Below are 57671 nucleotides of genomic sequence, written 5' to 3'. Positions count from 1 at the left end.
GGCATAGACCAGTTCCACCACTTTTACATTGTCCATATAGTGTTTAATAAACGGCATCTGAACTTCGGTGCTGTGTTCATGATGCGCTGTCTCGAATGTCGTGAGTGCGAATTGTTTTTTGAGTTCTTCGACTAAAGCCGTATCGATCTCTAACTCTCCCAGCGGCGTTTGATAGAACTCACTATCTGCGATACTAACTCCCTCAAAACCGACTTTATGAGACGGTCCTATAACGATGATGGTTTTAGGAAGAGAATGGCTTAGAATTCGGAAGGCGATATTCGCCGTGAACCCTGAGTAGACCCACCCTGCATGGGGAACGATAACCGCATTGCCATGTAAAGCATCAAAACGTGCCGCAACATCGGGATGAGATTCGAGTATCGTGTTAAAATAATCGATCATTGTGGTAATTTCGATGGACGATTCGGGATAAAAACTCCCTGCAACGCTCATTTTTCTTTTATTCATGGGGTTCTTCCTCAAATTTTTGGACTTGATAAATATAAATCTCAGGGTGATGAGAGAGGGGATCGGATCCGAGACCCGCTTTCATCCCAAGATGATCAAAAAAACTATCGAAATCACTCAAATCCTCCCATACTTGCGGCAAAAAAGTCGCTTGATGATTTCCATGACGTAGAATAACACCATCAATATCGGGGTGAATCAAACCTTTTAATTCGCTTTTAGAACTGTACTCGACAAGCTGTGGCGGCGTTAAAAGAGAAACTTCAATACGAATTTCAGAAAATTCTTCAGGACTCAGCGGTGCAAATCTCGGATCACGAAAGGCCGCAGATTTTGCATTAGAGATTAAATCCTCCACGAGAGGTCTGTGTGCGATTAAAGAGCCGATACACCCCCGTAGTTTACCGTTGTGGGTCAGAGTCACAAAGGTTGCACACGGCTGTGCCAGATCGGGATAAGCATGAAGAAGGGCATTGGTATCAATCTGCGAATTTTCAAAAGCAGAAAGAATCGCCTCTCTGGCAATCGTGAGGTACAATTTATGTATCATCTTAACCCCCTTGCAATTTCATCTTTTTATTCTATCACTCCTTCCCTTCCAAAGCAAGGAAAGTGTTACAAGGTTTGAAATAGCGATATGCTACAATCACGCCATTATTTTCCAAGGATTTAGAGATGAGTATCGATTTTTCAAAACTCCCCCACACCCCGTGCTATATTTGTGAAGAGGCTCTTTTAGAGAAAAACTTACAAGTTATGGAGCGTGTACAGCGTGAATCGGGAGCAAAAATCATCCTTGCACTCAAAGGATTTGCGATGTGGTCCACCTTTCCACTCGTATCCAAATACCTTCACGGATGTACGGCGAGTGGACTTCATGAAGCCAAATTAGCACGTGAGAAGATGAATAAAGAGGTTCACACCTACTCTCCGGCATTCAAAGACGAAGATATCGATGAGATCGCTCAAATCTCCGATGATATCGTATTCAACTCACCCGCACAGTTTCGCCGTTATTATGAGCGTGTCAAATCAATCAATCCTAACATCTCGGTATCCCTCCGCGTTAATCCGGAGTACTCATCATCACCGGTCGATCTCTATAACCCTTGCGGAGTTTACAGCCGTTTGGGTACAACAATAGCCAATTTTGACGATACGATTGTTTCCAAACTCGACGGGCTTAACTTCCACGCACTGTGCGAACAAAACATCGATGCCTTGGAAGGGGTCCTTGACGCGTTCGAAGCAAAATTCGGCGATTACATTGATGGAATGAAATACATCAATTTCGGAGGAGGGCACCATATCACCCGTGTCGATTATGATGTGGATCGTCTTATTGACGTTATCAAAGAATTTAAAAAACGGCACAACGATATCACCGTCTATCTCGAACCCGGAGAAGCGATCGGATGGCAAACCGGACCTTTGGTTGCATCGGTACTGGATATCGTCCACAACGGGATGGATATCGCCATCTTAGACAGCTCCGCTGAAGCACACATGCCCGACACCCTCGCAATGCCGTATCGAGCAATGATACGAGGTTCAGGAGAAGCGGGTGAAAAAGCGTATACGTACCGTTTTGGAGGAAATACGTGTCTCGCCGGGGATATCATGGGTGATTACTCATTTGATGAGCCGCTCAAAGTAGGTGATTATATTATCTTCGAAGATCAAATACACTATACATTTGTCAAAAATACAACCTTCAACGGGATCAAACTCCCATCACTTGCCATTTGGACCAAAGAGGGTGAACTCAAAATTGTCCATGAATTCGGATATGAGGATTATCGAAATCGTCTCTCTTGATTCAACGTTTAGCAAGGGTTAGTGCAACAACTTCGGCTAATTGCTCGTACGATTGAGCGGTAGGCAGCGTTTGTTCGATTAATGTTTTTAAAGCATTTTGTTCGTAAAACAGTTTTTTATTCCGACGTACCAGCTCTATTTTTTTATTGGCTAAACGTCCCTTTGAAAGTTCTAAATGATATTTTTCACTTTTCTTTTGCACGAATAAATTGTCTTGCAAATTATTAAGACGCTGTATTTCAGTATGATTCGAATTATTTGTCTTTGCCTTGGATTTTAACTTCAGAATATCTCCATCATTTTCCGCAATCAAAGATTCAATTTCTTCTACTTTCTCACCGATCAGATTGCATTGATCTTTTTCAGACTCAATTTCAGCTTGAGATTCACTAATTTTGGTTTGCGCTAAATGAATTGCCTCTTTTTGAGCACTGATACGAAGTTTCATCTGCTTGTACTGCATCATAATTGAAAGAATAGAACTGTAGTTCCACTTTTGATTCTTCGTATCTGTAATCGCATACTTTTGAACTTTATTTCCGTTTGCATCAATAATAATTTCATCAGCATAATATTTAATGAAAAGTTCAGTATTTTTATCTCGATTTTCTACAAACTGTAAAAGATTTTTTGCCGTGTATAAAAATATGCTTTGAAAATGTTGGCGTAGAACATACCCTGAAAAGCCTTCAATTTTGTCTCTTTGCCCTTCGTTGAGAATCTCTAAAAGAAGTATTTCAATCATCGTGCGAAATACCGGTATACAGGTTCTTGAAAATGTATGATTATCTATGATTGAAAAATTTAACTTTTCGGCGATAACTTCATCTAAAGCAGGTTCTATATGTAACCATGCACCATCAGGAAAATTGTTGGTATACATCTCAGCCATTAATTCCGGAGATTCACCGGCAAACCTTTTGTCCATTCCTGCAGGGATTTTTTTAGTAGGTATATAGTTCCGTATAGTTATACGTCCCCGTATAAACAGAACAATATCACGCTGATCCAACTCAAAAATTTTATCAATTTGTTGACGCATCACTTGTCGTGCAGTTTCACAATTTTGGTTCTTCTCTACAAAAGGTTGAAATAATTCACTTCGGAGCATTTCCGGGATTGAGATAAGATGAGGCAATAAAGAAAACTCTGCTTTCCGCTTTAGAATGTCAATCAAACACAACCTATTTTGAAATATTATACGGTCTAATGGTTCGGACCCTGAAGAAGATGCTAAAGATTGTTGCAAAGTACATTGTGTTATGGATAACTCTACCTCAATATCTTGGTAGGTTTTAGTAAAATAGATGCAAAGTGCTTTCTTTATAGCACCTTTTTTATCGTTAAACAAAATTTCATTATGAATATTCAATTTTTTTAAAAGGGTTCTGTAGGACTCCTGCGTAAAATCGAGGGCATAGATATCACATGGCATAAATTCATCGAGTACGATTACCATATCCGATACAACTTTTGGATTCATGGTGTTACACTGCCATCTTAAACGATTTCATCTCGGAGCTTTTTAATAATTTCCTGCTCACGCTTCGTAATATATTTACTGAGTTCCCCCTCTTGCTGAAGGGTAGGAATAATTTTAAAATGGTATTTGTATCCACCCTCATAAGAGGATTTGTAGACCAGCTGCCCTTTGAACTCTACCGGATTTCCCATCACTTCAGCTGGAAACATTAAAGATACTTCGCTCAGGGTAGGCAGTGCGTAGGATTGTTTACTGGTAACCGCTATCCCTCCGATCGAAATATCATACAGGTTGCAGTGTAATGTCAGTTTTGGATGCTGGACCATAAAGGAAAACGGCTTAGGTGGGTGAACACGAATGCTTTGTCGATGAAAAAGCGATGTTTCAAGCTGATCAAAACGTTTGAGTTCCAACACACGTTCCCCATCGACCATAATCGGATTTACGGAAGCATAGACATCATTGACTAATTGTCCGTTTTTGAGGATATAAATGCCGTTTTGCAATATAGCAGCTGTTTCTTGGAGTGGGTGTACCCGAAGAATGACACTTTGAATATCGGTATGAAGAATATGTGCCGGGTATTGTATCGGTACACCGTAGTAAGTATTAAGCACCGTGATGGGTTTTGCACGTTGACGGAGTTTTTCAAGAGCATTGATAAAGGTATCTTCAAAAATAAAGAATGATTCATCGTCTAATCGATTCGAAGCATGGGTTATAAAACGTTCAATCGCCGTAGCAAACAGAATAATTTTTTCCCAGCCGCCCAGATTGCCGTAAAAAGATTTGATGTAATAATTAAGAACGATGTAAAAAGTATCGGAGAAAAAACGTTCTACCGCTTCAGAATTGCGAAAGAGATCTCGAACATCGCTGAGTACCGTAGCATAATTCCCTTTTTTGTCCAAAAAGAGCCAATCGTAGAGTTTGCCGATCAGTTGTTGAAAACGGCTTTGGGAAACAAGCTCTTTTTCATTTTCAGAATAAACTTTCCAAGCCGCTTTGATAAATGTTAAACGAAATGCATCGGCATCAAATTTCGGATGGACCAGTGATTTAAAAACATTGATAGGTGATTTATTGACCAAAACATACACCTTGTTCTTGAAATTCAATAGCAGCTTTTATGGCATTAGTATAACTTAATATGGACGCTTTATTTTCATAAGCGATGTCAAATGCTGTCCCATGATCAACCGAAGTACGGATAATCGGCAACCCTAAGGAGACATTAATCCCTTCATCAAAATAGAGTGCTTTGAGCGGAGCCAATCCCTGATCGTGATACATAGCAACAATCGTTTTATAATACTCTCTGCTTCGAGGCGTAAAGGCGACATCGGGGACTAAAGGGCCTTCAAATATATTCGCTCCAATTTTCCGATTCGCTTCATTAATGGCCTCTTCAATAACCGTCTCTTCATTACCCAAAACACCGTGATCCCCCGCATGCGGGTTAAGCCCCAGTACCCCGATAGGAGAGCGATTGATACTTTTATGCAAAAGCAGCAGAAAATCGGTAATCTTTTCAACACGGATATGGTCAATAACTTTTCGGAGCGGAATATGTTCGGTATACAATGCAACATAGAGCTTATCGCATCCAAGCATCATAATCGCATCGCTTTTAAAGATATCACGCAGGGCATCCGTATGTCCGACGTATTCGATCCCTGCCATCATCCATGCTTCTTTATGGATAGGGAGAGTGACTATCGCATCAACGGCTTTTGATTGAGCGAGTTCCACAGCCGCGATAAAAGAATCATAGCTGTAACGTCCGCTAGAAGCCGATACTTTCCCTGGTTCGATTGTAAATTCACCGGGGACTTTAAACATATAAAAATCATTCGGAAATTGAGTATGCAGCAACGATGCCGCTTGTTGTGCCATTGTGTAATTGATACAGTAGAGAGGATTGCAAAGCTGTTTGATCACGTTATGAGCTTTGAGAATAATCTCAAAACCCACACCGTTCAAATCTCCTACGCTGATTGCGATACTCTTTAACGCTGGCATAAGGCTTTCATATCCGATACAGCCGTCGCTAAACCTGTAAATACCGCACGTGCAATAATGCTCTGTCCGATGTTTAGCTCCTCGATCGTATCAATCTCAACAATAGGCTTAACATTCTGGTAATTCAGGCCATGTCCTGCGGCTACTTTTAATCCTAACATACGTGCCTTGTTGGCCGCATCGACAATCTCTTCATACGATCGGTTCAAACGGCTATCGAGTTCTTTACGGCTTAGACGGAGCGATTTAATCGCATGGTGTGAATGGGGAAGGGCGGAGTGACGCATTGCGTATACGTTCGCATACGTACCGGTATGCAGTTCAATCCATTGTGCTCCAAGCTTGCTGGAATATTCTACTGCTTCATGAGTAGGATCAATAAAAAGGGAGACTTCTATCTCATTTTCCAAAAGTTTATTAATAGCATTTAATATTGATTCGTATTGTCCTTTAACATCGAGTCCCCCCTCTGTCGTAACCTCTTCTCTTTTTTCAGGAACCAAGGTAGCACGATGGGGACGTAATCGGCAGACAATGTCGATAATTTCAGGATTGATGGAACACTCTAAATTAACAGGGAGAGAAGAAGTTTCCAGAATACGACGGACATCTTCATCATGTATATGACGGCGATCTTCACGTAAATGGATTGTGATCTGATTTGCACCATTTAGTGCACAGATGCCTAATGCCATCAGGGGATCGGGATCATTGATTTTACGTGCCTCTCGAAGTACCGCGATATGATCGATATTAACACCGAGCTTAAGATTGTCTTCGAGCATAGAAATCCTTTTTAAATTGAATGAATTGACCGGATAGGATAGCTACACGGGCTTGTTTAACCAGCCACAGGTAATAATGGAGATTATGAAGCGATGCGAGACGAAAATAGGTCAGCTCTTTGGAACGGAACAAATGGTGAAGGTACGCACGGCTATAACGGCGGCAGGTGTAGCACTGGCATTCAGGATCGATCGGTTCGGCATCGAATTTATAACGAGCACCTTTGATATTTACTTTTCCAAACGTCGTAAAGAGGGTTCCGTTACGGGCATTGCGAGTCGGCATAACGCAGTCGAACATATCAACACCCCGTTCGATGTTCTCAACCAAATCTTCAGGCGTTCCAACCCCCATGAGATAGCGTGGCTTATCAGCGGGCATCAATGGGGTAGTGTGTTCAACCGTATCGTACATGAGATTGTTCGCTTCACCGACCGAGAGACCTCCGATAGCAAATCCGTCATAATCCATCGCGCAGAGTTCTTCAGCCGATTGAGTACGGAAATTAAAGTCCGTTCCCCCTTGGATAATGGCAAAAATGTTTTGATTGACACCTATCCCTTTCGTCTGATTGTTTCGGTGATAGTCGATCGATTGCTGCGCCCATTGGGTTGTCCGCTGAATCGACGTTTTGATACGCTCCTGTGTTGCGGGAAGGGCGACGAGGTCATCGAGAATCATCATAATGTCGCTGTTCAGATTGTTTTGGATATCGATCACTTTTTCGGGGGTAAAAAAGTGTTTGGAGCCGTCGATGTGAGAGCGAAATTCAATCCCTGATTCGGTCGGTTTGGAGATATCACTGAGGCTAAATGCCTGAAACCCGCCGCTATCAGTCAAGAAGCTGTTCGGATAGGTCGTATAGCCGTGTAATCCACCCAATTTAGCGACGGTCTCATCTCCGGGGCGCAGATACATGTGATAGGTATTGGCAAGAATGATTTGAGTATCCAAAAGCTCCGTCATATCGGCCATATCAAGTGCTTTTACCGAGCCTACCGTCCCTACCGGCATGAAAATAGGGGTTTGTATTGTCGAGTGTGCCGTTGTGATCGTACATGCTCGTGCTTTGCCGCAGGTGGCATCGACCTTAAATTCCATAAAATACCTTGAGTTTTTTCGTTATTTTACCGCATAGTGAGCTGTTTGAACAACCCAATTCGCTATAATCACGAAAAGATTATTGATTAGGATATGAAATGAGCATCAAGCACTCTATAACCGCATTTGAAAAAGCCCAAGAACTTATTCCGGGCGGAGTTAATTCTCCGGTACGCGCCTTTAAAAGTGTCGGCGGAATTCCCCGTTTTATAGCGCGCGGAGAGGGCGGTTATTTGGTTGATATCGACGACAATCGCTATGTCGACTACGTGCAAAGCTGGGGACCGTTGATTTTCGGTCATCGTGATGAAACGATCGAACATGCCGTTATCGAAGCCGTCAAACACGGTCTCAGTTTCGGTGCGCCGACCGAGGCGGAGTCCGAACTTGCGGAGCTGATTATCTCTATCTATGACTCTATCGAGAAAATCCGTTTCGTCAGCAGCGGAACCGAAGCAGTTATGAGTGCGATCCGTCTTGCTCGCGGTTTTACCGGGCGTGATGACATCGTCAAATTCACGGGATGCTACCACGGGCACAGTGATGCGCTTCTCGTTCAAGCGGGTTCCGGTGCCGTGACATTCGGAACACCGAGCTCACCGGGAGTACCTGCGGACTTTACGAAGCATACATTGCTAGCGGAATACAACAACATCGAGAGTGTTAGAGCATGTTTCAAAGATAGCCCTGGAATCGCCTGTGTTATTATTGAACCTATCGCTGGAAATATGGGGCTCGTTCCTGCAACCAAAGATTTTCTTGCCGAGCTTCGTGCAGTGTGTGACGAATACGGTACATTACTCATTTTTGATGAAGTGATGAGCGGTTTCCGCGCCTGTTTACACGGTGCAGAGAGCATCACAGGAACCAAACCTGATCTCGTAACGCTCGGAAAAGTAATCGGCGGCGGTATGCCGGTCGGTGCGTTTGGTGGTCGTCGCGAGATTATGGCACACCTCTCACCTGAAGGCGGTGTTTATCAGGCAGGTACCCTCAGTGGTAACCCCGTTGCGATGGCGGCGGGTCTAGCTTCAATCCGTAAACTTAAAACCAACGCACGCATATTCGGGGTTTTAGAAGAACGGGCTAAACGTTTAATGAATGGCTTTGCGGAAGCGGCTAAAAAATACCAAATAGGGTTGCAAACCGATGTCCGTGGTTCAATGTTCGGATTTTTCTTTTGTGATGAATCGGTAGCAAATTTTGCCGAAGCACTCAAGAGTGATACGGCTCGCTTTGCACGTTTCCACGCGGCAATGCTCGATGAGGGATTTTATTTTGCCTGTTCTCAGTTTGAGACCGGATTTATCTCAACCGCTACGACCGATGAAATGATCGAAGAGACCATCGCTGCGGCGAACAAAATTTTCGGAGAACTGTAATGGAAAATGAAGAGCAAAAACCTCGTTTAAAACCGATTATCGAGGGGGCTGAAACTTTATCTCTAGGTATTTCGATGGTAGTCGCCATTTTGATCGGTGTGGCTATCGGATTAGGCCTTAAAAAACTCACCGGAATCACATGGCTGTTATGGGTCGGTGTCGCTATCGGTATCGCCGCCGCTTTTTTAAATGTGTTTAAAGCCTACAGCAAGCAATACAAAGAGTTTGAAAAGCTCGCAAAAGATCCTCGCTACAACATGGGAAAATCACAAAAAGATGACGATGACGATGACGAAGATTAAAAAGCCTTTTCTCATTCTCGCTATTGCTTTTTTAGGCTCATTATTGCTATTGATGGATTCTGTTGCGCTCTATGCCAACTTTAGTGTTGCGATGTTTACCTCTATGGCAATTGTTATGGGTTCACTCTATTCCTACCGTAATATGATTCAAAACCGCATCGGCGATGCAGATGTGGAAGATACAAAAGATGCTATTGATATGATGGATGACCCGTATGACTTGTACGAAGAAGAACGTGAGTCAGAGATCACCGATATCAAACAGATGATTAAAGAGGAAAAAGCGCGTCAGAAAAGCAACATTGTCCAGAATACGACCAAAAACGCCACGGCATTGGTATCAATCTATCGCTTGATTCCTTATGCATTTTTAGTATTAGGATTTATCGCATTAGAAAACAATCATTCATTGGAAATATTGCCTTATTTGGTAGGGCTTGCAGCGGGAATCCCGATAGGATATCTGCTCGCTAAAAAACTGTTTATTTCAGAATTATAAGAATATTAAATATATTAACTATGCGTTTACACAAAGAGAGCTACAATATTCAAGTAATATAATAGTAAATAAAAGTGAGAAAAGGGGTTAAGATGTATATCTCAAAGATGATTATTTCATTGATGTTGAGCATAACACTATTTGCTCAAGTTTCATGGGGGCAAATAGCTTCGACAGAGTTACTTTTAGGTTCACCTGTAACGGTATCTTCACACGATAAAGTTTCTCAATTTGTTGCACGCGAGGATGTTGCCAAAGCATTTGAAGAGATGGGAGTCGATCCTAAAATGATCGAACTGAAAGTGGCATCATTGAGCGATGATGAAATCAACACAATCGCATCGAAGATTGATACGTTGCCTGCCGGCGGTGACGGCGGAAGCATTATCGGTGCGCTTGTATTTATCTTTATTGTTTTGTTAATTACTGATATCCTTGGGCTTACAAAAGTGTTTAATTTTACCCGTTCAGTACGTTAAACGTGGCAATACGAGGTTTTCTTTTCTTTTTATACTGGGCTACAGCTTTACTTATGCTAGGCGGTTGTGCCTTCAAAGATCCTCTCCCAGAGGGGAGAGTCTATCCTTCGATGTCTATGAACGTTCCTTTTATCGCCCCACGTGCAGATCTATGCGGTTCAACATCCATTCAAATGATTTCATTGTATTGGCAGTCAATCGGTGAATATACCCCTAAATTATCGATACAGGAACTGGATCATCGTACGCTGATTCCGCTCAAAGGGGGAACGTTGCAAGCGGAACTGATGAGCACTGCGCGTGCGAACGGACTCATAGCCTATCCTTTAGAACCGAATTTTGACGCACTCTTTAGTGAGCTAGCCGCTCATCATCCGGTTATTGTATTAATCAACCGGAGTTATTCATGGTATCCCCTGTGGCACTATATTCCTGTGAACGGATACGATGAGACGAATCGGAAACTTTTAACCCATTTTTCAGATCAGCCAAATGAGCCGCTAGCGGTTGAAACTTTTGCGAAGATGTGGAAACGCAGTGATAATTGGGGAGTTGTCCTTCTTCCGCCTGGAGTGATACCGGCATCTGCTTCATCCAAAAAATTCTTGCGTTCCGTGTATGAACTGGAGAAAATCGGTATGGTCGTGGAAGCGATCCAAAGCTATCAAAGTGCACTTATACGTTGGCCTGAAGATTCGGATATCCATTTTATCTTAGCCAACAGTTATTACCGTCTAGATCGTCTTAGCGAGGCGGAGGAGAGCTATCGCCGTTTTCTGTTGAGTAATCCATCCCATCCTCTTGCTCTGAATAATTTGGCAATACTCTTATCAAAAACAGGGAGAGAAAAAGAAGGATTGATGTTGTTGGACACTGCAGTAAGTAAAGATCCTGAAATTCAAAAAATGCTCCTCAATACCCGTGAAGAACTGTTAAAAAAGTAATTACTTCACGATCATCGGAACGTTGATCGTTATTTTATTCTCTTTTTGATCGATAAACAGATTATTCTCTTCCGCTAAATGGGATATCTCCGGTAGATATTTGCGAATAATCGATTCGGCAGATATTTCGATGGAGAAGAGTGAATATTTTTCTCCCTCAAATTTGATATGTTCACCGACTCGGAAAAACAATCGTGTTAGAATCTTTTCATTTCCGGACATAGAGACGTAAATTTTATTAAGCAATTTGATAAACATCTCGGTTTGAAGGCGAATCTCAGGGATTGTGGGATCGAGCTCTTTGGTATATTTGGTTTGACTTCCGATTGAATTGGAACTAATACATAAATCGATCAGAGTATAAACATTAATCAACTGACCGTTAGGCTTTTGGGCCGTAAATTGGAATGAGGGGAGTTGATAGAGTCGGATACCGATTTGCTCTTCATCTTCATATCCAACCGTAATCCCGAAAAATTTAAATCGTCCGAATTCAAGTTCCAGAAAAGTCGTTTTAAATCCGAAAGAAGAGCTGGCATATGTCGTTGCTATTTTATAGATAGCAGATGCTTCAATCGCACCGAGGAGATACTGCGCCTCGGTATTCAAAGAAACAATTTTCCCGCCGGAGTTAAAAAGGATAAATGGATTAAAGTCGTACTCAATCCATTGCTGATCGAATGTCATCAGTCCTCGATATAATTTTTAAGTTTACGACCCACTTTAGGGTGTTTGAGTTTCTTGATCGCACTGCTCTCAATCTGACGGACACGCTCACGAGTAACGTTAAGCTCTTTACCGATCTCTTCGAGAGTACGGTCACTTTCATCATCCATGATTCCAAAACGCATTTTGATAACCGCTTTTTCACGCTCATTGAGCTGTTCCAAAACGCTTTCGATTTGTACTTTCAAATCGTCTTTCAAAATAGCGTCACTTGGAGAGAGTGACATCTTGTCTTCGATGAAATCACCAAAACGTCCGTCCTCTTCATTCCCGATAGGAGCTTCGAGTGAAATCGGCTCTTTGGTAATTTTGATAACGTTTTTAACTTTTTCAACCGACAAGCCCACTTCTTCCGCGATGGTTTCGACATCCGGCTCTTTTCCGTGTTCTTGGAGGTGTTTACGCATAATCTTATTGATACGGTTGATCGTTTCAATCATATGAATCGGAATACGGATGGTACGTGCCTGATCGGCGATAGCACGGCTGATCGCCTGACGGATCCACCACGTCGCGTAGGTTGAGAACTTATACCCTTTTTGGTATTCGAATTTATCCACCGCTTTCATCAATCCGATGTTTCCTTCTTGAATCAAATCAAGGAAAGGAAGACCTCGGTTGGTATAACGTTTAGCAATCGAAACAACCAGACGGAGGTTCGATTTTGCCATACGCGTTTTGGAAACTTCGGAGATATTTTTACCCCGTTTGATCTGTTCCAAAATATCGGCTAACTTTTCAGGCTCCATATTGAAGCCCCCTTTGGAAGCCTCTTTGGTTTGGATCAGTTTTTTGATTTCCATATAGGTGCTGACCATAGTTGCTTCAGGAACTTTGGTAGCAATCTCTTCTTTGGTCAAATCGCAAATTTTATTCAAAATCAATACATGATTTTTTTTGAGCTGATCGTTGAAAAGGGGAAGTTTGTACTCAAGACGTTTGAGCTCACGATCAAACCCTTCATCACTGCGCAATGCTGTTTCCATCGATCTTACCAATTCATTGATAAGCTTAGAGGTTGGCCCAAGATCCAACAATGCTTCTTTGAGCATTTTTTTCTTGAAGCTGACGTTGAGGAAGAATAAAACATACTCAGCGTCCATCTCATCAATCGAACACTCATCTAACATTTTTTCGGTTGCTTTAACCCAATCTTTTTTCGCTTTTTCAAGTGCTTTAAAACTGGTAACAACTTTTTCAACCCGTTTTTTATCTTTTACCGACGGGGCTTTTTCCGTTGTTTCTTCTTCATCGATTTCATCATCGCTGTCATCATTTTCTTCTTCGTTCTCTTCTTCAAAGCTTTTAAAGAGTTCTTTGACACGACGTTCGCGGTTGATGAGTGGATCTTTGTAATCGAGGATGAAATCGATAAGGTAAGGGACCGAACAGATTGCATCGATAATAATCCCTTCCCCCATCTCCATACGCTTAGAGATCTCAACCTCTTCTTCTTTGGTTAGAAGGGGAATTTGACCCATTTCACGTAAGTACATACGAACCGGGGAATCGGAACGTGACCACTCGAGAAGTTCATGCTGTTTAAGAATGTCAAATTCATCACCGCTGGCTTCTTCAATGTATTTGAGTTGAGCGGCACGTTTGGCAGCTGCTTCTTGCTGATTGAGCATTTTCGCGTGTTCTGAAGAGGTAAAAAGACATATCTTGTGTTTTTGAGCCAGCTTTAGGATAGTTTTTGCTTGGGCAAGGGTAGGTTGTTTGTCAAAAGGATCGACAATTGTTTCATACGTGAGACAATTTTTAGATTTATGTTCTGCAAATAGAGTTTCGAGGTGTTTATTTAGATCTTTGACGCTCATTCTAGGAGGGCTCCCTTACGTTTAAAAAGATGTGGATTATACCGAAATTTTTCTTAAAGTCTATGTTTGCTCGTAAAATGTATTCCATAAAATATATTGGAACACTTGTTGCTATCTGAGTCTCAATACTCCACAAGGATGATAAATGCAGACCGGATATTATGCGGCAACAGGGGGGATGGTAGCACAGTTTAATCGTATGGATACGATTGCTTCCAACCTGGCTAATGCCAATACAACGGGATACAAACGAGATCAACTGATTACGGGTGATTTTGCACGTTTATTTAAAACGGCGCAAAGTGAGCTTCCGATTTCCAATCAAACGGAAGAAGCGGCCCAATATTTCAACCGTTCTCTCTCTCGTGTTCCTCAGATTACTGATGCTTATACCGACCATTCATTAGGATCAATGCAGCGAACCGATAATACCTTTGATTTGGCTCTTGCGAAAGAAGGACAATTTTTTGCGGTCAAAACACCGCAAGGGGTTCGTCTTACGAGAGATGGCTCATTTACTATTAATGATGAGGGAAATCTGGTCAATAAACAAGGACATGAAGTTCTACCGGCTGATTATTTTAAAACCAAAACAACGATTAAATTGACTCAGCAAGACAGCATTGTTACGATCGATAAAAATGGACAAATTTCTACTAATGTTCCTGATTCAATGCAAATGGTAGCCAACAAAAAATTGCTTGTCGTTGAACCTCAAAATCTAAGAGCGATCAAAAAAGAGGGCGAGAATCTCTATATTCCAGAATCAACTGATCCACTGACACCCTTAACCGAAAGCGGAAGTGTAATGCAGGGATTTGTTGAAAAAAGCAATGTTAATGCAGTCAATGAAATGATCGCATTGGTTGAAGCCAATCGTCTTGTCGGTATGTATCAAAAAGCGATGGATTCACAAATGAATGATCTTAACCGTGATGCGATTGAAAAAATCGCTTCAACACGACGATAAACTTAAGGAGATATGACTCATGATGCAATCACTTTACACCAGTTCTACCGGAATGATGGCAATGCAAACCCAAATCGATACCACGGCGAATAATATTGCCAACGTTAATACGATGGGATATAAAAAGTCACGTGCTGAATTCGCCGATTTGATGTACAAAGTTATGACCTATGCGGGAACATCTACCAGCGATACAACCAAATCTCCTACCGGGATCGAAGTGGGGCTTGGGGTACGACCAACCGCTATCAATAAAATCTTTACCGAGGGGAGTCTCAAACAAACGGACAATACCCTCGATACTGCCATTACCGGCAAAGGTTTTTTTAAACTCGAACTCCCAAACGGAACCGAAGTCTATACCCGCAACGGTTCATTTAAAGTCGATGAAAACGGTACGCTCGTAAACTCGGACGGATACAAACTCGTCCCTGAAGTGGTGGTTCCCGAAGATTCTATCGATATCAGTATCGGAACGGACGGTATTGTCAGTGTTACCCAATCAGGACAAGCGCAAGCAACTCAAGTTGGACAAATTTCATTGACCAACTTTATCAATCCGGCCGGTTTGCATGCGATGGGAGATAATCTTTTTGTGGAAACGGACAGTTCAGGTCAACCGGTTGAAGGTACTCCGGGCGTAGACGGCTTAGGAAATATTCGACAAGGATTTGTGGAACTTTCAAACGTTCAGCTCGTCGTTGAATTGACCGATCTTATCACCGGACAGCGTGCCTACGATGCAAATTCCAAAGTTATTACCACCAGTGATGAAATGCTCGCAACAACCAACGGATTGAAACGTTAATAACGCCATTCCCAATTAGATCGGGCATTCTGCCCCCTTCGGGTAAATCCATCTTCTTTTTTACTAGATACTCATTTGCTTTGCCTTACGTACAATCTTTTTTAACATATTTTATTATTTTATTTAGTATAATCCATGGTATGAATAGAGTTTCTATTGCTTTTTTTTATTTTTTTAGTCATTCCCGATCTAGTCGGGAATCCAACTTTTTTTTTAATTTTAAATCATGCATTAAAATAAAAATAAAGAATGAATACCTGACCCCTAATTTGCAGGAGAAATACGTTCTTACCTCTGCTCCGGGATAAAAAGGTATTGATATACGAACACTTCATGGGAGATGCACGGTTCAGCAGTGGAATCGAATCACAGATTAATACTACAGCCTTCACCATGAAAACAGGGGGTATAAATGTATTTGTGGTGGCTAATAATCAAAGCTTAAACAATACTAGGAGAGTGGCGTGATGGAAAGTAAAATCTCAAGACGATTGGGAATTAGTATTGGAATAGTAGCTCTTATTGTTTGGCTATTGGTAGGGCAAAAATATTTTGGATTGCCAAATACAGAGACATTAGAACATGCATCCAATGGTATTTTAACATTTGAAGATATACAAAGATGGGCAGTTTTTTTAATTATGATGGGTGGAGTGATTAGTTTTTATTATGTTCCTACGAAAAATAGTTCTGATTCAATAAAAGCAGAAATAGAAGCCTTATATGAAAAAAATGAGTCTCAGTTGAATGAAAGAGAGAAGAAAGAACTATCCTTTTATAAGTTCTATGATTCCATGAATCGATTAGGGCATTTGATACTGAAAATAGGTCTAATATTGTTGCTGATTGGAACGATATTTCGAACTGTATGACTAATCAAAAAAGGAAAAATGATTACATGATTCAAATTAGCTACAAAAATAATAGATCAAAGAATAGCTGATGATAGATTTAACATTTGAAAGTGTGATAAGTTACATAGTAGAATAGGGGTCAGGTATTCAATCTTCACTTTTTAGGTTATACTAATAGAGCAATTAAAAAATAAAAAGGTAAATCATGGCACGGCGTCCACGGCTCGATATGGCAGGTTATCATCATGTAGTCAATCGCGGAGTTGCACGTTCAAATATTTTTACATCCTCTGCGGACAAAGATAAATTTCTACAGATACTCTGCAAAGCGTGCAAGCTGTACGATGTTATCGTCCATGATTATTGCCTTATGGATAACCATTACCACCTGCTTCTCGAAACCAAACAAGAAAATCTCTCACTGATGATGCGACAGCTCAATAGTTATTATGCTATCTACTTCAATAAAAAAGAGAATCGTGTCGGTCATCTGTGGCAAGGGCGGTTCCGATCATGGTATGTACTGAATGAAGACTACTTATATCTCCTATTCCGCTACATAGAAAGCAATCCCATAAAAGCCAATCTCTCCAATAAAATAGGCGAATATCCTTATACGCTCTCAGCGGCACTTTTTGGAAACAGTGAGATAGTTTCCTGTGCTAAAGGATCGATTTTGATACATGATTTTTCTCCCCAAACACTCATAGAGTTTTTAGAAACAGAGTTGAGTGAAGAAGAATCGAATGCACTGAATGAGGAGCAAAAGCGCAAAATTAGTGTTGAAAATGAAGATATTAAAATAGCACGTTCAAAAACTCTATATGAACATTTTAACGATGTTACATCGAAACAAGAACGTAATAATGCAATTATAAGCGCATTTAAAGATGGACATACTCAAGGCAGTATTGCAAAGCATTTAAATCTCTCTACAGGGTTAATTTGTGGGATCATTAAAAGTGAAGATTGAATACCTGACCCTATATATTAATGGAGTTTAAAACTCTTTCAACTCTTCTTGGCTATAATCCCCTCAATTTTACGTAACATAGGATTTTTTTGATGCAAAAGATTGAAGGGAAAGTTTGGAATTTCGGTAAAGATATCGATACCGACCTCATTATTGCCGCACGTTATCTGAATACTTCAGACCCAAAAGAACTCGCAAAACATGTCATGGAAGATGCTGACCCAACATTTGTGAGCAAAATGATCCCCGGTGACATTATCGTTGCCGATGAGAATTTCGGATGCGGTTCTTCACGCGAACATGCACCGATCGCCCTCAAAGCAGCCGGTGTAGCTGCGGTTATCGCTCCAACTTTTGCCCGTATTTTTTATCGCAACGCGTTCAATATGGGACTCCCGATTTTTGAACTTACAGAAAGTTTAGAAATCAAAGAGGGTGAATCGGTCAGTATCGATATGGATGCAGGAACAATCACCAATACAACCAATGGAAAAGTATACAACTTTATCCCGATTCCGCCATTTATGCAAGAATTACTAAGTGCCGGCGGATTAATGAATTACGCAAATGCCGAAATAGCAGCTCAGGAGAAATAATTGATGAAAAGTTACAACATTGCACTGATCAAAGGGGATGGAATCGGTCCTGAAATCGTTGATGAAGCGGTAAAAGTTCTGGACGCGGTTGCTGCATGTGAAAACCTGGAGTTCAACTACCAAGAAGCTCTTATGGGCGGATGCGCTTACGACGTTACGGGTGATCCGTTGCCTCAAGAGACGATTGATATCTCTTTAGCAAGCGACGCGGTACTTTTCGGCGCTATCGGTGGAACCAAATGGGATACCCTCCCGAGAGAAAAACGTCCTGAGAGCGGTTTGCTCCGTTTCCGTAAAGAGTTGGGTGTATTTGCCAACCTCCGTCCGGCCAATGTCTATGATGAACTCGTTAATGCCAGCTCGCTCAAACCTGAAATCGTTAAAGGTGTTGATTTGATGGTTGTCCGCGAACTGATCGGCGGCATCTATTTCGGTGAGCCAAAAGGGCGTGATGAAAACCGTGGATGGAATACGATGGTTTATACCCGCGATGAAGTCATCCGCATCGCTCACGTGGCCTTTAAAATCGCGATGGAACGTTCTAAAAAAGTGTGTTCGGTTGATAAGGCAAATGTACTTGACGTAAGCCAGTTGTGGCGTGAAGTGGTCGAAGAAGTAGCGAAAGAATACCCTGAGGTAGAACTCAGCCACATGTATGTCGATAATGCGGCGATGCAGTTGATTCGAGATCCGAAACAATTCGACGTAATTTTGACCGGAAATATCTTCGGAGATATTCTAAGTGACGAGGCTAGTATGCTCTCAGGTTCGATCGGGCTTCTCCCATCGGCGTCTGTCGGTGCAGCTATCGGGGTGTATGAGCCGATTCACGGTTCGGCTCCCGATATCGCAGGGCAGGGGATTGCAAACCCTATCGCAACCATCGCGAGTGCTTCAATGATGCTCCGTTTCGCCCTTAACGAGCACAAAGCGGCAGATCGTATCGATTACGGTATCAAACAAGCACTTACTGAAGGCTACCGTACCAAAGATATTGCGGGATTCGATGCTAAAGAGATATGTTCAACCAGCGAAATGGGTTCCATCATCGCAAATTTTGCAGCCAAATGCAAACTCTAACCCTCGCTAATATTTACGAACTTCAAGGGCTCAAAGAAGATGCTCTTGAAATTTACAAAGAGATTTTAAAAAAAGACCCCTCAAATGCGGATGCAAAAATTGCAATTCGCCGTCTCTCCGGGATGCGTAAAAAGTTTTTAGGGGTCAACAATGAAATGAAAGCTTTTTTTGTCCAAATGGACGAAGAGGCTGAATTTATTCAGTTTGAAAGGTGGTTGTTACGCGCATGGAACTAAAAGATGTTATTTTGTCCACATTGGCAGAGATTGAAGAGTTAGCTGCATCTCCTGAATCCGCTGAAAAAATTGAGCCTCTCAAAGAGGAAAACCCATTTCATCATGATGAACCTCTACAAAAGGATCATTTGAACGTTGAGAGCATTCATACCGTACGTGATGACGAAGCAAGAATGCTAGAGGGGATTCGAGAACGCCTCCTCGTTCTTTTTGAAGGATTTCAATCTCCTAATAATGTCCAAATTGAAGCGAAAGTGGATTTGACACTCAATTTTCTTGAATATCTTTTAGCAACGATCGATCATCGTTTGGATACGATCAAATAATTTAAAATGCTCCACACTAGAGGTTAAAGAATGAACGAACACTATCGGGTATTGATCCATTGTAACGATGAAAAAGGGCTCGTCTATAAAGTATCGAGTATCTTTTTTCACCGTAATCTCAATATTATTTCCAATAATGAATTTGTCGATAAAGCCCACAATAAATTTTTTATGCGCAGCGTTGTTGCCGGTGAAATTGCACCGGATGTACTTCGTTCTGAACTAAAAGCTATTTTACCTGTAAACGCCCATTTGGAAGTTATCGCTCCGCGTAAAAAAAGGGTGGTCTTGATGGCGACCAAAGAGTCTCATGCATTGGGCGATATTTTAATTCGCTACGAAGCAGGTGAACTCGATTGTCACATTGTGGGAGTTGTCTCAAATTATGATTTACTGGAGCCGTTGGTTTCAAAATTTGATATCCCTTTTTATACCGTCTCACATGAAGGATGCGACCGTGATGAACATGAAAAACGTGTTCTCGCACAGCTCTCAGAACTCGGTGAGATCGATTATATGGTACTGGCAAAATACATGCGTATTTTGACTCCCCGTTTCGTTAGAGCTTATGAAGATAAAATCATCAACATCCACCACTCGTTTCTCCCTGCATTTATTGGAGCGAATCCGTATAAACAAGCGTATGAGCGTGGAGTCAAAATTATCGGCGCAACAGCCCATTTCGTAAACAATCATCTCGATGAGGGACCGATCATCGCACAAGACGTTATCCACGTCAATCACGCCTACGGATGGGAAGAGATGCAGCGCTTGGGCCGTGACGTTGAGAAAATCGTCCTCTCCAAAGCACTTAAATTAGCATTGGAGGATCGTATTTTTGTTCATGCCAATAAAACGATCATTTTCTAAATGTTTAATATCGTTTTAGTCACTCCGCAAATCCCGAATAATACAGGGGCAATAGGAAGATTGTGTGTTAATACCGGGTCATCGTTACACCTAATCAAACCAATCGGTTTTGATATCGATGAAAAAGCGGTACGTCGTGCAGGTTTGGATTATTGGCATAAAATCGATTTGCATGTCTGGGAGAATATCGATGATTTCATGAATGCTCACCCTAATACTGAGCGTTTTTTCTTTGCGACTACTAAAACAGACCGTCCCTATTTTGAACTAGATTTCAAAGAGGGTGATTATCTTTTATTCGGCAGTGAAACATCTGGGATTCCAAGGGATATCCTGGAATCATTTCCGAATCAAACAATGACTATACCGATGACCAAAGAAGGGCGAAGTCTAAATCTCGCTATCAGCAGCGGAATAATCCTCTATGAAGCGATCAAACAAAATTTTAATTCTTACCGAAAGATGATGTAACATGTGGTTTCAAATTCTCGATACTTTCGTCATTGTTTTATTTATTATTTTTCTCGTCTTTATCTTTAGAGGATATCATCTTTCCCGTCTGGATAAAATGGAGAAAGAGGATCAAGAAAAAAATCTTTAGACTAAAAAATTTTCTCTGCCCACATTCCCATCTTCATTTCAAATTTATCCATCCATCCGTTTGCTTTGCGAATAACCTTTGCCATTGTCAACTCCTTGAGTGATATTAGGCAAATTGTAGATTGATTTAAAAATATCGATATAAAATATGTCATTTTGTCATATAATTGCTTTTTTTATGGCATAATACCTACAATATACTATCAATACTTCAAAAGGATTTCAATATGAAAACATTCAGTGATATCGTTGAGGCAATCAAAGATATTGTCTCTTCCGAATTCCCCGATAAAAAAGTGTTTGATAAAGATGTGGCTGAATTATTGGATATTTCACAAATGAATTTTGCCACCATGAAAAAACGCAACAAAGTTCCCTTTAGTGAATTACTCGATTTTTGCGCTAAACGCTCTATCGCTATCAATTGGTTGCTCTATAACCAATCTCCTGAGAGTTTGATAGAACCGACTAACCGTGTATATATGGTGCGCTATTTCTCTTCGGTCAACGCCTCTGCGGGTGGAGGGGCGGAAAACGACGAACTCGAGTATGAGCCTTTAATGTTGGAAGAAAATTTTGTTTTTTCTCTCGGAGGAGAGAAAGAGCTGCGTCATATCGAAGCTATCAATGTTTCCGGTGATTCCATGGAGCCCTCTTTTAGCTATAACGATATAGTTTTTGTCAACCGTTCTAAAACGGATCTAAGCCGAGGGGGAATTTTTACCATTCGAACTGAACACGGGCTCTTTATTAAGCGTTTGCAAGTGCGGATTGATGGTAAACTTGATATTATTTCAGATAACAAAGACTATCCAACCTATGTTGCACATAAAAATGAAGTCGAAATTATCGGCCGAGTTGTAGGACGTTTTGGCGGAGTCGAATAATATTGGAAATGTATGATGAAAACAACCGTATGGATAAGTGGGCTTTTATTGGTATTGGGGGGGTGTAGCACCCATATAACTACCCCTATACCTGCACCAATAAAGTCTCCTAATGCTACTAAAACACTTGATACAAATCAAAGTGCTTTGAGTGATCCATTTTGTTGCATGCTTCCCCAAGACCTTGAACTAAAGCTCCCTGAATACGGTCCAAAAGTAAACGATTTGGAACGATTTGAGCAATCGATGGCCCCGTATGTCGAAAAAAACGGTGTTGATCGTGAAAATTTATTTGAAGTTCAAAATAGCTTTGAAATGCGTTACTTTTCACCGTGGGGGTACATTGCTGCAGCTCAAAAAGTAGAAGAGGTCACATGGCCTCTTCGAGCTTTCAGAGGAGGGTATGGAAGTAATCTCAAACCAGTCCCCCCTTTATGGTTTGAAGAGATGAAACAGCAAAGTAACTTTGAAGCCTACGGAACGATCAATAAAAAAGCGATTACTCTAAAATGGATGGATATTCGAGCATTTCCGACGGATAAACCACTGTATAAAAATCCCGCACTGCCGGGGGAGGGGTATCCATTCGATCTCTTGCAAAATAGCAGTGTCAATTATAATGAACCTATTTTTATCTCACATACCTCAAAAGACGGGGCATGGAGCTATATTTTTACCAATAACGTGTCAGGATGGGTCAAATCAGACGGTATTACTCTGATCAATGATGAAACAGCGCTTATGATTCAAAAATCCGAAAAAGCTTTTTTGATTGAAGATAATATAGCGTTATTGGACAATACGAACCGATTTATTGCCTATTCACGCGTGGGTATGGTTTTACCTTTGGAACGTGTCGAGGGTGACAACTATTATGTCAAAGCGATTGATACAAACAGTTCAACCAAAATCCTGTCTCTGCCAAAACACTCAGCCCATATCGGTGTAAGCCGACTCAACAAAAGTGACTTAATTACCATTGGAACACAACTGCTGAAAAATACCTACGGTTGGGGCGGAATGTATGGAGAACGTGATTGTTCTTCTATGATACGTGACATGATGACCCCATTTGGAATTTGGCTCCCGCGTAACTCTTCTGCGCAAGCACGGAAAGGTGACATCATCTCATTTACAGGGCTGAGCGATGATGAAAAGCTTTTCCTAATAAAAGAAAAAGGCATCCCGTTCGAAACCATTATTTATCTCAAAGGGCATGTATTGCTTTACGTTGGCACCTATCAAGATAGTGTAATGGTGATGCATAATGTTTGGGGAGTACGTACCCTCGATAAGCAAGGCAATCGTGGACGTCATATTATCGGTAAAGCGGTAATCAGTACATTAGAACTGGGAGCGGATTTAGAAGATTTCGATCCGGCTATGAAATTACTTTCACGCGTGGAGAGTATGAATATATTTACTCAACCTCCGACTACCCTTACTCGTAATACTAAAAATATTCCCAAAAAGAAATCTCTTTAAAAAATTATCCTCGAATATCTAAAAGCGAGCCCAGCATCTCATCTTGGGTTCGAATTGCTTGAACGTTTGAAGCAGCAATTTTTTCGATCGAAATCTGATCCGTTAACTCTTTTGAGAGATTGGTCTGTGATTTTTCACTTCCGTTCGACGTAGCCAATGTTGTATTGGCTTTAGTTGATCCGTTTTGTGTTTCACTGACAGTCGTATTGCGTGGAACATACCCATCGGTATTAACATTTGCCACATTTTGGGCATTGTTATTCATATAAGTTTGATTCGACATCAAAGAAGAGATGTTTGAGCTCATCATCTAAAGCTCCTTATTATCAGATAAGAAAAGTATATTCCCCGCTCGCTTAAGAGTTAGCAGGGTAATTCGATTAGTGTAAATCGGCATTGAGCTTCACTTCACGTGTAGAGCGGCGGATAAGCAATTGACCTGTTGTTGAATCTTGTCGGTAATGGATACCGTTCAATCCGACCAAATCTTTACCTTTGAAACTGGTTCCGCTCAATGCGGTTGCAGGATTTGCTTCTTGGATTTTAGCCAACTCTTCGGCACTCACCGCAAATTTTGTTCCCGCCAATACGGCGATCCCCGCATCGACGATACATCCATCCCCTAGAGCGATACCCGTTACCGAATTAGCCCCTAACAGGGTATTTTTACCGATTGTGACGGGGATTCCGTCGGTTCCGCTCAAAACGCCGAGGATTGAGGCCCCGCCGCCGACGTCTGAACCATCACCCACAACGGCAGAACTGGAAATACGCCCCTCTACCATGCTCACACCGGTAGTTCCCGCATTAAAGTTGACATAGCTGGCACCCGGCATGATCGTCGTACCGGCATGGAGTTGCGCACCGAAACGGACTTTTGAATCGTCCAATACTCGAGTATTGTTAGCCGGGATAATGTGTTGGAGATAACGCGGGAATTTATCGACGAAATCAATTTTTGGATATTCGTTGGCAAATTTAAGTTCAATCTCATTTTCACGCAACCATTCGAGTTCGATCGGTTGCCCGTCCGACCATGCGACATTATGCAATGCGCCAAATGCACCGTTAAGATTAAGAGAGCGAAGCGGTGCTTTAGATGTTGATAATGCGTAAAGTTTGAGATACGTACCTTCAACACTGACACAAGCGACATCATCAAACAATAGTACAAGACGGAACTCACCCTCGCGCATACCGCGTTCTTTGATTTGGTTATAGAGGGCTGAGATCACTTGGATATTTTTGTGTGCATCCCCGTACGCTTCATCTGAATAGGGGGTAAATGCGTTTAAACACCCCTCTAAAAATTTGAGGGTTACGGGGACAATTACTTCATTCGCAGTAAAATCAATCTCGAAACCTTGCTCTTGAGCACTTTTGATAAAGATCGCCGCACTGCCGAAGTTTTCGTTCCAGTTGATATGAGGGAACGAGGCTTGGAGGATTTTATCGCTGTTAAGCTGACCGAAATCAACACGGCAAATACCGAATGCGAGGGGATTTTTGAATCCTGTAGTGTTTTGAATCTCTTGAACACATGCTTTAAACGCTGATTCGGTTTCTAGAATTTCCATATTTGCTCTCTTGTTATAAAATTAATGTGGAATTTTACCATAAGAGCCTAGACTTCAGTTGAATCTTGCATGTTATACTGTCGCATATTATTGATGGAATGATTATGGAACAATGGATTGAATTATTAAAAGCGAATGATTATCTTGGGGTTAAAAAACATCTCAAAAGCGGCGGCAACCCCAATGAGGTGGAAGAGAACGGTGAATCGGTGATTTGTTTTGCTATGCGCTATCACTGTGATAGCGAAATAATCGATTTATTAATCGATAACGGTGCCGATATTCATCATGTAGATGAGGAAGGGGTTAGCGTATTTGATGTAGCTGTCACGTATAACAATCTGCCCCTCATTGAAAAACTAATTGTGGATGGTTTTGATGTCAATCAACCGACACGCAGAAGCGGATTTACTCCGCTCATGGGAGCCGTTTGTTACGGACGTGTTGATGTAATCAAAAAATTATTGGAATTAAATGTCGATATACACTCTCGCGATGCTTATGGATTAAGTGCTCTCGATTTTGCACGCAAAATGCATAAAAAATCAATTTTGGCTCTTTTAGAAGGAGGTAACGATGGAACAGATTAAAACGTTTTTATTATTAGGTTCTTTAAGTGTACTTCTCGTACTTATCGGCGGATACTTTGGGGGAACCGGCGGTATGGCAATTGCCCTCCTGATCGCTGGAGGAATGAACTTTTACGCCTATTATTTTTCCGACGCGATGATATTGAAACATTACAATGCACAAGAGGTTGACCCCCGAGAAGCACCAATGCTTTACCGTGTTGTCGAACGTCTTGTCGAACGTGCAAATTTACCAATGCCAAAAGTCTATATTATCCATGATCATATCCCCAATGCATTTGCCACCGGTCGTAATCCTGAACATGCTGCCGTAGCAATTACGACAGGACTGTTAGAGTTGCTTTCTGAGGATGAAATAGAGGGGGTTATGGCACATGAGCTATCCCATGTTGAGCATCGGGATATTTTGGTTGCAACCATCGCGGCTACTATCGCCGGAGCCATAGCCTTTGCTGCGAATATCATGCAGTTTGGTGCGATGTTCGGTAACCGAAATAATCGAGGCGGTAATCCGATTTTGATGATTGCCATGGCTATTTTACTCCCCATCGCTGCGAGCATAATTCAAATGACAATCAGCAGATCACGTGAGTTTATGGCGGATGAAGGTGCGGCACGTTTGACCGGACATCCCGAATGGCTTCAAAATGCTCTGATAAAACTTTCGAACTATAACGGAAGAGGAGAAGTGCACGGAGCAACTCCGGAAAATGCCCATATGTTTATCATAAGTCCCTTTGATGGCAAAAAAATTTCATTTGCGAATCTCTTCCGTACCCACCCTACGACGGAACAACGGTTGGAACGTTTAGAGGCATTAAAAGAGGAACTTAATTCGTCTACAGAACAAAACAAACTCTATGACAGACATTATGTTTAGCGAGTCATTCAGACTCGATTTTGAGTGTAAAATGCGGTTTGTGCGGTAACTCTTTTTTCGGGCTTTTGAGAAAAACATATCGATAGAATACATACACAACCGCACTGATACTTAGTGCAACGAGTAAATAATTTACTGTACTCATCCAATCTCCTCATAACTAGTATTATAAGTAAATCGACAAAATATTTAAAATCTTTATTTTTTGTTATTTAGAATGATTTCAAAAGGAATTAATTTTTCCTCTAAAGCATCGATAAATAGCTGAAAATTTTGAATACCCAACTCATAATTAAGCGATGCAACAGAAATTTCAACTATTGGATTTCCTCCGTTCATCATCGGCAAAGATGAAAAGTCAACAGATTTATCCATTCTATTCATTACATCAATCAGAGTATTTTCAGAAGTTTGGGCGATGAGAGTATGACGATAATGCAACGGCGCATTGGGATAAAAATATTCCAATGCTTCCTCAACCATCGGATGGGACATTTCAGGAAATCCCGGCATAAAGAAAAAGCGATCTTCAAGATAAAATCCAGACATATTATTGATTGTATTATGGAGAAGTTCAGATTTTTTAGGGAGTTCAGCCATGTGGACTCGGTGAGGATAGGCTGCTTCTGCGAAACGTTCAATAATATCCTGCGTAAACTGTTCATGCGGAATCAATTCACCGTCACTGAAGACGTTGGAGGCAATCTGACGCGTTAAATCATCGGGAGTTGAACCGATACCACCGAAACTGAACATCACAGCATCGGGATCATTTTTAATCATAGAAAAAGTATTATGGATCAGCACGGGGTCATCTTTTATAATGGAAGATGAGAATAGGGTAAATCCACGTCGGAGCAGTGCATCACGCAAGTACAAAAAATGTTTATCTTCACGACGACCGTTAAGGATTTCAGAACCGATGATTACAGCATAAAAATGGGGATTTTTCATAAGAAGATTATAACATGAGATTCCCCGTAAGAGGGGAAAGGGGGGAAATTATTTTAATTGTGACAATATTTCTTTTTCGACAACGTCGATTTTTTGCGTTCCGTCGATGGTGATGTATTTTACCGATGTATCAGAAGCGGCAAAGCCTTGGTAGTAGTCGACAAGCGGTGCCGTTTGTTCATGATAAACACGGAGACGATCGAGAACGACTTCCGCTTTATCATCAGCACGTTGAACTAAATCTTCTCCCGTCTCATCGTCTTTTCCTTCCACCTTCGGCGGATTGAAAACGACATGGTAAGTACGACCTGATGCGAGGTGAGCACGACGTCCTGACATACGCTCAACGATAACGCTATCGGCAACATCGATCTCAATCACGGCATCAATAGCAACACCCGCTTCTTTGAGGGCATCGGCTTGAGGAACGGTACGTGGAAAACCATCAAGAAGAAAACCGTTTTTGCAATCATCTTCTAAAATACGCTCTTTAACCAAACCGATAATGATCTCATCGGTAACAAGTTTCCCCGAATCCATAAACGATTTTGCCAATGTTCCAAGCTCAGTTCCCGCTTTAATCGCGGCGCGGAGCATATCACCTGTAGAGATTTGCGGAATATCGAATGCTTTGGTCAAAAACTGAGCTTGTGTCCCTTTTCCTGCACCCGGTGCACCTAATAAAATTATTTTCATATTAATTCCTATTAATTAGATTTTTGATTCGATAAAGAGTTCCATCTCATCGACAATGGCGTCAATTGAACGTTCACCGTCAATTTTTTTGAGAAGGTTTTTTGATTCATAAAAGCTTTGAATATCCGCTAAGGGATCAGTATACACTTTCATACGGTTGTTAAAGACTTTTTCATTGTCATCCGCACCGCGAGCACGTCCTAAAACACGATCACGCGCTACCTCTTCACTGACAACGACTTCGATAACGCTAATGAGCTCAATAGAGCTATCATTTTGCAAAAATTTGTCCAATTCATCCATTTGCTCAAAAGAACGAGGATACCCATCGAATAAGATAACGTCGGACGGAGCTACTTTTATGGCACTCGTAATAGTCTCAATCGCGATCTCGATGGGAACTATCAACCCTTTACTGATAAAGCTGTCAATCCGTTTTCCACGTTCAGAGCCACTGGCTACTTCGGCACGGAGCAAATCTCCGGTAGAGTAGTGAACAATATCATCACTGTTACGTTCGGCTATGATCTGTGCATCGGTCGTTTTCCCTGAACCCGGCGCACCGATGATCAAAAAAAGTTTTTTCATCAATTACTTAACACTTTCACGTAAACGTATATGGAGTTCACGAAGCTGTGTCAACTCAACCGGACTCGGCGCTTGGGTCATGATACATGATGCCCTTTGGGTTTTCGGGAACGCGATAACATCACGGATGCTATCTTTTTTAGAGAGTAACATCATGAAACGATCAAAACCAATAGCGAAACCACCGTGTGGCGGTGCTCCGAATTTGAGAGCATCGAGGAGGAACCCGAATTTCTCTTGAGCTTCTTCCTCACCGATACCGAGGAGACTGAAAATTTGCTCTTGCAATGCTTGTTTATGAATACGAATCGATCCGCCGCCGAGTTCCGTACCGTTAAGAACGATGTCATAAGCGATTGATTCGATATCTTCGAGATGCTCGTGATTCAAATCACGCGGCATAGTAAACGGGTGATGAAGTGCTTTTACGCGACCCTCTTCGATTTCGAACATTGGGAAATCGACAACCCATACAAATTCGAAACGGTCTTTGTCGATCAGGTTCATTTTTTCGTGCTCTGCGATGAAGATACGGAAACGGCCCATATAATCCCATACGGTTTTCTTGTCACCCGCACCAAAGAAGACGACGTCGCCCACTTCCATACCGGTACGATCAACAAGGAGTTGCAAATCTTCAGGGCTAAAGAATTTCTCCAACGGCCCTTTGAGACCGTCCTCTTTCATTTGGAAGTATCCGAGCCCTTTGGCACCGAATTTACGTACATAGTCTTCGAAACTTTTCATTTCACGTTTCGAGAATACCAAATCAGCACCCGGAACACGGAGCGCTTTGATACGGTTCATTTTCGGATTAGCAGCGATAGATGTAAATATTTCATTATCACAACGTGCAAAAATATCAATCACATCAACCATTTTAAGATCGTAGCGAAGATCCGGTTTATCGGAGCCATACCATTCCATCGCATCAGAGTACTTGATACGATTAAACGGCGTCACCACTGTATGACCGGCACTCGCGAACATACCGGTAATCAGCTCTTCGGCAACACGAATAACATCTTCTTGGTTGCAGAAGCTCATTTCTACGTCGATTTGGGTAAATTCCGGTTGACGATCTGCACGCAAATCTTCGTCACGGAAACATTTTGCTATTTGAAAATAGCGATCAAATCCGCCCACCATCAAAAGCTGTTTAAAGAGTTGAGGAGATTGGGGGAGGGCGTAGAACTCACCTTCATGGACACGACTTGGTACGAGATAGTCACGTGCGCCCTCAGGGGTTGATTTGGTGAGAATAGGGGTCTCTACTTCCAGAAAACCTAAGCTGTCTAGCACATTGCGAGCTGCAATAGCTGCTTTAGAACGGAGCTTAAATGTGTTAAACATTAATGGATTGCGTAAATCAAGATAACGGTATTTGAGACGTGTCTCTTCACCGACATTGTTGTCTCCGATAACAAACGGAACCGGCTCAGAGCGGTTTTCAATCACTAGTTCATCCACAACCACTTCAATTGCACCCGTTTTTAAACGCGGATTTGTCAAACCTTCACCACGCAAACGGATACGTCCATGAGCGATAAGGACGAATTCATCACGAACTTCGCTCGCCAATTTATGCGCATGAGCATTGTCAGCCGGATCGCATACGAGTTGAATAAGACCGCTTTTATCGCGCAAGTCGATAAATACAATACCACCATGGTCACGGTAGCTGTTCGCCCAACCGCATAAAACGACTTTATCGCCTACGTTTGCTTCACTTAAATCGGTACAAAAATGACTTCTCAAATCAAAGTCCTTAGATTATAATTTTCGCAATTATAGCGGCTGGAAACTTTTGGTTTGATAATAGTGATGTAATCAACTTACGTACTTATCTATCTATAGTAAGTGTAATTAATATATTGATTAACATAATATATATTATATTGAAAAAATCCATTATTATGTTAATCATACGGAAATACGTATATTTATAGGTTCAAATCATATACTCAATCACATAAAATTCCCATAAATCATCATGATCCGATTGTCAGTAATCCCCGAAGAAGGAACTACTGACCTCATAGAGGTTCTTGTGCCCTATAGAGTATGCCAACCACTTGCGACAATATTCATCATCGCTTGGTTGTTTTGGATTTGGGTGTTGTCTTTGAGATGGAATCCGTGATCTTTGCTGTAAGCGCTCAGCTGTTGAATGATTTGGTCCATATCGCTATTGGTGAGGTAACTGCCATCAGAGAGTTGGAGTTTCTCGATTCGGTTAGCCTCGTTCTTTTGGTTATTGATCGTGATAAACTCACTCTCTCCGTATTGGAGTAAGAGATCGTTTCCTCTCATGAGGAAGCTGATATCCTCTTTGGTAATTCCCTCACCGAAAAGGAGAGTATCGTTTCCTCCGTTTTGACCAATATAATGTCCGAAGAAGTTAAAGCCTAAAATGTTTTCATGGATAGTTGTGTTATTACTTCCATTGGTGACTAGGTAGGTATCGTTTCCGGTACTGCCGATGAGGGTATTTGTCCCCTCACCTCCCTGAAGCAGGTCATTACCCGCTCCGCCTTCGAGCATATCGTTACCTTTACCTCCGAAGAGTTTATCGTTACCCTCATCACCGCATAGGGTGTCATTACCGTTATCGCCATAAAGGATATCATCACCTGACTCTCCGCTCAGGGTATCGTTACCCTCTCCACCGATCAGAAGGTCGTTACCTCCGTTTCCGTATAAGAGATCGCCGTATCCTTTTCCAAAGAGGATATCGTTACCGTTGTGTCCTAAAATCAGATCACTTCGGTTATCGCTTCCGCTTATGAGGTCATTATTATCGCTTCCCCATTTGATTCCGAAGAAGCTTCCGCTGGAGCCGATTCTTTCTTTGGAGAGGTTAATAGCTCCTTGGGCAGTTTGGATGGATTCGACCCCTTTGGTCGGTGAGGTGAAGTAATCCGTTAAGATCACATCGTTTTTATCTTTGACATCGATACGGAGGTTATTGCCCTCTTGGAGGAAGGTGAGGTCACTCATGGAAATATCATTCATCATAAGGATATCCTCTCCGTCATTGTCATTGATGGTTAGGGTTTCTCCTCCGTAGGTGTAATGCCAGTCCGGTGTCATAAGGTTGGTAAAGTTGAGTGTCGTCGTGATACTTTCACCGTGTCCGTCATTGATGGTAATCGTAGCATTGGACTCTCCGTCGTAGTAACGCTCTGAGGTGTAGGTATACTCCCCTTTTTCATTGATGGTGAGTGTTCCGTGTTCCGGTGTGGTGATAACGCTATACGAGAGCACATCACCGTCCACGTCGGAGGCTTTGATAGCTCCGGTGGTTGATGCACCTGCGAGGAGTGTTTTTGATTCCGGTGTCTCGGTTAAGATAGGTGCGTCATTCACTGCTTCGATAGCCAGTGAAAGTGTCATGGTCGTACTCAGTCCGTAGGCGTTGGTTACTTTGATGGTAACACTGTCATTACCGTTTTTATTGCTATCTGCTACATAAATCCATTCACCTGAATCATCGAGATTCAAATAGCCATACTCAGCTTCATTTACGATTTCATAACGTAATACACCGCCAACAGGATTAACAACATCCAGTGTTCCGAATGTCACGTCATCTTCGAGGAGCTCAACCGTACTATCGGACAATGTCGGAGCAGAGACTTTTACATCGAAACTCAATGTTTGAGTGATTAGCCCTCCGTTGCCGTCATCGATCGTGATAATGGCGCTGTCTCCACCCATGTATCCATCTGCTGCGCTGTAACTCCAGTCCCCTGCTTCGTTGACACTGAGGGTTCCGTGAGATGTAGCGGTACTGACAGTGTAAGAGAGGGTATCGCCGTCGATGTCGGTAGCACCTACTTCTCCGCTGAGGATGCGGATGTCTTGGAGGGTGTGGGTGGTTTCGCTTGGGGCTTCCGGGGCTTGGTTGAGAGCTTCCATTACAAACGATAATGTTGTTGTAGTTTCCCCTCCTCGTCCATCTTGGATCGCAATTATAACTGTGTCCGTACCCGCATCACGTGATGTACCGGTATAAGTCCAGATTCCGTATTGATTAATACTGATTGTTCCCATCGTCGGTGCTGATGTGATTGTGTATTTCAGGCTATCCCCATCGATATCATCGGCGAGTAAGATCCCTTTGGCGCTGCGCTCTTTTCCGAGGTTGCGTTCACCCTCTTCAAAGAACATCTCCGGTGCATGGTTGGTGTTTTTCTCGATCAGTTCAGAGAGCATGTACGCTTCTCCACTACTAAATGCGAACGATTCGAGTTTGAAATCATCGACATTCCAGTTTTTGATAGTGATTTGATCGATGGCATCACTGGCAACTCCCTCATTGTAAGCGAACGTTACGATGAGATCTTCACTCTCGATATTGACGATAACATCACGGCGTTCGATAGTGTTACCGAAATAGAGGGTATCTGCCCCTCCCGCATCGATAATAAGATCTTTACCGTCTCCTTTTTCAAAGAGGTAGTAATCATCGCCTACTCCCCCCTCTAGGGTATCGTCTTCGCTGCCCCCTTCGAGAGTATCGTCCCCTGCTCCGGCAGAGAGGTAGTCATCACCTGAGAGACCGGAGAGATAATCACTCCCCTCTTTACCGTAAAGCATTTCAGAGCCTTCCAACCCGTAGAGGACGTCATTGCCGCTATTACCGCTCAGAGTATCTCCCGCATCCAATACCCGCATTGTCAAATCGCCCTCAACATCGAGGAGCAGATCATAGATACCTTGGCGGTTCAATGTGGTGCCATCAGCAAACGTAAACTGCTCGATCGCACCGGTCTCGTTAAACCAATTTTTAATGGTGAGGGTATTCGATAATTCGGTAATCGGGGTATCGTCTTCGGCATTCTCGCGGATACCGATACGCAGATCATCGGTTCCGCGAATCCATTGCACCACTAGACGATCAGATGTTATTCCGCTGATAAATTTGATCGTATCGGCACCGTTACCGTTGTCATCGATCACATCTGATCCGCTGCCAAAAGCGATGACATAGGTATCGTTTCCGACATCGCCGCTGAGGGTTTCGTTGTCAGTCGTACCGTAGATCGTATCGTTATCGGTGATGGTGTCGTTTGCATCTATTTTGAACCATACGTCGCGCATTGTTCCGGTATCACTCAACGTCGTGTAGTTGGTTTCGTTGGTGATGATGTTGCCGTTTTCCGTGGTTTGGGTGTAAACACTGCCGTCTGAAGTATTCAAAGAAAGTGATGTTACTCCCGCAACCGAGAGATCGACCAATTCGCCGGCATCGGTTTTTCCGTTCTGATTAGCGTCTTTCCAGAGTTTGAGCTGAAAGAAATCGGTATCGTTTTTATCGATTACACCGTCGCTGTTGATATCGTATTGAGCCAATGCCGCGTAACCGTCAGTTGCAAGAGATCCGTCGGCAAGTTTGGTCTTATCTCCGAAGAGCTCGCTGCCGTCGTTAATGATTTCATCGTTATTGATATCGTGCACCAATAGTGCATCTCCACGCTCGATCCATGCCGTGTGCTCTTTGAGACCATCAGCACTGTAATCGAAATAGGTGTGGGAATCGATGAGAGAAACAGAAGTTTTTCCATTGGTGTTAAGATCAAGGATAAGCGGTGGGGAATAGGTCGAATTAGTTATGTCTACAATTGTAGGATTCCCATTAACAATTGCGGTATGTCCATTACCGGATTTATCCACTAAAGGATCATTTCCCTCAAAATCATATTTAACGACTAATCCATCCGTTATTACACTTCCGTTTTTTATGTTCATGACTTCATCAGCACTTAAAGCTCTATCGTATATTTGAATATCATCCATAAGTCCATTTATATATCCATAACTCATGCCACCTGCAACGATTGGAGCGAATACATTCGCTGAGCTAGATGAAATACCTGTATGAACCAAAACACCATTTAGATAAATCGAAGGGATTTTATTTTCATATACAACCATAATATGATTGTATTCAGATCCAATATTACCTGAATAAACGGCTGTAGCCGGCATAAAACCATTAGCATGTTCATAGACACTGATCCCATTTGTACCTATAGACATTCCACTGCCAGCTAAACCATTAGCAGAAGTAGGAGCATATGTTCCCCAAGCAGGTTCAAATGCATAATGCTGGTTCCATACGCCTTCTATTCCAGAGCTACTTTCAGGGTCAATTTGATGTGTGGCAGAAACTTTTATCCATGCTCCGAATGAAAATGAATTGGTAATTTGCATCGCTTCATCACGGCTCAGTAGTGAAATCGTGTCATTTCCATCAAATTGCATCGACTGAAAGTTCAAGTTATCGATAGGTGTGACAGTAATTAATTCATTTGGGTTCACCATCTCGCCATCAAAAAGTTGAAAATCCTCAACTTTATTGTTGCTATAAAACCAATTCTTAATTGTAATCTTATCACTCAATTCCTCGAACGATTTTTCACCATCCGCAATCCCGACAATAAGATTACTACCGCTTTGTTTTACAATCAAATCATCTCTGCTAATCCCTTCACCAAATACTAAGGTATCATTTCCACTGAGATCATAAATAGTATCTTTACCATCCCCTCTGTTGTATTTATAGACATCATTTCCGCTGCCATCACTCACACTGTCATCGCCAGTACCCATCGTAATAACGTCGTTACCGGATCCACCTTCGATGGTGTCATTACCCGAACCCGCATCGATACGGTCATTTCCATTTCCGGCATTGATACTATCATCACCTCCGTTTGTTTCGAAAGTATCATCCAAAGTAGTTCCGATGATACTATTTACATCATCTCCATAAATAAGGTATTGACTCGATACCCATCCATAGTTAAACGTAGTAGTCGGATAGGTTCCGTTCTTATCGATTACAAGATTTTCACCGTTGCTAAAAATGATTTTTTCTACCCCGCGATTTGCATTTGCCCAGTTTTTGATGACCACGTAATCTCTGAGTTGCTCATACGTCTCAACTTTCGAGGTGATTTTGAGGATAAGATCATTTCCAACTACACCGAATGTAACATCGCTTTTATTGATTCCGCCGCTGAGATAGAGGGTATCATTTCCGGCATTGACGTCGATTTGTCCCTGCTGATACTGATCATCAATCACGACGGCAAAATCACCTCGATTATAAACGTAGGTATTGTTTCCACTACCGCCGTACATAATAGCACCCGGTTTGCTGTAAAGTGCTCCATAGATGTCATTGGCTACAAACAATCCGGCGATATCCGATTGATTCATCGAGGTATTGTCAGCAAAAACGATGCTTTCGATGTTGGTTTCGGATTTAAACCAGTCGGTGATAGTCACGACATCACTGAGCAGATCAAACGTTTTATTGATTTCAGCAATACCAATCAGGAGATTATTTCCCTGTTGTTTAAAGATCAGATCGTCTTTGGTGATCCCATCGCCGAATTTTAGAGTGTCGTTACCCAGCTCGTCAAATACATTGTCGGCTCCATCTCCTCGGTTGAAGAGGTATACATCGCTTCCTGTTCCCCCTTTGAGAGTATCAGTCCCTGTATCGCCTTTGAGGATATCATTGCCTTTTCCACTTAAGATCGTGTCATTTCCCGCACCACCGCTGAGGGTGTCCGCTCCATCTCCTGTGATGAGTGTGTCGTTACCGCCGAATGCATCAACGATGACTCCCTCATCGCCGAATACGACATAATCATCCCCATCGCTGGAGCGTTCGATCTGTGTGAGGGTGATTGCGCTACCGTCACTGAGGCGGAGATTTTCAACTCGATACACTACGTTTCGCCAGCCGCTGATCGTGATCACGTCGCTGAGTTGATCGAAGCTCTTGCCATCTTCGCGGATCGCGATTTGCAGATCGTCGCTGCCGTTTACGACACGGGCGATCAGATTATCCGCAGTAATTCCCTCGCCGAAGATAAGGGAATCGAGCCCTGAACTATCGGTGATGCGGTCTTTGCCATCTCCGATGCCGAAACGGTAGGTATCGTTACCCGCACCCCCTTCGAGAGCATCGGCACCTGTGCCACCGCTGAGAGTGTCGTCTCCTGCTCCCGCTTTGAGCGTATCGTTCCCCTCGCCTCCGCTAAGAGTGTCATTACCGTTATTGGAGATGAGGATATCGTTACCCGCTCCACCGCTGAAGGTGTCATTTCCATTGGCACTGATCACGGTATCGTTACCGCCGAGTGCATCGATCACCGTATCGCTATCTCCGAAGACGAGGTAATCATCTCCGTCCGTCCCCCCCTGCATTTCAGAGAGGCTGACAACCGTACCGTCAAAGAGGGTGATGTTTTCAACACGCTTGTTGGCATCAAACCAGTTTTTCAGCGTTACGATATCGTTGAGGGCATCGAACCCTTTGCCGCTTTCACGGATAGCGATTTGAAGATCGTTGCTTCCGCTTACCGCACGGGCGACTAGATCGGCTTTGGTAATTCCCTCACCGAAACGGAGGGTGTCGTTACCTCCTGAGCCGTAAGGGTATTCATCGATAATCGTATCACGACCATCTCCAAGGTTAAAGAGATAGAGATCATCTCCCAATCCACCTTGAAGTGTGTCCTCACCTGTATTACCGGATAAGGCATCATTTCCATTTTCACCATAGAGAATATCGTTACCTTCACCGCCCTCTAGCGTATCATTACCACTTCCAGCGATAAGGGTATCATTGCCTGCATCTCCATAGAGAGCATCATTACCATCACCGCTTCGTAAAGTGTCATTTCCGGCTCCGCCATGAACGGTATCAGCGGCAGTTCCTGTGATAACAACATCATCCCCGCCAAGTGTATCGAGGGTCGTTACACTGTCGCCGTAAATGAGATTATCCGATCCTTCAGTTGCGAATTGAATAGCCGCTAAATCGACGATACTTTTGTCATTAAGGGTGATGGTTTCAATACGGTTGTTGGTGTTAACCCAATTTTTGATTGTGAGGAGATCATTTAGCTCATCAAATGATTTAGTTCCCTCTTTAATGCCGATAATCAGATCATCACCGACAACACGGGCGATCAGGTCTTCAATAGTGATATTTTCACCGAATGTCAGCGTATCATTTCCGGCGTTGGACTGGTTGGAACCGTTATAGCCGTAGCGGTATTCATCGATGATGGTGTCTTTGCCGTCACCTCTACTGTAGATATAGAGATCATCTCCCAATCCCCCTTGCAGGCTGTCGCTACCGATTCCACCGCTTAGAATATCGTTGCCATCTCCTGCTACAAGGACATCATCCCCTTCATTACCACTGAGAGTATCATCACCCGCACCTGTATTGATCGTGTCATTACCTGCACCACCACTAATCGTATCGGCTCCGCTTCCTGCAGTGATGGTATCGTCACCGCCTCCGAGATTGAGATTCGCCGACGTGTTCCCGTAAAAAAGTGTATCGTTTTCATCACTGACGCTCTGCAACGATTCGATTGCCAAAGAGGTACCGTCACTCAGGGTAATGGCTTCGATTCGATTGGCGGCATTGAGTGTCCAGTTTTTGACCGTGATGACGTCGCTAAGTTCCTCAAATATTTTACCCGACTCACGCAGAGCGATAATCATATCGGAACCGACTGTTTTTACGATCAGATCACTTTGGGTAATCCCATCCCCGAAACGAAGCGTATCCGTACCCGAACTGTCTGTGATGACATCTTTCCCATCGCCGAGATTGTAGATATACGTGTCGTTACCCGCTCCACCCTCTAGGATATCGACACCCGTTCCACCATGCAGTGTATCATTCCCCGTTTCGCCGTAGAGTTTGTCGGCACCTTCTCCGCCGATCAGCGTGTCATTGTCGCCACCTGCATAAACCGTGTCATTTCCCTCTCCGGCAATAATCGTATCGTCTCCCCCATACGTATATACCGTATCGTTTCCGCCTAGCGTATCGACAGTGTCATTACTGTTAGTCAATTCGATATAATCATCTCCTTCTGTTTTTGGGAATAGCAGCTCATTTAGGTCTACTTGGCTATCTCCTGCAAAGAGGATACTCTCTACACGGTTAGCTGCTTTTTTCCAATCGATGATTCGTATCTGATCACTCGGATCAGATTTGAGAGTGATGATGAGATCGGTGTTTTTGACCTCGATGGTTACCTCGTCCAAAGTGATATTTTCGAGCTTGAGAGTATCTATTCCCCCTGCATCGTAAATCGTATCGGCTCCATCCCCCTTGCTAAAGATGTAGGTGGTATTTCCGCCTGCATTGTCACGAATGAGATCATCACCTTTATCTCCTTGGATAGTCACCGCTCCGGTAGAGTTTATAACGAGAGATTCATTGTTGCCGTCTCCATAAACATGGGTATTGGCATAGCTGTACATCCCGCTATCTTTTGCAAACTGGAAGTGAACTTTTTCCTCCATAATGTCGGTGATGGTACTTTTGAGGGTGGTGTCGGTGATCGAATCGATCATTGTCTTTGCATCGAAATGCAAGAACGTCCCCTCCAAGTTGTTCATCATAGAAGCGAGGTAGAGTTTATCAGTTTGTGCGATGGTGGTGGTGTTGAGATACGCAGTGATCTTGGTCGTAAATGCCGCACTGTCATCGATCACGAACTCATCGATACTGATATCATAATGGGTATCGCTAAACACATCGGGGTAATAGGCTTGGATGGCGAACATCGCCTCGTAGCGTTCCATGAGGAGGTTGAAATGTTCGTGGATATACGCTTCGTTTCCGAAGTCTTGGGTATGGTAGCCGCCGTTGGTGTTCATGCTTAGATGAACTTCACTGCGCCATCCATCTTTTTTAGATCCTACGAATCGTTCGAGTATCCACAGTTTTAGAGAAGGGACTTCGTAGAGGTAGGGAGAGAACTGCTCTTCACTGATCCCTTTACTTTTTGCCATATCGTAAAACCCTGACCATCGGAGGATAAACTCTCCGAAGTTGGCACTGGCGTGTTTTTTATCATTCATAAATGAAAGGGCGAGTTCTTTGAGCTTAGGATCGAGGTTATAGGCTTTAAAGCTATTGTCTATATAACCATATCCTCTCATCTGAGGGAGTGTTTCGGTGATAGGATCTATGGTATAGGTATCGGGAGTCGTGGAATTACTGACTCTCTCGGTAGCTAGGAGCTGTATATCGGCGGCGAGTTCACGCTCACCTGTGCTGTCTCCGTAGCGTCCCGCTTCGGAGAGGATATTGCCATTTAGGTTGATGTTGGTGCCGATGACGTTTAGTTCGATATTCTTGACACCTGCTTGGCTGAGGGATTTGAGTTCGTTTGCTTGGCTGATACCATCACCGTTGGTGTCTTGCCATACTTTGAGCTGGGAGAAGAGTGCGTCACGTCTATCGATGATGTTGTCATAGTTGGTATCGGCTACACTTCGCAGTTCTGCAAATCCGCTGAGTCCGTCTTTACCGAATACTTCGCCTATCCCCTCGATCTTGCCGTTCATGTTTTTATCATAAACGAGGAATCCATCCTCAGGAGCTATCCATCCTACTCTCTCTTTGACACCGTCACCTGTGATATCGAAATAGACTTGGGAATCCTCTAGGGCTATGGTCGAGATCTTACCGTCTTGGTTGAGATCGAGGACAAGAGGGTCGTGGGGTTGGGGTTCATCGGGATCGTAGGGGTGGGGGTGTGGATTTGTTGGGTCTGGTTTTGGGGTGTTTGGTGTCGGTGAATTTGGGTCATTAGGTGTTGGGCTATTGGGATCATATGGGATAAATCCCATATCTCTTAAACGTTGTTTTTCTTCCTCAGAAAGTGTCTTTGAAACTTCAGGATGATTTTTAAAATATTCTTTTAAATGTTCAACAACACCTTCACCATCAAGACCAAGTTTTTTTGATAATGTTGAAAATCCAAATCCTGCTAAAACTCCCAAAAGTGCATTTTTACTTACCAAACCTACCAAAGCACCAAATGTTATTGCTTCAACCTGATTGACTGACATTTCAGCAAGATTTGTTTCTGTAGTTTTAGTATGATCCCAATTAAGAGCCAAATCAAGAGCTAAATTTTTACCTTTAAAAAATTCATCCCAATGTGATAAGTTAGATGTTGTACCTAAATTATCATTTGCATACTGCAAATATTCCCGTTGTCCCCAGCTTTCTAAATCAGTCCCTAGAAGAAACCAATCCTTTACTTCAATTAATTCTTCACTTGAATTATTATCTTTAGAACTTGCCATGATATTTTCCTCTTATTTCATTTTTAAATTTGAATTTTTTTTAGATACAAACCACATATTTTGTGGCAACTCTTCTATTCTTATTCCATAATTAGACTGCATATATTCATTTATATTTTTGTCATTTTCAGTATCGAGCATGATAACTATATGATTATTTTCATGGTCTATTATTGACATGTACGCATAATGAAATGATAATAATGTGAGAGTTTCATGGTGTAATAATCTATAAATCCAGTGTACCATTTGTGAAGATAACAGAATGGCTGGAAAAAGTAGAGGTAAACCGAAAAAAATTATGAGTACTCCAAAAAGTTTTGCACCATAAATTCGATTTACTTTTTGAGACTTAGGACTGGAAAATAATGTAGCAACCCTTACCGCTTCATCAATCTGATTTAAATATAATGTTCGGTTATAATAAGTGCTAACTATCCTATCACTGTAAAATTCAATCTTAGTATTTTTTGCAGAATAAAACAATATTTTCAAAATGCCAAATAATGTTGCTACTCCGATAATTAGCAACATAATTTTGATATTTTTATCTTTCAGAAATTCAGATAGATTAAAATCATATCCAATCCACAATATATAGAATATGATTGAAAGCATAGGTATAAAAATATATACTCTATCCATCCAAAACATTTCATCTTTGATTGAAAATATCGGTTCTTCGTTTGATTGTTTTTTACTAATCATGCTACTTTCCTTTGTGTTATATTTGATTTGAGATACCGTCCCGCTTTACTGAGGAGATTGCCATTGAGGTTGATGTTGGTACCGATGACGTTTAGTTCGATATTCTTAACTCCTGCACTAGAGAGGGATTTAAGTTCGTTTGCTTGAGAGATACCGTCACCGTTGGTGTCTTGCCATACTTTTAGCTGGGAGAAAAGTGCGTCACGTCTATCGATGATGTTATCGTAGTTGGTATCGGCAACGCTTCGCAGTTCCGCAAATCCGCTGATGCCGTCTTTACCGAATACTTCACCGATCCCCTCGATCTTGCCGTTCATGTTTTTATCGTAAACGAGGAATCCATCTTGTGGGGCTACCCATCCTACTCTCTCTTTGATCCCATCACCTGTTATATCAAAATAGACTTGGGAATCAGCTAATGCTATGGTAGAGATTTTCCCGTCTTGGTTGAGATCAAGCACTAATGGATCGTGGGGCTGGGGAGTTTCTGGGTTGTAGGGAAATGGGTGCGGTTCTGGTTCCGGATCATCGTCGATGATGGTTCCTGTCCCAGTATTGACGAGGAGGACTTGGTATTGTCCCCCTTGGTAGTCGTGTCCGGTCATGGTCACTTCAAATGTTTCGTCGGGTTCTACGATAGCATCGTTTGTCCATAGGCTATACACTTCTCCTGAACGTTCTCCTGCTGCAATCGTCACATCACCCAGTGAGGTAATGATGGTAATATCGCGTTCGAGTTCTTTGGATAATTTCACAGTGAAGCTCATATGTTCTGCCGCTTCTTTGGCAGATCCATCACTGATGTGGGCTGTAATATACTCTGGATCATCATCGTCGTAGATGGTTCCTACACCTACGTTTGAAAGTAAAACTTGTTCAGGTCCGGTATAGTCTGTTGAGAGGTAGGGAGCGATGGTAAAGTTTTCGGTAGGCTCGGGGATTTTGTCATCTTTGATAACTACCTCGTGATACGCACTTCGGCTTCCTGCGGCTATAGTGACACTAAAGCGGGGATTTGGAACATAATCATCCCCTTGTTTGGCAGTACCGTCTTGGGTTACCAAATCAATCGTGATATCTTCACTGAGCACCTCTGAGAGGCTGATGATGAATCCCATCGTCCCTGCACTCTCTACGGCTTGAGCGTTCGAGACGCTGATGGTGACGTATTTGGGATCGGTGGTTGGATCGGGGTTATTGGGATCATTATCTGCATCATCGTCTTCGATGGTAAAGGGTTGAACATCTACGAGAGTGTAATCGACGGGGGTTCCGCTACTGTCTACGACACTTTGTACGAGCGCATAAAATGTTTCAGTCGATTCAGGTTTATCATCATTGACGATACCGACATTAAACTCTGCGTAGGTAGATCCTGCGGCGATGGTGACCGTGATCGCGTCGTTTCTTACATAGTCGGGATAGCTTCCTCCTGCTACGGCACTGTCATCTTGGGTATAGAGGGTGAGGGTGAGATCGGTATCGTAGATTTTATTGATCGTCACTGCTCCTGTGGCTATACCTGCGTTCTCACTTACGGTAGGGGCAAATACGGAGACGTTTAGACCATCATCGTCTTCGATGGTGAGGGGGGTGATATCTTTGATCGTGTATTGGATCGGTTGGTTGGAGGTATCAGTTACCGAATCGATTTGGGTAAAGAAGGTCTCACGTCCCTCCACTCTTTGATCATCGATGAGAGTGACGCTGAAATCTCCTTCTATCTCTCCGGCTCGGATAGTGACAGTGATGTTGTTGTTTGAATGGTAATCTTCTCCCGTGCGTGCACTGTCATCCAATGTTGAGAGGTGGATGATGATGTCTCTTCCGTAGGCTTGGGTGAGGACGACTTTACCTGTCACTACTCCATCATTCTCGTTTGCCATATGGCCGATGATGGTGAGTTCTGGGAGTTCGTCAGTGAGAGTAATACCGAGGGATTTGGCATCTTTGTGGTAGTTTTCGATAGTGAGAAATTGCTCCCCTTTTTGATAAATCAGGGCGTTGGTGGTTTTTAGGAGGTAGTAGGTTCCTCCATCTCCCTCGTATTGGTCGTAGAGTTCGTGAGACTCGGTGAGGGTTCCGCCTTTTAGTATGTCTCCTTCGAAGGTAACCATCCCTTTGCCGTCGTCATCACTGATAGTGTCTCCATCACCTGCGATGTAGGTGTCGTAGCCTGTGCCGCCATAGAGATAATCGGCTTCACAATTATCGGATGTCCCGTAGCCGTCCATACCAAGCAGGGTATCATCGTTGGCTCCACCGTAGAGTTCGTCAGAACCTCGACCGCCAATTAAAACATCATTACCCGAATCACCGAAGAGAATATCATCATTCTCACCACCTTCGAGACGGTCATCTCCTTCACCGCTCCAGAGGATGTCGTTTCCGCCCCCACCAATCAGTACATCATTGCCGCCGTTACTTTCGAGATAGTCATCTCCGTACCCGCCATCGAGGTAATCGTTACCCCCACCGCCGTAAAGTCCTCCCTCGGGGGTTGCACCGGAGAGGGCGTGTTTACCGTTTGATGTGGTATTAACTGCGTTTCCTATATCACCATCAGCACTTGGACTGCCGACAATATGCGTATCAATATCATGTAATTTATTAAAATAGTAGTTACCTGGTATTTGTTCGAGATCTTTTTGTGTACTTGCGCCAGGAGTATGATCTTTCCAATCACCAGCTGTTTGATAACCTTGACGGTAATATCTTATTTTTTCTGCCGAACCAACTACTTCATCAGTATATTTTCGTGCATCGTTAAAAATATTTTCGTAACTAGATTGTCGATTTACCAATTGTTTTAACTCATTATATGATGAATTTCGTATTGTTTCTACATCATCTAAATTATTTGCAGTTGCCATTACTGCAACATAAATTTCTTCGTCATCAGCTTCTAGATCTAAAAGATTAAGCAACAAGTGAGATAATTCATGGACCAATACTGCTTTTTTATCATAAGTAATAAAATTGTTTCCTCCAGCCGCAATCCCTGGCAAAGCATTTGGAAGCAATATTCTAAATCCTAAAATATTTTTTTGATCATCCATTATTGGTACTGTGCCACCAGCACCTCTTGTAATTTCAAATGCTGGGTACTTTCCTAAACTATATGCAGCATCAACTAAATCCAATAATTTTGTAATGTATTTTGCATCATCACCTAGTATGCTTAGTACCTTTGTTCTTACTGTCGTCATTTGTTCTCTCCTAGTTTGATTTTAGTGTGATATTTTTTATACGATGCGTCATCAATTTTTTGTGACTTTAAGAGGTCAGTTCTAATATAAATGTATTGCCTTGCATTAGATGATGCATCAAAGTAACCATCAGGCTTAATGACCACCCATTCTCCATCAGAAAATTGGTATATTGAAACTATTTTTTTATTCGTTTCAGTACGAATAAAATTAATATGATTGTCTTAAAGATTAAGCAACAAGTGAGATAATTCATGGACCAATACTGCTTTTTTATCATAAGTAATAAAATTGTTTCCTCCAGCCGCAATCCCTGGCAAAGCATTTGGAAGCAATATTCTAAATCCTAAAATATTTTTTTGATCATCCATTATTGGTACTGTGCCACCAGCACCTCTTGTAATTTCAAATGCTGGGTACTTTCCTAAACTATATGCAGCATCAACTAAATCCAATAATTTTGTAATGTATTTTGCATCATCACCTAGTATGCTTAGTACCTTTGTTCTTACTGTCGTCATTTGTTCTCTCCTAGTTTGATTTTAGTGTGATATTTTTTATACGATGCGTCATCAATTTTTTGTGACTTTAAGAGGTCAGTTCTAATATAAATGTATTGCCTTGCATTAGATGATGCATCAAAGTAACCATCAGGCTTAATGACCACCCATTCTCCATCAGAAAATTGGTATATTGAAACTATTTTTTTATTCGTTTCAGTACGAATAAAATTAATATGATTGTCTTCTGTATTAACCGTAATTTTTGGCTCTAAATTTTTTAAATCTATTTCTGATGTATGTTCAGTAGCTACAAGTGTATCAGTGTCTACGGATACTATATGATTGGATCGATCTTGTATCAAAAGTTGTTTTTTATCAGCACTTATAGAATTTTTGGATCGTTTTTTTGTTTTGATTATTTTTAAAATCTGTAAAGATTGACCATCTAAGAAAGCGATGTGCCGATTAAATTCAACGATAAGATTTTTTTTATTTGAACTTAAATCTAATCGGTATGGTGTATCTAATCCTGCAATTCCCATGTCAAAAATTGTAGCATTAACCTCAGTGGTTGCTATTTCTTTATTAGTAAGTAAACTCCATTTCTTAACGATTCCTGTTTCATCAATAGAGTATAAAATATTCTTTTGCTCGCCATTTGCTATTGCCATAACTTCACTGTGATGACCACATAATTTTCCGATTAATTTTTTATACTCAAAACTAAAAATTGAAATATTGAACTCATTTGGATGTAAGATAAATATTTTCTGATCATCCAATGAACTATATACTCTTTTAATCGGTAAATCCACATTTGTTTCAAAAAATTTCTCTATAGTAGGCGAAAGATTCCAAATACTCAACTTATCTGTTCCATCAGAATAAAAAAAGTATTTTAAGTTATTTGAAAAGGATGTTATATTGACATGTTTGGCTTGGAATTTATGTTTTGCTGTAGTATTACAATCATATATATTGGCTGAAATCATATTGTCAAAGTTTATCCCAATAACCTGATCCATGTTATTGGATAATTTTAAATATTCACCATCGATATTGCATCTATTTAGATTTTGAAGATTTATACATTCAATACAATCATCATAGAGTAAGAAAATAAAATTGCCTAATCTATTCAATTGCATTTCTTTTGGTATTTGATTTTGTCGCAAACCCGTTAATATATGAATTTCACCTGTTTCAGTGTCTATGCTTTTTAATAACTTGTTAGAAATAAATAATATTTTATTACCTAAATTAGTTACTGAGAATAAATCAACATTATCAAGTTTGAAATTACTAAATTTATTGTTTAAATTATCCCAAATGAATAATTTTTTATTACTGTCTTGTAATACGATATTTTTTGCATCGGAACTGATTGCTACATTTAAAAATTTTCCTGAAGTCATTGGTAGGGCAATTGAAGAAATTAATTTCTTAGAATCTACATCCCACAAATCTACAACATTATTCCCCTTGTCTAAGACAGTTAACAAAGATTCATCTGACGATAAACTCAAATCACCATAATATGCACTTCCTCTAGTGGATTGAAATTGATTAGTTTTTACATTACGAATTAAGTTCCATTCATAGACTTGATTTTTATTAGAATAAAAGATACTTTTTTTCTTTGATGCTAACTTGTAGTAATAAATATTTCCAATTTTTTCTACATCAATGGTATTAATTTCAGTATTTTTTCTTGCATCTATGATAGTAAATTTATTTCCAATTTGTCGTATACTTAATGAACCATCATCACTAAAGATAACATTTGAATACCAACCTTCAGTAGGTATAAACGGCACTCCAACTTCCTCCGCCCATACTCCCAATGTGAGAAGTATGATTAAGATAATGTGTTTCATGCGGCAACCTCTCTATCATATTGGGTTTTATTGATCGTCACTGCTCCTGTGGCTATACCTGCGTTTTCACTTACAGTAGGGGCAAATACGGAGACGTTTAGACCATCATCGTCTTCGATGGTGAGAGGGGTGATATCTTTGATCGTGTATTGGATCGGTTGGTTGGAGGTATCGGTTACTGAATCGATTTGGGCAAAAAAGGTCTCTCGTCCCTCTACGATCTGGTTATCGATGAGAGTGACGCTGAAGTCTCCTTCGGTCTCTCCGGCTGTGATAGTGACAGTGATGTTGTTGTTTGAATGGTAATCTTCTCCCGTGTGTGCACTGTCATCCAATGTTGAGAGGTGGATGATCATATCTCTGCCATAGGCTTGGGTGAGGACAACTTTTCCCGTTACGGTTCCGTCGTTTTCGTTTGCCATATGTCCTATGATGGTGAGTTCTGGGAGTTCGTCAGTGAGAGTAATACCGAGGGATTTGGCATCTTTGTGGTAGTTTTCGATAGTGAGAAATTGCTCCCCTTTTTGATAAATCAGGGCGTTGGTGGTTTTTAGGAGGTAGTAGGTTCCTCCATCTCCCTCGTATTGGTCGTAGAGTTCGTGAGACTCGGTGAGGGTTCCGCCGCTTAATATATCTCCTTCGAAGGTAACTATCCCTTTTCCGTCGTCATCCATGATGGTATCGCCATCGCCTGCGATGTAGGTGTCGTATCCTGTACCGCCTTCTAAAGTGTCGCCACTGAAGCCGCCATCAAGTAAATCATTTCCTGAACCTGTAATCAAAGTATTGACTTGTTCATTTCCAATAAGGGCTATATCCCATCCATTTTTTTTAGCTGCTTCATATGCATCAGGGGTATTGGAAGCCCAATCTCCATCAGCAAAATAACCTGTACGGAATAAATCACCTTCTTGTGTACCTGTTAACTTAGAATAATAATGTCGACCCATATTAAAAGCATTTTCATAACTTGAAACAGAATCTGGATTTGAATTATTATTTTGCAAATCAATTATTATCGAATTAATGTCTATGTTATTAGGAGTACTATTATCACTAACAATTGCTGCTAGTGTAGCAACATTAAATTCGGTATCTAGTTCAAATTTTGCTGTCGCACTCATTAATCGTAGAGCAATATGTGATAATTCATGTAGTAAAACTGTTTTTATATCTACAACAGCAAAGGCTAATTTATTATCAACGAAGCCTACTGGAACGTTAGGTAAAACTTGTGGTAATCCTATGCTGGCTATATTCCCACTTGTTTGCATAAAACCATTAGGTGTTATTTGAATATCAAATTTAATTCCTCCTGCTTCTCCATTAAAGACACTATTAAATTTTTGTCTGTTTAGTACAGTTAATAAATCTGCTAGTTGCTTCGGTATTGCGTACGTACTAATAAGCTGTTGTAAAGTTAATGCCATTTTATTTTTCTCCAATATTTAGTATTGTGTGGTATTTTTGATAAGCCGCATCATCGATTGAAATTAATTCACCTAATAGAGTTTTCATATAGATGTATTTCCGTCCATTAGATGAAGTATTAAAATATCCATTCGGTGTCATAATTACCCATTCACCATCAGGATATTCATAGAATGTTGCATATGCTTTTTGTGTTACAGAATCATAAAAAGTTCTATTCATGAAAAGCAATGCTGCTTTATCATTAATATATTTTTGATATGAAAGCTCTTTTTCATTTAAATGCTGGATTGCATTTGAATATTCTTGGATATTTAATGTTCTGAGATCAATTTTGTATTTTCCTCCGTAATCGAAAATATTTTCATCTTCCCAAAAATAAGGGTTAACTGTTGTGTCGTTTATAGTCTTCAATATAGTGAATGTCTTGATATCAATAACAAGAATATCTTCTAAAAATACAATAAGTAGTTTTGTGCGGTCGGGCGATAAAACTATTTTATATGGAGTCAACTGAACAGGCTCATTATGATTAACCCAGTTACATTGGTTTTTTAATACGCGTGTAATATTTAAATCAGCTTTTTTAATTTTTTCTAGTTTATAAGCATCCCATTCTTCTAACGTATCTTTTGTGATAAGAAATAGGGGGGGGGTCTAAGACAATGTCATTAATTGGTGTTGTAAACTTTACAGTTTTTTGTTTTTGCTTTTTTTCAATATCCCATAAAATTAAATTCATATCACTTTTTATTGGATACCCATTATGATTAATATCTTCTTGAACAGTGGTGATAATTAATGATTTTTCATCAGTTGATAATACAAAATTTGTAGCATTCTCAATGTGAAACTCATTGATCTTTTTAAATGGATATAAATACCAAACTTTAAACTTCCCAAATTCATCTAAAGAATATAGGTGTCTTCCGTTTCTTGATAAAACTGTTTTGTGATTGTCAATTGTAGAAATAGATTCCAATACAAATGGCACGCCAACTTCTTGCGCCCATACTCCCAGCGTGAGTAAGATTAATAGGATGATGTGTTTCATGTGAGATGCCCTTTATGGTTTAGTGTTAGAATGAAATATCAAAAGTTATAAGGAATAACTATAGCTAACCTCATAAAAATATTTTAATTTTTTATAGTTATTTTATGATATTGATAAAAAGTTGATACTATTTGAAACATAGTTGTTATATATTATATTATTTATTGTTAATATGACAGACTCATCACCCTCTTTAGCATCCATCGTAACAGAGAATTTTGAATTAATGTTAATCAACTCTTTTGTATCATCACCATAAACGTGGGCATTGGCATAACTGTAATATCCGCTATCTTTGGCAAACTGGAAATGTACCTTTTCATCCATGATATCAGTGATGGTCGCTTTGAGGGTTGTGTCGGTGATAGAGTCGATCATACTTGCCGCATCGAAGTGGAGGAACGTCCCCTCCAAGTTGTTCATCATCGAAGCGAGATAGAGTTTGTCGGTTTGTGAGACGGCGGTATTGTTGAGATACTCGGTGAGTTTGCTCGTAAAGACGGTACTATCGTCGATCACGAACTCATCGATGCTGATGTCGTAGTGGGTGTCGCTGAACACATCGGTATAGAATGCCTGTATAGCGAACATTGCCTCGTAGCGTTCCATGAGGAGATTAAAATGATCATGGATATACGCTTCGTTTCCGAAGTCTTGAGTATGATAGCCGCCATTCAGGTTTTCACGGATATGTACTTCACTACGCCATCCATCTCTCGTTGATCCTACAAACCGTTCCAGTATCCACAGTTTGATAGAGGGTACTTCGTAAAGATGAGGGGAAAACTGCTCTTCGCTAATCCCTTTGGATGCAGCCATATCGTAAAATCCCGACCATCGGAGGATAAACTCACCGAAGTTGGCGCTGGCGGTCTCTTTATCGTTCATAAACGAGAGGGCAAGTTCTTTTAGTTTCGGGTCGAGGTTATAGGCTTTGAAACTGCTATCGATAAAACCATACCCTCTCATCTGAGGTAGGGTTTCGGTGATGGGATCAATCTCGTAGGTGTTTGGAGTGCCGGAGCTGGTCGCTCTTTGGGAAGCGAGGAGCTGTATATCAGCGGCGAGTTCACGCTCACCTGTGCTGTCGCCGTAACGTCCCGCTTCGGAGAGGATATTACCATTTAGGTTGATGTTGGTGCCGATGACGTTTAGCTCTATGTTTTTAACCCCTGCGCTAGAGAGGGATTTGAGCTCGTTTGCCTGAGAGATACCGTCACCGTTGGTGTCTTGCCATACTTTGAGCTGGCTGAACAGTGCATCACGTCTATCGATGATGTTATCGTAGTTGGTATCGGCAACTTGACGCAATTCTGCAAATCCGCTGAGTCCGTCTTTACCGAATACTTCGCCGATCCCCTCGATCTTGCCGTTCATGTTTTTATCGTAAACGAGGAATCCATCTTGTGGGGCTACCCATCCTACTCTCTCTTTGATCCCATCACCTGTTATATCAAAATAGACTTGGGAATCAGCTAATGCTATGGTAGAGATTTTCCCGTCTTGGTTGAGATCAAGCACTAATGGATCGTGGGGCTGGGGAGTTTCTGGGTTGTAGGGAAATGGGTGCGGTTCTGGTTCCGGATCATCGTCGATGATGGTTCCTGTCCCAGTATTGACGAGGAGGACTTGGTATTGTCCCCCTTGGTAGTTGTGTCCTTTGAGTGTGACTTCGAATGTTTCGTCCGGTTCGATATCGGTATCGTTGTCCCATATACGATATACCTGTCCTGATCTCTCCCCTGCTGCAATCGTCACATCACCCAGTGAGGTAATGATAGTAATATCGCGTTCGAGTTCTTTGGATAAGCTCACGGTGAAGCTCATATGTTCTGCCGCTTCTTTGGCGGATGCACTGCTGATATGGGCTGTAATGTACTGCGGATCATCATCGTCATAGATGGTTCCTACACCTACGTTTGAGAGAAGTACCTGTTCAGGTCCTGAATAGTCCACTGCAAAATAAGGAGCGACAGTGAAGTTTTCGGTAGGTTCTTGGACTTCGTCATTTAGAATCGCTACTTCGTAATAAGCGCTTCGGTTCCCTGCGGCTATAGTGACACTGACACGTTTATTGGGGATATAATCCGAACCGTTTTTTGCACTGCCATCTGTGGTGATGAGATCGACGGTGATATCTTGGCTCAGTACCTCTGAGAGGCTGATGATGAATCTCATCGTCCCTGCGCTCTCTACGGCTTGGGCGTTGGAGACGCTTACTGTGACGTATTTGGGGTCGGGGTCTGGAGTTGGATTCGGTTCTTCTGGATCGTCTTCCCCTCCGACTCCTTCCTCTTCACTCGGTAGTAGTTTGATCCTTAGTGCTTCTTTGGTAGTGCTGTTCCAGTTTTGAATCTCAAGCCCCAGACCGCTTGTGCTCGATTTGGTACGGACGAAGAGAACATTTTCCGATTCTTCATAGTAGAAGTTGGCATCTTGGTAGTAGCTCTCCCCTTTTACTTGGGTTTTTTCTCCGCTTAGATCGATGTTGTTGTAAACGACTCTACCCTGATTGTCCTCATCTCGGATAATATCACCTGTTCCTGTGATATAGGTATCATCTCCGATTCCTCCATAGAGTTTATCCTGATATGCGTCCGATTGACCAAAACCGTAAAATCCTAAAAGGGTATCATTGCCGCTCTCACCGTATAGGACATCCATTCCATCACCGCCGATGAGGGTGTCGTTCTCCGAACCGCCGTAAACTGTATCATTTCCTTCTTGGGCATCAATGACGTCATTACCACCACCAGCATGAAATATATCTAAGCCGCTGCCACCGTTAAAAATGTTGTTGCCACTATTAAAGCTAGTACCATATGAGGACATATCATAGTTTGCAAATTTCGTAATATATTCCGTAATTCTTGTTCCATAGCCATCTGTAAATATATTTGTTCCACCTGACTCCAAGAAGTTTTTCATTCTTGACCAGCCTCCCAAATGCGCTCCCGCCAATATTCCAGAAACAGTTATGTAGTATCCATTTAATGTTTGACCTACATACTGATGATAATTCTTCAAATAATCCCAGTTTTTTTTATGAAATGCTCTAACGGCATTATTTTGTGCAGTATGATTGTTCAAAAAATCTTCTTTGCTCCAAACACCATCCTTTCCAGTCCATTGACCAATAAAATCTTGATTCACATTTGGATTAGTTGAATCTTTTTTATAATATCCAGCATCTATTAATGCTTTTTCTCCCATTTGGTATCTGCCTAAATATCCAAATGAATTTACAATAGTGTAGTCCCCACCACTTTCTCTACCTGACAACGCTTCATAGAAGCTCCATTCATTGTTACTCATAATTAATTCCCCCCTCTAATATTGTATTTTTCCCCATTAAACTCAAAAATCATGCTTTTATCTCTCATAATTGAGTACGATTTAATATCTTTATATGAATTGTGTGATGAATCTTGAATAGAAAAAATGAAATTATTTTGATCACTTCCAACGCCATAATCCAAAATACGATATAAATGATTTTTAGTATTTTCCAGAATAAACCACTCTAAACCATTTCCAGTTGCATCTTCCAATTCGACAAATATTTCTTTTTGACCATCATTATTTAAATCATAGTAATAAAAATATATTTCGACCGGTAAGCGTCCATCTTCTCTCAAACCATCAATTACTTTCATTTTAGTTGATTTTTGAATATATGAGTGAATAAGCACATCCCCATCAATTTTTTTTGTCTTAAATATTTTGATATCATTTTGATCCCAACAAAAATATCCTCCATTGCTCTCATCCAAACTTTTTTTATCTAAGAATGTAAGTACATTTTGTACATCCTTACAATTTACTTTGACAAACTTTATCTCTATTTCTTTTGCAAAAACCCCTACAAAAAATAGAGTTATCAGTAAAATATATTTCATTAGGCATCCTTTTGTGTTATGTTAGTGTGTTTCACGAGTTTGTATTTTTGATCAATAAATTGATAAAGCCAAGTCTCAGTCCAAACATCTGATTGCTGAAAAATGTCGTAATATCCATTTGTTTTATTTGGAAGGACAAATGTATCCGCTTTAGCCGCAATTAAACCACTGGCGATTACTTTATAAACTTTATTTTGCTTCTGTAAAATATCAAGCCTTAGCATCGTCGCATATGCACTTCCATGAGCAAAAAATAGTTCTTTAATACCATCCCCATCTAAATCATATAAAGCTGCATATGTAATTACATTTACATAATCATCTTCTCTTGAATCGCCAATCATCATCATATTTGTTGGACGATAAATATGAACTAATTGCTCTTCTCCGTCAATTATTCGCTTCTCATCATAAAATTCATTTTGTTCTGCACAAAATTCTTGTAACCCTAATTCTTTATTTACAATTTCCAATGTTTTTTTCACATCTTTACAATGTGTATATGTAATAATGATTTCTTTTCCTATTGATTTTGTTTCTTGTGCATAAAGACCTACTACACAAAAGTAAATCAAAACTACTAACTTGAGCCATTGATTAAAAATAACATGTTTCATTTATGCTACCTTGTTTTGGATTTTATATTGGATGAAAGAATTAAACGGAAATATGGCATCATCCAGTGAGGTAGTAATGGTAATATCGCATTCGAGCTCTTTGCTTGCAGCCATATCGTAAAATCCCGACCATCGGAGGATAAACTCTCCGAAGTTGGCACTGGCGTGCTCTTTATCATTCATAAACGATAATGCCAGTGGAATGACCCCAAAACAGTAGACACTTTTTTATTCGTTAATTTCGTCGATAATAATCGACAAGGAATACGATTAGGAGAGAAAAATGCCCCCAAGATACACAGATGAGTTCAAAGAAGAAGCTGCAAAGCAGGTAATCAATAACAATTACCCGATCAAAGAGGTTGCTGATCGGCTGGGAGTACATCCTGATTCATTGAAAAAGTGGGTGAGCCAGTATAAAAGTCCCAAGGAGTTTGGACAGCAACAAGCATCTAATGATGAGATACGACGGCTAAAGTCAGAACTCAAGCGCGTTACCGAGGAGCGTGACATCCTAAAAAAGGCCGCCGCGTACTTTGCCAGAAACCAAGGATAAAGTACGCATTTATTCAGGTTCATGAACCCCTATATGGGATTAGACGATTGTGCAAAGCAATGCAAGTTCATCCGAGCGGATATTACGCTTGGGTGAAAGCGCCATTGTCTGATCGGGCAAAGGCAAATGAAGTGCTGAGTGTTCAGATCAAAGAGGCGTATGCACAGAGTCACAATGCCTACGGCTATCGGAATATCCACAAAGACCTAATCGAATCGGGAATCACCGTCAATCGCAAACGTGTGGCACGATTGATGAAGATTATTGGATTGTACGGTGCCGGAACTCTCAAGAAGAAACCTCGCCATAAAGCTGGCAGTATCCATAAAGCCCATCCGAATCATCTCAAGCAGTGCTTTAACGTCGAGAAACCTAATGAAGCATGGGTGACCGATATCACCTATATCCGAACTTATGAGGGATGGCTCTATTTGGCGGTGGTGCTCGATCTCTTCAGCCGTAAAGTGATTGGATGGGGGATGAGCCATCGGATGACAACATCCGTGGCTATGGATGCACTAAGAATGGCTACAATGCGGCAGCGTCCGAAACAAAGCGTGATACTTCATTCCGATCAAGGATCGCAGTTTAGCTCCTATGAATGGCAAAGTATGCTAAAACACTCCAACATCATCCCCAGTATGAGCAGACGAGGGAACTGTTATGACAATGCCGTCGTGGAAAGCTTCTTTAAAACCTTGAAACGTGAATGTGTCAGGAAAGAGATATTTGTAACGAGAGAGTATGCAAAATCCAAAATATTTCACTATATAGAGATGTTCTATAACCCTAAAAGACGGCATAGTTATCTGGGTTATCTATCTCCAAACGAATTTGAGGTACGATACTTTTTGGAATCAACGAAAAATGAGGTGTTAGCGGAAAACTAATGTGTCTATAAAACGGGGGTCATTCCACACCTGTATCGCACCTGCCGCACCGAGAGCTTCGAGTTCACCGATATCCGTGAGTCCATTGTTATTACGGTCTGTCCAGAATGCGAGTCCTGAGTTGTCGGCGCTGTTAACCACTCCGTCATGGTTGATGTCGAAGGTTTTCAGCGCTTGGATGGTGTCGGCAGCTTTGGTTCCGTTGCGCAGGATCATTTGGTTTCCGACTACTTCTCGTCCGCTATTGATGATTCCATCACCATTTAGGTCTTTAACCACCATCCACTCATTAGGGTCTGTCCATGTGAGCATTTTTTCTTTGATACCGTTGGCATCCATATCGAAATAAACGCCATCAGTCGGTTTGGAAGTATTTTCATAACGAAACAGTACGTCACGCATAACTCCCTCACCGTTCGCGTCGGTAAACGTCGTCTCTTGGATGATCGTGTTGGTGTTTTCATTTATATCCATTTCTAATCTCCTCTTTGTATTTCATTTCTCTATAAACTCGTAGCGATACTTCTACTCATGAGGTATCCTTGCTATTATCCGACAGATTCTTTTGATGAAACAGCTTTAAACTATTGCTCCCATGCCTCACATTTAGCATCGCCATTTCCAAATATCGGATAGATTGTTTTGGATCAATCTGTTCCAACTGGCAAAAACGTGCTACGGTTTGTATATGTCTCATCCTATGATAAAACAGCGGCTTGGAGTTTTGGATAGAGGTGGGATGTTTGTGATAGATATAATTGACAGTTGGATGGACACTGTACGAATGTCTATTATGCAATACTCTCAGAGCAAAGAGGACATCTCCGTAGACATTTTTATCTTCAGCAGATGGATATCGAAGTGCAATCTCTTTTTTAATGACCATCCCATTCATAATTGCTCTAGGAGCAAGAATCAATTCTTCGACCGTAATCCCTACAGGAGCTTTTACACGATTAAGTCGTCCGAAATGAATATCCGCGTTCATTGTATTTGGCAGGTCAAGTAACACATCATCCGCATCAACACGACAAATATAATCACCACTAGCATATCGAGCACCAATGTTGTAAGGCATTCCGTCATGTCCCGATTGATAAGGAGTTTTAAGATAGACGAATCTTGATATTTGCGCCATCTGAACCGCTTGATTATCAGATGAACAATCATCGACTAAAATCACTTCATAAGGATTCAGTTGTTTAAGTGCACGCAAACATTCGGAAAACAAATGTACTGGAGGGTTGTAAAACGGAACGACGACGGATATTTTAATCATCTCACACTCAACCCTTCATCGAGATATTTGATCATCGGATAGATAAAGAACTCTATCACTCTACGTTTGCCGACTTTGAGCTCTGCGGTCACACTCATCCCCGGATGGATGGAGAGAGTTTTCCCCTCCCCTTTGAGGGTCAGGCTAGAAGGTGCTATGGCGATCTCATAGACGGGTCCGAGTTTCTCATCTTCGATAGCGTCATCGGCGATGTGTTTGACCTCTCCGTGGATGAGTCCGTATTTTTGGAAATCAAATGTATCGATCTTCACTGCCGCTTCCATCTTCTTGGTCACGAATCCGATATCTTGGTTTTGTACGGTGGCTTTGATGATGAGAGGGACACCTTTGGGGATGAGAGTGAGAAGTTTCTCTGCGGGGGTAACGACTCCACCGACGGTATGGACTAAGAGTTTCCCGATGTAGCCATCTACGGGAGCGATGATCTGCTGTTTGGCGTTACGAAACTGGGTTGTTTCCACTTCGGTACGCAGTGAGGTTGCTTCTTTGGACTTTTGGGTGAGTTCGGCTAAGAGTTTGTTACGATATTCTTGGGTGATTAGGCGGAGCTGTTGGTTGAGTTCGTTTAGTTTGCCTTGAGACTGAGCGATGACATGCTCTTTCATGGTGAGCTGTTCTTGGTACTCTATCCGTTGGTTCTGTGCTTCGACGTAGTCACGTTTGGCGATGAT

54 protein-coding genes (2 of these 54 running past the window's edge) are annotated in these 57671 nt (G+C 41.5%); 23 read left to right on the top strand and 31 right to left on the bottom strand.

Annotated elements, in window-relative coordinates; translation table 11 throughout:
• Both amrB and amrA read right to left on the bottom strand, forming a co-directional pair.
• Positions 1–471: the 5' portion of an AmmeMemoRadiSam system protein B gene (gene amrB, locus B649_RS05815; RefSeq protein WP_015653582.1), read on the bottom strand. 330 nt of this gene lie to the left of the window's left edge; the window shows 471 of its 801 coding nt (coding positions 1–471); its start codon is at positions 469–471; its stop codon lies beyond the left edge, outside the window.
• Positions 464–1021: an AmmeMemoRadiSam system protein A gene (gene amrA, locus B649_RS05810; protein WP_015653581.1), complete on the bottom strand. Its 558-nt coding sequence runs from the start codon at positions 1019–1021 to the stop codon at positions 464–466. Before amrA ends, amrB begins: the two co-directional genes overlap by 8 nt.
• 125 nt (positions 1022–1146) lie before the next feature.
• Here amrA and nspC point away from each other — a divergent pair, with 125 nt between their 5' ends.
• Complete coding sequence (gene nspC / locus B649_RS05805; protein ID WP_015653580.1) at positions 1147–2289, top strand: carboxynorspermidine decarboxylase; 1143 nt, start codon at positions 1147–1149, stop codon at positions 2287–2289.
• A gap of 1 nt (position 2290) precedes the next feature.
• Here nspC and B649_RS05800 read toward each other — a convergent pair whose 3' ends face one another.
• From B649_RS05800 to tgt, 5 genes are read right to left on the bottom strand one after another with little or no spacing between them, the layout of a single operon-like run.
• Complete coding sequence (locus B649_RS05800) at positions 2291–3772, bottom strand: hypothetical protein (RefSeq protein ID WP_015653579.1); 1482 nt, start codon at positions 3770–3772, stop codon at positions 2291–2293.
• Positions 3773–3789: 17 nt separating this feature from the next.
• On the bottom strand, positions 3790–4863 hold the full coding sequence (locus B649_RS05795; protein ID WP_015653578.1) for a PilZ domain-containing protein: 1074 nt from the start codon (positions 4861–4863) through the stop codon (positions 3790–3792).
• Complete coding sequence (gene pdxA / locus B649_RS05790; protein WP_015653577.1) at positions 4853–5794, bottom strand: 4-hydroxythreonine-4-phosphate dehydrogenase; 942 nt, start codon at positions 5792–5794, stop codon at positions 4853–4855. Before pdxA ends, B649_RS05795 begins: the two co-directional genes overlap by 11 nt.
• Positions 5782–6579, bottom strand: a complete 798-nt coding sequence (locus tag B649_RS05785; protein WP_015653576.1) for a pyridoxine 5'-phosphate synthase — start codon at positions 6577–6579, stop codon at positions 5782–5784. The genes pdxA and B649_RS05785 overlap by 13 nt, the downstream gene beginning before the upstream one ends.
• Positions 6560–7681 (bottom strand): tRNA guanosine(34) transglycosylase Tgt, encoded by a 1122-nt coding sequence (gene tgt / locus B649_RS05780; protein WP_015653575.1) that lies wholly within the window; start codon positions 7679–7681, stop codon positions 6560–6562. Before tgt ends, B649_RS05785 begins: the two co-directional genes overlap by 20 nt.
• Before the next feature lie 98 nt (positions 7682–7779).
• Here tgt and hemL point away from each other — a divergent pair, with 98 nt between their 5' ends.
• From hemL to B649_RS05755, 5 genes are all read left to right on the top strand, one after another.
• The gene (gene hemL, locus B649_RS05775; RefSeq protein ID WP_015653574.1) at positions 7780–9063 is read left to right on the top strand and encodes a glutamate-1-semialdehyde 2,1-aminomutase; all 1284 of its coding nucleotides are present in this window, start codon (positions 7780–7782) and stop codon (positions 9061–9063) included.
• Positions 9063–9365 carry an AtpZ/AtpI family protein gene (locus tag B649_RS05770; protein ID WP_015653573.1) on the top strand — a complete coding sequence of 101 codons (303 nt, stop codon included), beginning with the start codon at positions 9063–9065 and terminating at the stop codon, positions 9363–9365. Before hemL ends, B649_RS05770 begins: the two co-directional genes overlap by 1 nt.
• Complete coding sequence (locus tag B649_RS05765) at positions 9352–9864, top strand: hypothetical protein (RefSeq protein ID WP_015653572.1); 513 nt, start codon at positions 9352–9354, stop codon at positions 9862–9864. The genes B649_RS05770 and B649_RS05765 overlap by 14 nt, the downstream gene beginning before the upstream one ends.
• A gap of 92 nt (positions 9865–9956) precedes the next feature.
• Entirely contained in the window at positions 9957–10343 is a 387-nt protein-coding gene (locus B649_RS05760; RefSeq protein WP_015653571.1) for a PA2779 family protein, read from the top strand.
• A gap of 110 nt (positions 10344–10453) precedes the next feature.
• Positions 10454–11287 carry a PA2778 family cysteine peptidase gene (locus tag B649_RS05755; protein ID WP_291750957.1) on the top strand — a complete coding sequence of 278 codons (834 nt, stop codon included), beginning with the start codon at positions 10454–10456 and terminating at the stop codon, positions 11285–11287.
• On the opposite strand, the gene B649_RS05750 is transcribed toward B649_RS05755, so the two are convergent.
• Both B649_RS05750 and rpoD read right to left on the bottom strand, forming a co-directional pair.
• Positions 11288–11974 carry a hypothetical protein gene (locus B649_RS05750; protein WP_015653569.1) on the bottom strand — a complete coding sequence of 229 codons (687 nt, stop codon included), beginning with the start codon at positions 11972–11974 and terminating at the stop codon, positions 11288–11290.
• A complete protein-coding gene (gene rpoD, locus B649_RS05745; protein WP_015653568.1) occupies positions 11974–13833 on the bottom strand; it encodes an RNA polymerase sigma factor RpoD in 1860 nt (619 codons plus the stop codon). The genes B649_RS05750 and rpoD overlap by 1 nt, the downstream gene beginning before the upstream one ends.
• A 145-nt stretch (positions 13834–13978) precedes the next feature.
• On the opposite strand from rpoD, the gene B649_RS05740 reads away from it, so the two are divergent.
• The 13 genes from B649_RS05740 (at position 13979) to B649_RS05685 (ending at position 23518) form a co-directional block, all read left to right on the top strand.
• Complete coding sequence (locus B649_RS05740) at positions 13979–14803, top strand: flagellar hook-basal body protein (protein WP_015653567.1); 825 nt, start codon at positions 13979–13981, stop codon at positions 14801–14803.
• A 19-nt stretch (positions 14804–14822) separates the two neighbouring features.
• Entirely contained in the window at positions 14823–15611 is a 789-nt protein-coding gene (flgG, locus tag B649_RS05735; protein WP_015653566.1) for a flagellar basal-body rod protein FlgG, read from the top strand.
• A gap of 464 nt (positions 15612–16075) precedes the next feature.
• On the top strand, positions 16076–16483 hold the full coding sequence (locus B649_RS05730) for a hypothetical protein (RefSeq protein WP_291750956.1): 408 nt from the start codon (positions 16076–16078) through the stop codon (positions 16481–16483).
• 187 nt (positions 16484–16670) lie between these two features.
• Complete coding sequence (locus B649_RS05725) at positions 16671–17438, top strand: transposase (RefSeq protein WP_015653564.1); 768 nt, start codon at positions 16671–16673, stop codon at positions 17436–17438.
• A gap of 92 nt (positions 17439–17530) precedes the next feature.
• On the top strand, positions 17531–18034 hold the full coding sequence (locus tag B649_RS05720; protein WP_015653563.1) for a 3-isopropylmalate dehydratase small subunit: 504 nt from the start codon (positions 17531–17533) through the stop codon (positions 18032–18034).
• Between the two features lie 3 nt (positions 18035–18037).
• Positions 18038–19114: a 3-isopropylmalate dehydrogenase gene (gene leuB, locus B649_RS05715; RefSeq protein ID WP_015653562.1), complete on the top strand. Its 1077-nt coding sequence runs from the start codon at positions 18038–18040 to the stop codon at positions 19112–19114.
• On the top strand, positions 19102–19350 hold the full coding sequence (locus B649_RS05710; protein ID WP_015653561.1) for a tetratricopeptide repeat protein: 249 nt from the start codon (positions 19102–19104) through the stop codon (positions 19348–19350). Before leuB ends, B649_RS05710 begins: the two co-directional genes overlap by 13 nt.
• A complete protein-coding gene (locus B649_RS05705) occupies positions 19341–19676 on the top strand; it encodes a hypothetical protein (protein ID WP_015653560.1) in 336 nt (111 codons plus the stop codon). Before B649_RS05710 ends, B649_RS05705 begins: the two co-directional genes overlap by 10 nt.
• 30 nt (positions 19677–19706) lie before the next feature.
• Positions 19707–20546: a formyltetrahydrofolate deformylase gene (gene purU / locus B649_RS05700; protein WP_015653559.1), complete on the top strand. Its 840-nt coding sequence runs from the start codon at positions 19707–19709 to the stop codon at positions 20544–20546.
• Positions 20547–21017: a tRNA (cytidine(34)-2'-O)-methyltransferase gene (locus B649_RS05695; RefSeq protein ID WP_015653558.1), complete on the top strand. Its 471-nt coding sequence runs from the start codon at positions 20547–20549 to the stop codon at positions 21015–21017. It abuts the gene before it with no gap.
• Position 21018: 1 nt separating this feature from the next.
• Positions 21019–21147, top strand: a complete 129-nt coding sequence (locus B649_RS12535) for a hypothetical protein (protein WP_291750955.1) — start codon at positions 21019–21021, stop codon at positions 21145–21147.
• A gap of 226 nt (positions 21148–21373) precedes the next feature.
• Complete coding sequence (locus B649_RS05690) at positions 21374–22033, top strand: LexA family transcriptional regulator (RefSeq protein WP_015653557.1); 660 nt, start codon at positions 21374–21376, stop codon at positions 22031–22033.
• A gap of 12 nt (positions 22034–22045) precedes the next feature.
• Positions 22046–23518 (top strand): SH3 domain-containing C40 family peptidase, encoded by a 1473-nt coding sequence (locus B649_RS05685; RefSeq protein WP_291750954.1) that lies wholly within the window; start codon positions 22046–22048, stop codon positions 23516–23518.
• A 4-nt stretch (positions 23519–23522) separates the two neighbouring features.
• Here the strand turns inward: B649_RS05685 and B649_RS05680 are convergent, their stop codons facing one another.
• Entirely contained in the window at positions 23523–23828 is a 306-nt protein-coding gene (locus B649_RS05680; protein ID WP_015653555.1) for a hypothetical protein, read from the bottom strand.
• Between the two features lie 70 nt (positions 23829–23898).
• Positions 23899–25095: a tetrahydrodipicolinate N-succinyltransferase N-terminal domain-containing protein gene (locus tag B649_RS05675; protein ID WP_015653554.1), complete on the bottom strand. Its 1197-nt coding sequence runs from the start codon at positions 25093–25095 to the stop codon at positions 23899–23901.
• A 104-nt stretch (positions 25096–25199) separates the two neighbouring features.
• Between B649_RS05675 and B649_RS05670 the strand changes: the two genes are divergently transcribed.
• Both B649_RS05670 and htpX read left to right on the top strand, forming a co-directional pair.
• Positions 25200–25685, top strand: a complete 486-nt coding sequence (locus B649_RS05670; protein WP_015653553.1) for an ankyrin repeat domain-containing protein — start codon at positions 25200–25202, stop codon at positions 25683–25685.
• Positions 25672–26565 (top strand): zinc metalloprotease HtpX, encoded by an 894-nt coding sequence (htpX, locus tag B649_RS05665; protein ID WP_015653552.1) that lies wholly within the window; start codon positions 25672–25674, stop codon positions 26563–26565. The genes B649_RS05670 and htpX overlap by 14 nt, the downstream gene beginning before the upstream one ends.
• A gap of 4 nt (positions 26566–26569) precedes the next feature.
• Here the strand turns inward: htpX and B649_RS12530 are convergent, their stop codons facing one another.
• The 11 genes from B649_RS12530 to B649_RS05615 all read right to left on the bottom strand — a co-directional run bounded on the left by B649_RS12530 (position 26570) and on the right by B649_RS05615 (position 48203).
• Positions 26570–26710 (bottom strand): hypothetical protein, encoded by a 141-nt coding sequence (locus B649_RS12530; RefSeq protein WP_015653551.1) that lies wholly within the window; start codon positions 26708–26710, stop codon positions 26570–26572.
• Positions 26711–26763: 53 nt separating this feature from the next.
• A complete protein-coding gene (locus tag B649_RS05660; RefSeq protein ID WP_015653550.1) occupies positions 26764–27519 on the bottom strand; it encodes a molybdopterin-binding protein in 756 nt (251 codons plus the stop codon).
• 48 nt (positions 27520–27567) lie between these two features.
• Positions 27568–28215: an adenylate kinase gene (gene adk / locus B649_RS05655; protein ID WP_015653549.1), complete on the bottom strand. Its 648-nt coding sequence runs from the start codon at positions 28213–28215 to the stop codon at positions 27568–27570.
• 15 nt (positions 28216–28230) lie between these two features.
• Positions 28231–28803, bottom strand: a complete 573-nt coding sequence (locus tag B649_RS05650) for an adenylate kinase (protein ID WP_015653548.1) — start codon at positions 28801–28803, stop codon at positions 28231–28233.
• 3 nt (positions 28804–28806) lie between these two features.
• Positions 28807–30561: an aspartate--tRNA ligase gene (gene aspS / locus B649_RS05645; RefSeq protein ID WP_015653547.1), complete on the bottom strand. Its 1755-nt coding sequence runs from the start codon at positions 30559–30561 to the stop codon at positions 28807–28809.
• Between the two features lie 297 nt (positions 30562–30858).
• Entirely contained in the window at positions 30859–40956 is a 10098-nt protein-coding gene (locus B649_RS05640; RefSeq protein WP_015653546.1) for a calcium-binding protein, read from the bottom strand.
• Positions 40957–40968: 12 nt separating this feature from the next.
• Positions 40969–41664, bottom strand: coding sequence for a hypothetical protein (locus B649_RS05635; protein WP_015653545.1), 696 nt, complete (start codon positions 41662–41664; stop codon positions 40969–40971).
• Entirely contained in the window at positions 41661–44723 is a 3063-nt protein-coding gene (locus B649_RS12160; protein ID WP_015653544.1) for a Calx-beta domain-containing protein, read from the bottom strand. The genes B649_RS05635 and B649_RS12160 overlap by 4 nt, the downstream gene beginning before the upstream one ends.
• 374 nt (positions 44724–45097) lie before the next feature.
• Positions 45098–45394 (bottom strand): hypothetical protein, encoded by a 297-nt coding sequence (locus tag B649_RS05625; protein ID WP_015653543.1) that lies wholly within the window; start codon positions 45392–45394, stop codon positions 45098–45100.
• Positions 45391–47253, bottom strand: a complete 1863-nt coding sequence (locus B649_RS05620) for a hypothetical protein (protein ID WP_015653542.1) — start codon at positions 47251–47253, stop codon at positions 45391–45393. The genes B649_RS05625 and B649_RS05620 overlap by 4 nt, the downstream gene beginning before the upstream one ends.
• On the bottom strand, positions 47250–48203 hold the full coding sequence (locus B649_RS05615; RefSeq protein ID WP_291750953.1) for a Calx-beta domain-containing protein: 954 nt from the start codon (positions 48201–48203) through the stop codon (positions 47250–47252). The genes B649_RS05620 and B649_RS05615 overlap by 4 nt, the downstream gene beginning before the upstream one ends.
• Positions 48204–48279: 76 nt before the next feature.
• Between B649_RS05615 and B649_RS12525 the strand changes: the two genes are divergently transcribed.
• Positions 48280–48549 carry a hypothetical protein gene (locus B649_RS12525; protein ID WP_291750952.1) on the top strand — a complete coding sequence of 90 codons (270 nt, stop codon included), beginning with the start codon at positions 48280–48282 and terminating at the stop codon, positions 48547–48549.
• Positions 48550–48684: 135 nt separating this feature from the next.
• Here B649_RS12525 and B649_RS05610 read toward each other — a convergent pair whose 3' ends face one another.
• From B649_RS05610 to B649_RS05585, 6 genes are all read right to left on the bottom strand, one after another.
• Positions 48685–49197, bottom strand: coding sequence for a hypothetical protein (locus tag B649_RS05610; RefSeq protein WP_015653540.1), 513 nt, complete (start codon positions 49195–49197; stop codon positions 48685–48687).
• An 88-nt stretch (positions 49198–49285) separates the two neighbouring features.
• The gene (locus tag B649_RS05605) at positions 49286–49738 is read right to left on the bottom strand and encodes a hypothetical protein (RefSeq protein WP_015653539.1); all 453 of its coding nucleotides are present in this window, start codon (positions 49736–49738) and stop codon (positions 49286–49288) included.
• A 102-nt stretch (positions 49739–49840) separates the two neighbouring features.
• Positions 49841–53053: a Calx-beta domain-containing protein gene (locus B649_RS05600; protein ID WP_291750951.1), complete on the bottom strand. Its 3213-nt coding sequence runs from the start codon at positions 53051–53053 to the stop codon at positions 49841–49843.
• Between the two features lie 2 nt (positions 53054–53055).
• Positions 53056–53637 (bottom strand): hypothetical protein, encoded by a 582-nt coding sequence (locus B649_RS05595; protein WP_015653537.1) that lies wholly within the window; start codon positions 53635–53637, stop codon positions 53056–53058.
• Positions 53637–54254, bottom strand: a complete 618-nt coding sequence (locus tag B649_RS05590; RefSeq protein WP_015653536.1) for a hypothetical protein — start codon at positions 54252–54254, stop codon at positions 53637–53639. The genes B649_RS05595 and B649_RS05590 overlap by 1 nt, the downstream gene beginning before the upstream one ends.
• Positions 54255–54437 carry a hypothetical protein gene (locus tag B649_RS05585; protein ID WP_015653535.1) on the bottom strand — a complete coding sequence of 61 codons (183 nt, stop codon included), beginning with the start codon at positions 54435–54437 and terminating at the stop codon, positions 54255–54257.
• A gap of 100 nt (positions 54438–54537) precedes the next feature.
• Here B649_RS05585 and B649_RS05575 point away from each other — a divergent pair.
• Positions 54538–55700, top strand: a protein-coding gene (locus B649_RS05575; RefSeq protein ID WP_291750865.1) for an IS3 family transposase whose coding sequence is annotated in 2 segments (ribosomal slippage) — positions 54538–54775 and positions 54775–55700 — 1164 coding nt in all. Because the reading frame shifts where the segments join, the coding sequence is not laid out codon by codon here.
• Here the strand turns inward: B649_RS05575 and B649_RS12155 are convergent.
• The 3 genes in view from B649_RS12155 to B649_RS05560 are tightly spaced (at most 55 nt apart) and all read right to left on the bottom strand, a layout consistent with a single transcriptional unit that may run on beyond the window.
• Positions 55686–56174 (bottom strand): hypothetical protein, encoded by a 489-nt coding sequence (locus B649_RS12155; RefSeq protein WP_015653534.1) that lies wholly within the window; start codon positions 56172–56174, stop codon positions 55686–55688. The two genes, B649_RS05575 and B649_RS12155, sit on opposite strands and share 15 nt — an antisense overlap.
• 55 nt (positions 56175–56229) lie before the next feature.
• Positions 56230–56979 carry a glycosyltransferase family A protein gene (locus B649_RS05565; protein WP_015653533.1) on the bottom strand — a complete coding sequence of 250 codons (750 nt, stop codon included), beginning with the start codon at positions 56977–56979 and terminating at the stop codon, positions 56230–56232.
• Positions 56976–57671, bottom strand: the 3' portion of a protein-coding gene (locus B649_RS05560; protein WP_015653532.1) for an HlyD family type I secretion periplasmic adaptor subunit. Its footprint extends 618 nt past the window's final position; the window shows 696 of its 1314 coding nt (coding positions 619–1314); the start codon falls outside the window, past its right edge — the gene reads right to left on this strand; the stop codon is at positions 56976–56978. Before B649_RS05560 ends, B649_RS05565 begins: the two co-directional genes overlap by 4 nt.

It is taken from the genome of Candidatus Sulfuricurvum sp. RIFRC-1 (genome assembly GCF_000310245.1).
GTDB lineage: Bacteria > Campylobacterota > Campylobacteria > Campylobacterales > Sulfurimonadaceae > Sulfuricurvum.
Note: the sequence above shows the minus strand (reverse complement) of the source record. Positions and strands in the feature narration are given on the sequence as shown.

Excerpts from the sequence above, each read along its gene's own strand:
- B649_RS05690 (WP_015653557.1), top strand. The coding sequence starts at position 21,374 with ATGAAAACATTCAGTGATATCGTTGAGGCAATCAAAGATATTGTCTCT.
- B649_RS05710 (WP_015653561.1), top strand. The coding sequence starts at position 19,102 with ATGCAAACTCTAACCCTCGCTAATATTTACGAACTTCAAGGGCTCAAA.
- B649_RS05625 (WP_015653543.1), bottom strand. The coding sequence starts at position 45,394 with ATGACGACAGTAAGAACAAAGGTACTAAGCATACTAGGTGATGATGCA.
- B649_RS12525 (WP_291750952.1), top strand. The coding sequence starts at position 48,280 with ATGTCTATGTTATTAGGAGTACTATTATCACTAACAATTGCTGCTAGT.
- B649_RS05635 (WP_015653545.1), bottom strand. The coding sequence starts at position 41,664 with ATGATTAGTAAAAAACAATCAAACGAAGAACCGATATTTTCAATCAAA.
- B649_RS05660 (WP_015653550.1), bottom strand. The coding sequence starts at position 27,519 with ATGAAAAATCCCCATTTTTATGCTGTAATCATCGGTTCTGAAATCCTT.
- leuB (WP_015653562.1), top strand. The coding sequence starts at position 18,038 with ATGAAAAGTTACAACATTGCACTGATCAAAGGGGATGGAATCGGTCCT.
- amrA (WP_015653581.1), bottom strand. The coding sequence starts at position 1,021 with ATGATACATAAATTGTACCTCACGATTGCCAGAGAGGCGATTCTTTCT.
- B649_RS05605 (WP_015653539.1), bottom strand. The coding sequence starts at position 49,738 with ATGAAACACATCATCCTATTAATCTTACTCACGCTGGGAGTATGGGCG.
- B649_RS05585 (WP_015653535.1), bottom strand. The coding sequence starts at position 54,437 with ATGAATGATAAAGAGCACGCCAGTGCCAACTTCGGAGAGTTTATCCTC.
- rpoD (WP_015653568.1), bottom strand. The coding sequence starts at position 13,833 with ATGAGCGTCAAAGATCTAAATAAACACCTCGAAACTCTATTTGCAGAA.
- B649_RS05670 (WP_015653553.1), top strand. The coding sequence starts at position 25,200 with ATGGAACAATGGATTGAATTATTAAAAGCGAATGATTATCTTGGGGTT.
- B649_RS05760 (WP_015653571.1), top strand. The coding sequence starts at position 9,957 with ATGTATATCTCAAAGATGATTATTTCATTGATGTTGAGCATAACACTA.
- B649_RS05675 (WP_015653554.1), bottom strand. The coding sequence starts at position 25,095 with ATGGAAATTCTAGAAACCGAATCAGCGTTTAAAGCATGTGTTCAAGAG.
- B649_RS05590 (WP_015653536.1), bottom strand. The coding sequence starts at position 54,254 with ATGAAACATGTTATTTTTAATCAATGGCTCAAGTTAGTAGTTTTGATT.
- B649_RS05695 (WP_015653558.1), top strand. The coding sequence starts at position 20,547 with ATGTTTAATATCGTTTTAGTCACTCCGCAAATCCCGAATAATACAGGG.
- B649_RS12530 (WP_015653551.1), bottom strand. The coding sequence starts at position 26,710 with ATGAGTACAGTAAATTATTTACTCGTTGCACTAAGTATCAGTGCGGTT.
- flgG (WP_015653566.1), top strand. The coding sequence starts at position 14,823 with ATGATGCAATCACTTTACACCAGTTCTACCGGAATGATGGCAATGCAA.
- B649_RS05740 (WP_015653567.1), top strand. The coding sequence starts at position 13,979 with ATGCAGACCGGATATTATGCGGCAACAGGGGGGATGGTAGCACAGTTT.
- B649_RS05770 (WP_015653573.1), top strand. The coding sequence starts at position 9,063 with ATGGAAAATGAAGAGCAAAAACCTCGTTTAAAACCGATTATCGAGGGG.
- B649_RS05600 (WP_291750951.1), bottom strand. The coding sequence starts at position 53,053 with ATGAGTAACAATGAATGGAGCTTCTATGAAGCGTTGTCAGGTAGAGAA.
- purU (WP_015653559.1), top strand. The coding sequence starts at position 19,707 with ATGAACGAACACTATCGGGTATTGATCCATTGTAACGATGAAAAAGGG.
- pdxA (WP_015653577.1), bottom strand. The coding sequence starts at position 5,794 with ATGCCAGCGTTAAAGAGTATCGCAATCAGCGTAGGAGATTTGAACGGT.
- B649_RS05720 (WP_015653563.1), top strand. The coding sequence starts at position 17,531 with ATGCAAAAGATTGAAGGGAAAGTTTGGAATTTCGGTAAAGATATCGAT.
- B649_RS05755 (WP_291750957.1), top strand. The coding sequence starts at position 10,454 with ATGTCTATGAACGTTCCTTTTATCGCCCCACGTGCAGATCTATGCGGT.
- B649_RS05615 (WP_291750953.1), bottom strand. The coding sequence starts at position 48,203 with ATGGGTCGACATTATTATTCTAAGTTAACAGGTACACAAGAAGGTGAT.
- hemL (WP_015653574.1), top strand. The coding sequence starts at position 7,780 with ATGAGCATCAAGCACTCTATAACCGCATTTGAAAAAGCCCAAGAACTT.
- B649_RS12535 (WP_291750955.1), top strand. The coding sequence starts at position 21,019 with ATGTGGTTTCAAATTCTCGATACTTTCGTCATTGTTTTATTTATTATT.
- B649_RS05765 (WP_015653572.1), top strand. The coding sequence starts at position 9,352 with ATGACGAAGATTAAAAAGCCTTTTCTCATTCTCGCTATTGCTTTTTTA.
- B649_RS05750 (WP_015653569.1), bottom strand. The coding sequence starts at position 11,974 with ATGACATTCGATCAGCAATGGATTGAGTACGACTTTAATCCATTTATC.
- htpX (WP_015653552.1), top strand. The coding sequence starts at position 25,672 with ATGGAACAGATTAAAACGTTTTTATTATTAGGTTCTTTAAGTGTACTT.
- B649_RS05650 (WP_015653548.1), bottom strand. The coding sequence starts at position 28,803 with ATGAAAAAACTTTTTTTGATCATCGGTGCGCCGGGTTCAGGGAAAACG.
- B649_RS05800 (WP_015653579.1), bottom strand. The coding sequence starts at position 3,772 with ATGAATCCAAAAGTTGTATCGGATATGGTAATCGTACTCGATGAATTT.
- B649_RS05725 (WP_015653564.1), top strand. The coding sequence starts at position 16,671 with ATGGCACGGCGTCCACGGCTCGATATGGCAGGTTATCATCATGTAGTC.
- tgt (WP_015653575.1), bottom strand. The coding sequence starts at position 7,681 with ATGGAATTTAAGGTCGATGCCACCTGCGGCAAAGCACGAGCATGTACG.
- B649_RS05565 (WP_015653533.1), bottom strand. The coding sequence starts at position 56,979 with ATGATTAAAATATCCGTCGTCGTTCCGTTTTACAACCCTCCAGTACAT.
- B649_RS12160 (WP_015653544.1), bottom strand. The coding sequence starts at position 44,723 with ATGGATGATCAAAAAAATATTTTAGGATTTAGAATATTGCTTCCAAAT.
- B649_RS05595 (WP_015653537.1), bottom strand. The coding sequence starts at position 53,637 with ATGAAATATATTTTACTGATAACTCTATTTTTTGTAGGGGTTTTTGCA.
- B649_RS05705 (WP_015653560.1), top strand. The coding sequence starts at position 19,341 with ATGGAACTAAAAGATGTTATTTTGTCCACATTGGCAGAGATTGAAGAG.
- B649_RS05680 (WP_015653555.1), bottom strand. The coding sequence starts at position 23,828 with ATGATGAGCTCAAACATCTCTTCTTTGATGTCGAATCAAACTTATATG.
- B649_RS05620 (WP_015653542.1), bottom strand. The coding sequence starts at position 47,253 with ATGAAACACATTATCTTAATCATACTTCTCACATTGGGAGTATGGGCG.
- adk (WP_015653549.1), bottom strand. The coding sequence starts at position 28,215 with ATGAAAATAATTTTATTAGGTGCACCGGGTGCAGGAAAAGGGACACAA.
- B649_RS05640 (WP_015653546.1), bottom strand. The coding sequence starts at position 40,956 with ATGGCAAGTTCTAAAGATAATAATTCAAGTGAAGAATTAATTGAAGTA.
- B649_RS05685 (WP_291750954.1), top strand. The coding sequence starts at position 22,046 with ATGATGAAAACAACCGTATGGATAAGTGGGCTTTTATTGGTATTGGGG.
- B649_RS05785 (WP_015653576.1), bottom strand. The coding sequence starts at position 6,579 with ATGCTCGAAGACAATCTTAAGCTCGGTGTTAATATCGATCATATCGCG.
- B649_RS12155 (WP_015653534.1), bottom strand. The coding sequence starts at position 56,174 with ATGGATATAAATGAAAACACCAACACGATCATCCAAGAGACGACGTTT.
- nspC (WP_015653580.1), top strand. The coding sequence starts at position 1,147 with ATGAGTATCGATTTTTCAAAACTCCCCCACACCCCGTGCTATATTTGT.